Origin of the sequence: Chryseobacterium sp. CP-77 (assembly GCF_036362765.1) — a bacterium.
Taxonomy (GTDB): Bacteria; Bacteroidota; Bacteroidia; order Flavobacteriales; family Weeksellaceae; genus Chryseobacterium; species Chryseobacterium cupriresistens.
Window position 1 is genome coordinate 4,095,001 of sequence record NZ_CP143637.1, and the last position, 57,671, is coordinate 4,152,671.

A 57,671-nucleotide genomic window follows, 5' to 3' on the forward strand; every position below is an offset into this window, starting at 1 on the left:
TTTTCTAAAAAATCTATATGCTTTTCTAAAACTTCAATCTCCTTTTTATTCATTTTTAAAAATTTAGAATCATATCCTATACTTTCAAGTTGTGAATAAAGATGTCTTTGCTTTAATAAAGAAGCTCTTAGCTTTATCTTAGAATTTCGCTCAGAAAACAGCACTTTAATTTTCTTTATGTTATCAGAGCATGGTTTCCATTCTATAAGCTCTTTTTCATGTTTCTCTGTGAACTCACAGATCCTTTTAGCATCAATTTTATCATTTTTACCCCTTATTAAGCCTATACTTTTCTTTAAGTGTAAGGGGTTAAGTACAAAAACTTTAAAATTAAAATACTCCAGAACCTGATATAATTCCCAATTATATCTTCCTGTATTTTCCATGGAAACTATAATCTCAGATTTCGGCTCTTGAAAAATTTTGAAGAATACTTTGATTGCCTTAGCTTCATTGGCAATAACATTAAAAGAATAAGAACCACACTTTTTAATACAGATATCCAGTGTCTTGGCACTAATGTCAATACCTATTACAATTTTTTCCATACTTTTGGTTTAAGTTATAAATGTAAGAGCAATTCATCTGATTCTTAACACCTTGATAATGGGCTTTAAATCCCGAATTTCTATTTAAGTCTTTTGATGAAAAAGCATTTAGTTCTTTATCGGAGTATGAATCATATTCTAAGGAATCTATAGTGTAACTAAATGCTTGCTCTTTTCTAAATGTAATCATTTATTTCATAGAACTAATCTAAAGGCAGGAGTCTCAACAAAGTGTTATCAGATAACTAGTATTACTTTTGCTTTTTTAACCTTTAAATCCTAAAGCCTCTAATAAAGTAGGCTGGATTCCTGCGGAATGACACAGTGGAAAGAAGCGGCGTAAATGAAAAAGAAAGATGTTATCGGAATTAATTAAATTACTCCATTTGGAAAAGATAACCCCGGAACCCGTATCCCGAATTTGTCACATCATTTATAACGCATCATTGATCGTTCGTTCACTATCCTAGCCCCGATAGGAATGGTTACCCCGCAGCTTGGGCTGGAGGGTGAATGTGGTGGAGTGTGGAAGTGCATGGGCGCGAGGAGTATGAATGGATAGCGGGAAACAGCTCCTGAAATTTTTGATGTTTGTATATGCTGATCAACAGAAATAAATGAGTAACCCAACGTCTTTTTGATAAGTAATATTTGTAATGGGTGAGCAACTTTATTCAATTAACAGAGATTTTTGTTTTTGTAATTTAAAATTGTGTAACTTAGTAAGGTAAAAACAGTTACGAATCTAAAAATATATACTATGAAAAAACATTTATTCCCTCTATTTTTACTGTTGCTAGGTATAAATGCGCAAGCACAGCAGGATTTCTTTGCGATTACAGGAAAAGATACCCAGAGTATTAGTTTCAATGATTTCCGGGCAATTGATGCAACAAATGGAACTTCAGGAGAGAAGTTTTTCACTACCGATTCTTCAGCAAAAGTGTTTTCCCAAGCAAGAAAAGGTGTTGTAGCAGAAGACAAAAATTCTTACAATCATTCTCAATCTGTAACATTAGCAGCTCTTGCCTATGACTCTTCGAACAATAATCTGATATACATGCCTATGTTTTCTTCGAATATCTATGTGTTGAATCCGAAGACAAAGGAAATTACTTTAGTGGAAAATAAGGTGGCAAGAGTATCATCATGTGATATTAATTCTCATATTACCAGAATGGCAACCGGATATAACGGTAACATCTATGCTGTCAATAATGCGGGGACACAGTTTTTGGAAATCAGCAAAAAAGCAGGAGAATACACTGTGACTGATCTTGGAATTATTAAAGATGACCCTTCTAACGGAAGAAATTCTTTTACGGCTATGGAAACTGGTTTTGGCGGTGATATGATTGCTGATGCAGATAATAACTTCTATATTTTTGCTGCTTCAGGAAATGTTTTCAAAGTTCTGACTAAAGATTTAAAAGCGCAATTTATAGGTAAAATTGCTGGCATTCCTGATAATTATTCCGTAAATGGTTCTGCTGTAAATGCTCAGGGGAAAGTGGTAATAGCAAGTGCAAAGGGAGGTGCTTTATACGAGGTAGATCTGACAACTTTGCAGGCTAAACAGCTTCCGGGAGAACAGGGACTTCATATTTACGATTTGGCAAGTAAATATTTTGCTAATGATAAATCTTCAGCAGTAAATACTCTGGTTGCTAATCTTGATATTTATCCGACAAGAGTTGATGAACACTATATCAACGTTCATGTTAATAATAATTTAAAAGGTGGCATTAAACTGAACATTTTTGATATGGCAGGTAAAAATGTAATGACTCAGAGTTTATCGGTGAAAAATGGCTCAACGGATGAAAAAGTATACCTTAAAGGATTGGTAACCGGAGCGTATATTGTAAATATTGCTGATGAATCAGGAAAAGTTATATTCAATAAAAAGATTTTAGTTACAAGATAATAGAGTGCTATAAATTAGCATATAAAGACCTTTTCAAATTATTTTGAGAAGGTTTTTTAATGATTATTTGATATCCAATAAGTTTTATTTTTCGATATTAAAATGTACTTTTATAAAAAAATATAGATGAAACTATACTTTAATGTAGGATATATTGTAAATGCTGGAGAAAATTTGCAGCTGGTATTTGGTGAAGACGAGAATACCGTACATGTCCATACTATGTTTTATGCGGAGAATGGTTTATGGAAATGCGAAGTAGACTATTTTTCAAAACTCATTTCTTATCATTACCGGGTGGTGAATGAAAAAGGAAATGTATTAAGAGAAGAATTTGTGGGGCATCATTTGAGTTTTCCACATAATTATAAGGAGTTTATCATTTTTGATGAATGGAATAACAAAAACTTTCCTGAGAATTATTTAAATAATAAAATTCTTTACAATAAGCTGCACGATTTTATTCCCGAAAAAGTTACGGTTTTAAAAAAACATACCCATCTGTTCAGAATAGAGGCCCCTATTTATAATAAGGATTGGAGGATTGTTCTTTTCGGAAGTACAGCATCACTGGGAAACTGGAGCTATGACAAAGTTGTTCATCTTAATCAGACAGATTTCGGAATGTGGGAAACTTCAGTTGAAATTCCGGAGAATGAATTTATCCAGTTTAAATATTGTATTTATGATACGAAAGAAAACAGGGTTATAGATGTAGAAACTGGAGAAAACAGATTTACAGTTGCCAATCCGCTGAGTGATGTGCTGCAGGTAGTTTCCAATCATTATTTTAGATTTAAGGGATATCAGATGTATCATGATGCTGGTGTCGCAATTCCTGTATTCTCATTGAGAAGTGAAGATGGATTCGGAGTAGGGGAATTTACAGATATTAAAAAACTGGCAGACTGGACGAAAGAAACCGGTCTTGGGATTATTCAGATTCTTCCCATCAATGATACAACGGCTAATTATTCATGGACAGATTCTTATCCCTATGCAGCAGTATCTGTTTATGCGCTGCATCCGCAGTATATCTCTTTAGAAAACCTTGATTATTCTTTACCGAAAGAATTAGTTGATGTCTATCTGTCTGAAAAAGAGAAATTAAACTCTTTGGATCTGATCGATTATGAAAAGATGATTGAAGGCAAGTGGAAATATCTTACAGCCATTTTCAACAAGGAAAAAGATAAAATTTATAAAGACAGAAATTTCAAGAAATTCATCAAGGATAATGAATACTGGCTTGTTCCTTATTCTGCATTCTGTGTTTTGAGAGACAAATATAAAACACCTAATTTCAACGAGTGGAAAACTCACAAAAAATATATTGCAGGAAAGATTTCACAGTTTTTTACAACGAAGAATAAAGACTATGATATCTCAATGCTTCATGCCTGGGTACAGTATCAGTTACATGTACAGCTGAAAGATGCTGTTGATTATACCCATAACCTGGGAGTTTCGTTGAAGGGAGATCTTCCCATTGGTATTTACAGATATTCTGTAGAAGCCTGGACAGAACCGGAATTATTCGGAATGGATTTTCAGGCTGGTGCACCACCTGACCAGTTTACTGAGTTGGGACAGAACTGGGAGTTCCCGACTTATAATTGGGAAGCCATGAAAGCAGACGATTATAAATGGTGGAAAAACAGGTTCAAAGCACTGGAACAGTATTTTGATGCCATGAGAATCGATCATATTTTGGGATTCTTCAGAATATGGAGAATGCCGGTCTCTGCTGTACAGGGAATTTTAGGATACTTTTACCCGGCTGTCCCTATTGTTTTGGATGAATTCAAGGCCTGGCAGATTCCGTTTAATTTTGACAGGTATTGTAAGCCTTTTATCAACAATAAGATCTTATGGGATTATTTTGGAGAAGAAAGCGCAAAAGCTCTTGAGTTGATGAACCGTAATGAAGATGGTACCTATACTTTTAAAGAAGAATTTAATACCCAGAGAAAACTCGTTGACTTCTTTAAGAAAAAATCATACGGATCTATTGAAGAGAAATTGATTTCCCTTTGTGCCAATGTTTTGTTTTTACCGGAAGAAAGAAATGGGAAGACGGTTTACCATCCCAGATTTAATGTTTACAATACAGAGTCTTATCAATACCTTCCCGAATCGGAACAGAAAAGTATATATGACCTTTACCACGACTACTTCTTCAGAAGACAGGACCGTTTGTGGTTTGAAAAAGCCATGGAGAAACTTCCTGTTATCCTGAATGCTACTAAAATGCTGATCTGTGGTGAAGACCTGGGAATGGTTCCTGCCTGTGTACCTGTTGTAATGGACGAATTGGCCATCATAGCATTAAAAGTACAAAGAATGCCTTCTGAAAATATTCCGTTCTATAATCCTAAGAATGCAAACTATATGAATGTAGTGACAGCTTCTTCCCATGACAGTTCAACGTTGAGACAATGGTGGAAAGAAGATCCTGTATTGACACAGAAATATTACAATCAACAGCTGATACAATACGGAAAGGCACCTGAAGATCTCAATCCCCACCTTGCTGAAATCATTATGAAGCAGCATTTGTATAATGAGGCTATGCTTGCTATTTTCCCGCTGCAGGAGTTTCTGGCAACAGATGCTGAGCTTACCAATAAGAAAATGGACAATGAAAGAATCAACAATCCGGCGGTTTTTCCACACTATTGGCGTTACAGAATGCATATAAAACTTGAAGATCTGAAAGAGAAAACCTCTTTCAACAAAAAAATTGCACATTGGATAAAAGATAGCGGAAGAGCGTAAATTTTACACTTGATTATCAGATAGTTAAAAATATTTTAAAAGAAGTTTAATCTTATGATTTAACTTCTTTTTTTTATTTGTATCAAAAAGATAGAATTAAGATATTCTGCTATATATTAACCAATTAACGACTATAGAGATGAAAAAAATATTTTTGGGATTAGCTTTTGGGTTGGGCGTTTTGACGTCTGCTCAGCAATATCCGAATAATGGTTGGGATGATGACGGTTATTATCAGAATGATGGAGGTTATTACAGTGACCAAGATGATAGAAATTATTTCCCTGACGATTATTATTACAATTATCCTCAGGACTATTATCCAAGTAATTATTACCAAAGCTATTATAACGACTACAGAGGAAGTATTATCAATATCGACTGGAACGGATTTTTCGTACAGAACAGATTAAGCAGATGGCAGGTAGACCAGATTATGAGATTGAATAATCTGTTTGCAAGTTTCACAGCATGGAATAATTTCTACAGATATAATCCGGACAGATGGTATTATGACAGGTTTTATGCACTGGAAAGAATTTTAGGACCAAGAGTATTTGTGGTTTTCCAGAATAACTATTACAGAGGTTCCAGCCCAATCGTATATTTCCAGAATTACAGAAGAACGTATTACGTACCGAGATATACGGTAATGCCAAGATATAGAAATATTAATATCAACGTTTACAGGGTAGACCGCTCAAGATTCCGTAGCATGGATAATCCTACTTTTGATATTATCAGAAGAGGCAGCAGACCGGATAACGGTTTCAGAAACACGGGAAACAATGGGAATTCAGGAGGATTCCGTGGAAATAACGGAAATAACAATAATTCCGGTTTCAGAAATGATAATAATGGTGGTTTCAGAAACAGTAACGGAGGCGGCTTCCGGGGAAATTCTGACAATGGAGGAAACAGAGGAAATAATGATAACGGAGGCTTCAGAAATAATAATGGCGGCGGATTTAGAGGGAATAGTGAAGTAAGAAAAGAAGCTCCTAAAAGAGAAAACAATAGCGGCTTCAGAGGAAACAATGGAGGAGGCTTCAGACAAAGATCTGAAAGTTCTGCACCTAGACAGGAAAACCGTGGAAATAGCGGTGGTGGTTTTAGAGGCAGTTTAGTAAAGAATTAATTTTCATATATTATATTTAAGTGGTGTGAAGGGCAGGTTTTTATAATCTGTCCTTTTTTTGTTGTTTTTTTAATTTGTTTTTGTTAAAATTTAACATTATTTATGAATTTGTTAATTTAACTTGTGTTTTAATTCATTATCAAAAAGGTATAATAACAAAATAACAATTAATTAAATTTTAAAAAGATGAAAAAATTAGTTTTAGCAATAGCATTTATCGGAATGGGAAGTTTTGCAATGGCACAACAAACTACAACTCCGCAGGACAAACAGGCAAGAGCTGCTGAAATGAAGCAGAGAATGGAGCAAAAACAACAGGAACATTTAGACCAGATGCAAAAAGACCTTAATCTTAATGCTTCTCAGGTAGCTCAGATAAAGGTACTTCAGGATAAAAGAAAAGAGGAAATGAAGGCAGAGTTTGACAAGCATAAGGCAGACAGACAAGCTAAAATGCAGGAAATGCACGCCAAAAGAGCCCAAATGGATGCTGATATGAAAAAAATCCTTACTCCTGATCAATATGATAAATGGCAGGCTGACAGAAAAGCAAAAGCAGAGAAAATGAAGATGGCTATGAAAGAAAGAAGAATGATGAAAAAGCCGATGAATACAGGAACTGCTGAAGTAAAATAACAGTTTGTAATTTTAGTTTTTTAATGTTTTAAGGGTGGATGTTTTTCCATCCTTTTTGTATTAATTTTCTTTAAAACTTTTGATTTAGGGCTTTTATTCCCTATTTTTGACTATAAATTTAATACGTATGGTTAGCGAAAAAATTGCAAAATTAATTAACGAACAAATTGCCCACGAACAATACGCCGCTCAATATTATCTTTCAATGTCTGCATGGTTTTCAGGAAAAGATCTGGATGGAATTGCCAACTATTTCAGAGTACAGAGCAAAGAAGAATTGATGCATGCAGATAAAATGTTTGATTATTTGAATGATGTAGGAGGAGAAATTATCATTGGAGAAATTCCAAAACCTCCACATGAGTTCGAAAACGCAACGGATATTTTTGAGAAAGCATTAGCACATGAGAAAGTCGTAACTAAAAGTATTTTCAATATTGTAAAAAATGCAAATGAAGAGGGAGATTTTGCAACAACATCATTCCTGCAGTGGTTTATCAACGAACAGGTAGAAGAAGAAGCGAGTGCTTCTCAATACGTAACAAAAATCAAAATGGTGTGCGATAATCCATCTGCATTATACCTTTTTGATCAGGAATTGTCACAGAGAGTATTTACTCCTGATACAACTGCTTAAGATTGAAAATTCTTCAAAATATAAAACCGTTATTCTTAAGAATAGCGGTTTTTTTGTTATGATAATGAATTATTTCCTATACGGCCGCCTTTGAATTCTGACAGCAGAAATAAAAACCACCGCTCCCAATACAAAACTTAGAAATAAAGAGTTGGCAATATTTTCAGCGGGCCCAAAATGGTGGTCATCTGGGGTAACGGGCGGGTCTAAGCAATCAACAATATTGTAAGTGACCACTGTCGTAAATAACATGATAATCAGGCTTATAAAAAAGGAGTTCAAGTATATTCTCATGGTTGGTTAGTTGTAAAACAAAATATAATCAAAGACTGTATGATTGTACTCGTCTTAGAATAAAAATACTAAAACCTTTTTATATTTGAACAATTTTTGTGAAAAATTGTTACAGTAATGTTTTGTAAATCTTCAGATTACAGATAAATGATCTGAGTTTTGAGTACTTTTTTGCCCAGACGTTCAAGAATGTTTTTATATCCTTCTACCTGTGCTTCATCTTTCGCTTTTGGTTCACCGGTTTTGAAATCTACAATTATATAACCTTCTTCACCCTTTAAAACACGGTCTGGCCTGAAAATATGGCTTTCTCCTCTTTCAGAGATCATGATATCTTTTTCGTTGATTACTTCCCATTTTTCATCAAAAAATTCTGCATACGTTCTGACAATTTCCTGTAATGTAATCTGTATTTCATTTTTTTCCTCCAGTGTAATCTGCCCTTCCAAAGCATAACCGTCCAATACTTTCACTATATCTCTTTCTGTATTGATCTTCGATAAAAGTTCATGCACAAAAAGCCCGATTCTTACCTTTTCATTTCTTACCTGATAATTTTTAGACGGCGTAGCAATTTTGATGGATGTACTTTTTTCATTAACATTCTTCAGGTTCTGGATATTCTGGGTTTTAAAAGAAGAGCTTTTATCTTTCGAATATTTCTTCAGCATTGCAGGATTTACCTGGTACACATCAAACTCGTCAGCCTGTTCAGGATTTTTTGTCTGAAGAAATTCTAAAAGCTCAAGATTATTAGAGGTCTTATTCGCCTTTTGCAGATAGAAAAACAGCTGTTCAACAGGCCTGGTGGTAGCCACGTATTGCAGACACAATCTGTCGATCAGGTTTTTATAAGAATTCTTTGTGTTGAAAAACAGAATTTCATCATCATAAGCTTCCAAGTTTTTACTGAACTGGTTGATGTTGACCGATTTTAAAGCTTCATTTTCATTGGTATCAAACCAGTTGGTAAATTCACTGTCCCGGTTTTTGTTCATCATTGGGATAAAAACAATCGGGAATTCCAGTCCTTTAGACTTGTGGATCGTCATAATCTGGACAGCGTCGATATTTTCCGAAGCCTGAATAGTGTATGAAGAAGCTTCTTCATCCCAGTATTTCAGAAACTCTTTGGTACTGGCACCTGCGTTCTGCGTAAAGTTGAAAAGCATTTCCAGGAAGTTCAGTAAAAAGTCTGTTTCTTTATTTTCAACAGAAAATTCGTTGATATAATATTCAATAAAATTATAAAGATTGAATCTCGGAAAGTTATCCTGTTTAAGCTGCAGCGAATATTTTTGCTGGATAAACTGTAGAATTTCTTCATGCCCTTCAATATCCAGAATTTCTTTCATTCCTAAAGTGAAATCCGGCATATCAATTTTTCCGAGTGTATTCAGATGGTACATCATCATAATCAGACAATGTTTATTCTTAGGATTGAGCTCCCAGCGAAGAAATTCAATAACAGCCTTTAACGTATTGGAAAGTTCCAGTGTAAGGCCTTTATCAGAAATCGTTTTAATATTGGTTTCTTCTCCTTTATAGCTGACTTTTAAAGCTCCCAGTTTCTGAGAATAACTGAAAATATCAAAATTTCCACGGCAAAGAATGGTGATGTCAGAAAACTTGAAACCATTATCCAGACATTCCTGGATATCTTTCCGCATCCTTTCTGAAGTATCATTGTAAAATTCTTCATTCGTAAGATTTTCGATCAGATTTACCTTTACGCGTCCCTCCATTTGGGATTTTGGATTTTGCTCAGCATCTGCCCCGAAAATATTCTGATGTTCTTCCAGCAATCCTTCAGAATGAAAACGGTACAGTTCATTGTTGAATTGTACAATGTTTCTGGCACTTCTCCAGTTATCCTTTAATACCAGAAGATCAGCTTCTTTAGGTGAAAATTCTTTTTTGTTGATGATATCCAGCATCAGTTTGCTTTCCCCGCCACGAAACCGGTAAATACTTTGCTTGGGATCGCCCACCAATGTAAATGATGTGTATTCTGTAGAAACACTGTGATCTCTCAGCGGAACAAAATTCTGCCACTGCAGTTCTGATGTATCCTGAAACTCATCAAAGAAATAATGCTGAAACTGTGAACCTACTTTTTCATAAATAAAAGCTGAAGGTTCATTTCTAAGATTTTCATTGATCAGAATATTAAACTTGGAAAGCAGAACAAGATCATTTTCTTCTTCAATTTTCTGAAGTTCATCCTGAATATCTTTGTTTACCTTTAAAGGAAGAAGAGCAGACAAAACTTTTTCTTTCTTTTGAGTTTCAATATACAGAATGATAAGTTTCATTCTGTTGTCGAGAAGTTGATCCAGGATTTCGAAAATTTCAGACTCTTTATGTTTCGATTTTGAAGACGCTCCCTTTCTATAATTATTGATAACAGAGTCTTCCTGCGTAGTAGGGAAAGGAAAACCAGTTCTTTTCTGCTGATAAAAATCGATAACCTTAGTAAAAAAGCCTCCGATTCCGTTTTTACCCTGAGCAAAATCTTCAATATCAATATTTCTTGATCTGAATAATTCAATAGAACTTGCGGCAAGCTCTGCAGACTGTTTTTTATTGAGAACAATCTCTTTACGAAGCGTATTCTTGATATTCTCATAACTGGCATCGTCAAAGCTTTTATTGCTTTTCAGATGCTCATAGTGAATATCCTTTACAAATTCCTTAGCCGAATCATAAAGATTTTTATTAAGATTGATCCTTTCATTGTTTTCAAGACTGTAGTCTACATAATCCATGAAAGAATTGGAAATAGTCTCATTCTCACCAATCTGATCCAGCATCTTATCAACGGCTTCTATCAGAAACGGTTCAGCTTCAATTTCAAGGTTAAAATTTTTAGCCAGTCCCAATTCATAGGAAAAACTTCTTACCAGCCTTGAGTTAAAACGGTCAATCGTTCCGATATTCAGTGTGGAATAATTGTGGAGAACATAATCCAGCATTTTTTTAGAACGCTGATGAAGGTCATCGATGGTAATTTTCAGGCCCTGTTCTTCAAATGCTTTCTGGATGTTTTTCAGATCCGTATTTTCTGCATAATCTTTAGCTGAAAAATTTCCCAGCCACGATAAAATTCTTTCCTTCATCTCGTTCGCTGCTTTATTGGTAAAAGTAAGCGCGAGAATATTCCTGATCGACTGCTGCTGATTAGGGTAGCGGAGACAGATCATCAGAAGCCTTTGTACCAGGGCATAGGTTTTCCCGGATCCGGCAGAAGCATTGATGACTGTGTAAGAATTTTGCATTGTTAAAAGAGAATTGAGACTGCAAGTTAGCTAAAATTTAAAAGAAACTTTAACAATTTAATTACGCTATTTAACAGTTTACAGGGTAAAAATCAAAAAGAAATATTAAAACGCGTTAACTGTGGTTAAACTTATGGGATACATTAAAAATAATTTTAGCTTTGCTTTATAAAAAATAGCCCGTGAAACTTAAACTATTCTTTTTCTTATCCTTTATTCTTTTTATTCATACCCAGGCCCAAAGCTATATATTTGGTAAAATCATTTCCGAAAACGGCACTGAAATGCAGGATGTGAATGTTGTCAATATCAGAACTGATGAGATCGTAGTTTCAAACAGGGATGGTCATTTTATGATTTCGGGAAGACAGGGAGATGAACTTCGTTTTATAAAAGCGGGTTATGAACGTATCACCAAAATAGTTTCCCAGGAAAATACACAATCTCCGATGAATATAAGTATGGTTCGCCAGACTATTCAGATTCCTGAAGTGGAAGTGAAACAGGGGCTCACCGGAAACCTTAAAATTGATTCAAAACTTTATAATAAACCTCAAAAGGTTGAAAAACTGCTCAAAGAAATGGATCGGTATATTGCTCAGAAATCAGATCCCAGAATACTGGCCGCAAAACCCGGGGAATTTGTACAGCCGAAAGGCCAGGGATTTTCTATTGGGAAAGTGAAAGATAAATGGGATGATGTAGATTTAATGAAGTACATCAGAGCAAGCCTTGGTGATGATTATTTTACCAATCTTAAAATTGAGAAACCTCTGATAGAACATTTTATCTATTATGTTTTTGCAGGCGGTTTTGAAAGGAAAAAAATCCTGAAATACGGATTCTGCAGTGATGCGGATCTGAACAGGTTTCAGCGTTTTGTCCTGACAAGAATTTCATCTTATCGTGCTCCGCAAACTCAAAGATAATATGGAAATAAAATATATCAGAAGAGTTTTATTATTAGTGCTTTTTTGTATCGCTTCAGTATTGTGGGGACAGCAAAAAATATCAGGAAAGGTAATAACAGGCGATGACCTTGATTTAGCTCCTGTACTGGTTGTTAATATCACAGGGAATAGAAGTGTATTAAGTGATATGTCCGGAAAATTTGAAATCGAAGCTAAAGAAAATGATGAGATCAGATTTGTAAAAGAAGGATATTACCGAGTTGATAAAAAATTGACCAAAGAAGAGATCGATGCTCCGTTCAACATAATTCTGAAGAAGATGGAAATTCAGATTCCTGAGGTCAGGATTAAGTATAGACCTACCGGAAATCTGGCAAAAGATAATCAGCATTATAATGAATCCAGAAAACTTCAGGCTTTAAAATCAGATATGGACGATTATATGAGAAGTCCGCTGAATCAGCCTTTACCCAATAACACCACATCCAAAACTTTTACAGGTCATGATTTCAATGCAGGGCAGGTCAATTTGTTTGGCGTATTTAATGCTGTAAAGAAATTGGCACAGCCTAAGGTTACCAAAGCCAATTACAATGAAACCCGGGATTTCCTCAGGAGGGTTAAGAATGAAGTAAATCTGGGGTTCCTTAAAAAGTACGGAATGGATGAAGAACAAATTGATGCATTTCTTCTGTATGCAGATAAAACCCGTTCATTGGCGAAAAGATACCGTAAAGATTTTAGTGTCACTGTCATTGAATATGAACTTAAAATTGCCTTCGGGGAATACAGTAAGACAAACAAATTAGAAGGAATTAAAGAATAATATATAAAAATCAGAAGTTGGGTTATTTTACTGAAAATATTGAAACATCCGGACAGAGAAAGTTTTTTCTTTTCCTGATGCTTCTGTGCAGTACTTTTATTTTTTCTCAGCAGAAAGTGACAGGGCGAATCGTAGATGACAATGGAGAGAATTTAAGTAAAGTAATTGTTATCAACATGTCTACGGATAAAAAAGTATATTCTGATTCTGAAGGTATATTTTCTATTGATGCCAATCCTAATGATGAATTAAGATTTGTAAAAGAAGATTTCAGAAGAGTTTCCAGAAAAGTTCTTACCAGTGATGCCAACCTGCCGCTCTTTGTTACCCTTTATCAGATCCCGAGAGATGTTGGTGAAGTAAAGATTGTAAAAAAACTCACCGGAGATCTGGAAACAGATTCCCGGATTGTAGCTAAAGTAGATAAAGGAGAACAGGTGAGAGATGCCGTCGGTCTTCCGCAGCCGGTCGGAAAAATGAGAGAAAAACCGGCAGAAGTAAAAAGTGTGCTTTTACCGATACTTTTGGGAAACCTGAATGTTCAGGGCGTATATGATCTGATAAGCGGTAAAGCCAGAAGACAGAAAAGACAATATCGGTATGATGATCTGCAGGAACATATTGCGTGGGTTCGGGACAGAATAGATGACGAATATTTTATTAGAGCAGGAATTCCCGGTGACAGAATCTCTGAATTTATTCAATTTTCGTTTTTAGCAAAACCTCAGGTACGAACCTATGTAAAAGCAAGAAATCTTTAGGGGGTCATGCTGAGACTGGAAGAGACAGTTCCGCTTTTTCTGGAGAGAGTAAACCAGGATCAAAAGTAATGTAAATGTTAATAAATTCTTAAAATGTTGGAATAGAAATTGATACAGTATAATGTAACAATCCAAATTCACACATTTTATGAATAAAAACATTTTTGCAGTAGCTATTGCAGCATTAGGTTTTGTAGTAGGTCTCGGTTTTTTGGGAAATGCTATTAAAAACAGGAATAAATCTGAAAATACCATTTCCGTGACAGGATTAGGAACCAAACAGTTTACATCAGATCTGATCACCTGGTCCGGAAGCTTTTCCAAAAATAATGTGGATCTCAAATCTGCCTACGATGGACTGGCGACAGACAGAAAAGTAATTAATGACTATTTGCTTTCAAAAGGGATACAACAGAAAGAGATCGTGTTTTCTTCCGTAGATATTCAGAAACAGTTCAGAAGCTATAATGATTCAAACGGAAACTATGTACAAGGGGAATTCTCCGGTTATAATCTCACCCAAAAAGTTTCTATTGAAAGTAAAGAAGTGGGAAAAATAGAAAACCTTTCCAGAAATATTACCGAGATTATCAACCGTGGCATTGAATTCACTTCTTCTTCACCAGCGTATTTCTACACCAAGCTGGCTACAGTAAAACAGGAAATGATTGCCAGTGCTACAAAAGATGCTAAAGAACGTGCTGAAAAAATTGCAGAAAATTCTGGAAGCAGTCTCGGAAATCTCAAGAAGGCAACCATGGGTGTAATTCAGATTACGGCACCCAATTCCAATGAAGATTACTCTTACGGTGGAACTTTCAATACTTCATCCAAAGAAAAAGAAGCCAGTATTACCATCAAACTGGAGTATGAAGTAAATTAATAGAAAAAGTTGTCTGATAAACTTTATAAAACCACAAAAGTCACAAAAGGACTCATTTTAAAACACTTTTGTACAGTTATGTGAGTTTAAAATTATACCTCATAAAAGCTCACATAAGATTGAAATCAAAGATTTTCACAAAACTTAGGTGAACTCATTATGCATAAAGTTTTGCTCTAAAAACTTAAGTGTTTAAAACTTTTGTGCCTTTTGTGGTCAAGAAATAGAAAATAAAAACGCCGGAAGACTATTCCGGCGTTTTATATTTTAAGCATAAATAATTTTATGAATTTCTTTTTTGGCTTCCTCTATATTTTCAGGAGTATAATTGGCCAGCAGCCATAAGTTTAAAGATTTTTTCCCTTCGCCATAGCTCGGCTGAACATGAGTAGTATCAATCAGACTGAAATTATTTCTCTGATAAAAAGAATACCGTCTTGAAGCATCTTCGCTCAATTCTGCAGGTTCAATTTCCAGAATAATACTTGGGTAATTTTCTGATAAATGATTCATAATATGAGATCCCAGTTTTTTACTTCTGAATGCTTCAAAAACTTCAAAATGCTCTACAAAAACAAAAGAACTCAGCTTCCACAGGATGAGGTAGCCAATAGCTTCCGATTCGTGGATAACAGACATGAATTCCACATAAGGATTTGTAAATAAACTTTCAAACTGATCTTTATCTCTTTGTTCGTCTACAGGAAAAGTGGTAGTATAAGAAGTATAGATTTCCTGAACTCTAGGATCTTCTGCGGAAGTAATCGGTAAAAATTTCATAATTTATAAATCAAAGACACTTGGTCTTCTGGTGATGAAAATATCTTTAATCCAAAGGGTGAATGCCAGTCCCAGATAGATCAGAAAGAAAAATCCAGCTGTAGCGAAAGTAGAATAGATGAAGAAAACTCTCAATTTAGAAACAGGAATTCCCAGCTTGGCTCCCATTCTGGTCAGTACACCAAACCATTCTCTTTCCATTTTATGACGAATATTACTCAGCATTTCCAGATTGTTATTTAAAAGTTTGAATCTATCAATCAAAGTTAAGGAATTTTTTTGACAAAGATTTTAATCGACAAAACTGCCCGGATAAGGTTATTCTTTTAAGAGTTTATAGCCTATAGTACAGGCTAAGCAATTTTTCGGCTCGCAATAGGTTTTATAATGATAGATAAGACTTTGACTTTCCAGCGCATTGCTAACCTTTAATCCGTGTTTTTTCCAGCTCGTAATGATGGTGTTTTTCTCTCCGGAAATTGTCTTGTATAGTGCAATAATTTCATCTGCAATATCTTCCTTATGATATCTGTGATAAGTATATTGTAAAGGAAGTATGGTATTTAGAATGAGAAGATCAACAAAATCTTGGCTCAGTGTTTTAGGCTGTACTTTGGAAATACTCCCGAAATTAAAATGAAAATCCCAATATTCAGAAGCTTTTACAGAGCTGAAAATAGTGTACAGCTGTTCTGCGCTTCTTGCTTCCATGATTTTTGAAAATAAATTCTGCTGCCTGTACAGGTCAGCCAATTGTGACAACCGGATTGTTGGAAAATTCGGTGGTCTTAGTCTTAAAAACTTAGGATGAAATTGTAAATCAGAAATGGAAAATTTTGCCTTGATAAAATCGAATTCTCTTTTCCATATTGTCATCTGCCCGTCCTGGGGTTTCTCAAGCCATCCTGAAATTCCAAATAATAACGCTTCAAGCTGAAGGGGATTCTGACGTATTTTATTGATAATACTGTAATCAATACTTTCTGCAATCTGCCGGAAAATAGAAGCATTTACTTTTAACCCGAATGAGTAGGCAAAACTGTGAAATAAAACGGCTTCAAAATTATTTTTATATTGATGTAAACTCTGTTCAAGTTCTGAAGATTTCTCATCCAGTTTTTTCAGTATACTTTCTTCATAAAAATTGACCGGGATTTTTTTCGGATCAAAAATCTTTTCGCAGGCAATAAATTCATCGCCATTCATAAGTTTTTCATATTTCCAAAGAATATTTTTATCGATATAACTTTGAAGTTCCAAGGTTGGAACCTGCTTTCCGATAAGTTCATGAATGTCTATGTCGTGCTGGAATACAACATGAAGAATAATATTGCGGTAATTGGGATCCTGGGAATGATTGTGGAAAATCCAGTCTGAAGAGCGTACATGCAGTTCTATATTTCCTGCGAGAAGTAAGCCGTTGATTTTGATTTTAGCGTCAAGAAAATCAGGGCCTGCATTTTTGTTCCATTTTCCGAAATGGATGATCTCAACGGATTTTCCTTCAATATCCTTGAAGTCAAAATGTTTGAAAACCTTATAGTTCCAAAGATATTGAAGTAGTTTTTCCGTCATAAGTGTGACGTAAATATAATAGAAATATTATACTTTCGTCAGCTCCTTATTAAAATTTTCTATGGTTGTTCTATACATTTTCTCATAGATAGGAAGAATGTTTTTCAAATCGAATTTTATTGCCTGATCTTTCGCATTTTGCTTCATTTTGGCTAAAAGTTCATCGTTACTCAACAGCTTGATGGTGTAGTTGCTCATCGCTTCCACATTTCCGATTTCAGCAAGATATCCGGTTTCTCCCTGAATGTTCACCTCAGGAATTCCTCCTGCATTGGAACTGATCACCGGAGTATACGCTGCCATGGCTTCCAACGCTGCAAGACCGAAACTTTCCTGCTCGGAAGGCAGAAGAAATACATCCGAAAGCTGTAAAATTTTATAGAGATCATTCACCTTTCCTAAAAGGCGGATTTTGGAAATAAGCTCAGGATTTTCTTCCAGGAACTGATTTACTTTTTCCATATCAGGACCTTCACCAATGATGATCAGCTTGGATTTCACTTTTCTTTCCACATTCTTAAAGATCTGCAGCACTTCGTCTACCCGTTTTACAGGACGAAGGTTAGACACGTGAATCAGAATTTTTTCATCCGGATTGGCAAACTGTGTTCTCTGGCACTCAGAGCAGTCATCAAATTCAGAATTATCAATAAAATTGGTAATCACCTGAATTTCTTTTTTGATATTGAAAAACTGAAGGGTATCTTTTTTCAGACTTTCAGAAACCGAAGTAATCGCATCAGACTGATTGATCGAAAATTCTACCGCATGTTTATAACTCGGGTGCTGGCCTACAAGGGTAATATCTGTACCGTGTAATGTAGTGACCAACGGAATATCATTATTGTCTTCCTTGAGCATTTGTTTTGCCGTAAATGCCGCATATGCGTAAGGAATGGCATAATGTGCATGAAGAAGATCCAGTTTATAAAGATTGACAACCCTGTAGATCATCGAACTTAGTGCAATATCATAAGGCTGATACTGGAAAAGCGGATAGGTCTGAACATTGACCCTGTGAAAGAAAATATTCGGGTTGGTGATATCTAATCTTGCAGGAAGTGCAGAACTGATGAAGTGTACTTCATAGCCTTTGTTGGCAAGTGACATTCCTAATTCTGTTGCTACAATTCCGCTTCCTCCATAGGTAGGGTAGCAAAGTATGCCTATTTTCATTAGATTATTGTTGTTTTAATTTTGTATTATTTGGTTTTTGTTGAGGTTGTCATAGGAAGATCTATACCCATTCCCGGTTTCAATTGATCATTAACCAGTACCGGAAGTTTTCCCCATATTTTTGTTTTTCCATTGAAAGCATCCGCAGTTGCATTCATAGAATCATCATTGTTTTCATATGAAACAAGAACGGTTGAAACTTTTGAAATATCAATATCCTTTAAGGCATAAGCACTCCCGAATACATTCAGAATGACATTTTGATTTTTGGTAAGATCAGAAAGTACTTTTTTAGATTCTGCTGAAATTTTATAAGGTTTGTAAGCCGTAGAATTATCTTTATGGAAACCTACAATAACTGTGGATCCCGCCGGAATAGTTTTAATTTCTCCTGCTTTTTTAATGATAATATTATTTCCCAATCTGTTGGCGAAAGTCTGGTAAGGAGCTTCTTCAAGAGGAACATAATAAATCTGTTTTCCTGTAAGAGGAAGCAATTTCTTTTCGTCTTTTAATAAAGTCAGGGCATTGGAATAAAGATTCTGTACCAATTGGGTGTGAGAATCATTATTTAGATCCTTATTGATATTTTCAGGATTTTTAGGAGTGTATTGGGTAAGACCAAGAAAATATTTTGTCAACAAGATCTTTTTCACACTTTCTTCCACTCTGGATTGTGGAATTTCTCCTTTATCAAGAGCTTTCTGGATCAGTTTTTTGCCTTCAGAAACACCTTGAGAGAAAAGCATAATGTCATTTCCTGCTTTAAAGGCCATAGCATCCAGTTCGCCCGGCTGGTATTTATTCGCCACAGCGCCCATATTTAATGCATCTGTAATGATTAAACCTTTATAGCCTAGTTTATCTTTCAGTACTCCTGTAATAATGTTTTTAGAAACAGAGGCCGGAATTCCTTTTTCTGATTCTAAGCTTGGAACATATAAATGAGCAACCATTACACCGCCAATTCCTTTATTCATCAGTGCTTTGAAAGGAGCAAGTTCCACAGCGTCAAGTCTGTCAATACCATGAGGAACTACCGGAAGATCAAGGTGAGAGTCTGTACTGGTATCTCCGTGTCCCGGGAAGTGTTTAATAGCCGCTAAAATATTATTATCCTGAAGACCGTTGGAGTAGGATAGGGCAGAGGTGATGACATTATTCACTTCAGAGCCAAAACTTCTGTTGCCGATAATCGGATTATCAGGATTGGTGTTGACATCTACTACAGGCGCGAAATCCCAATTGATTCCCATTCTTTTGCAATCTTCTGCAATTTTTGCAGCCATCTGGTACACAAGATTTTTATCCTGGATAGCGCCTAATGTCATGGCCCATGGAAATTTGTGGGCAGTAGCAATTCGCTGATAGAGTCCCCATTCTGCATCCATCCCGATCATCAAAGGAACTTTAGATTTTTGCTGAAATTCATTCACCAGGTTAATTTCCCTTGCTGCGTCATCCTGCATTAAAATCAAACCGCCTATTTTATCATTTGTAACAATATTTCTTACCTGGCTGATATAATCTTCCCCCCTGTTGGTATACAATGCCACAATAAAAAGCTGTCCCAGTTTTTCATCCTGAGAAAGATTTTTATAAGTGATATCAACCCATTCCTGAGCTTTTTTCAGATCTTCCTTAGAAGCATTTTTTGGCTGATACTGGGCTTTCACCTTAGGGCTTATCAACGCAGCAATAAAGAGTGAAGTATATAATAATTTCTTCATGACTTTTTGAATAAGAACAAAAATACAATTAAAAAAGTGAGGAAAACAAAGTTTTTGAAATTTTTGGTATATGATTTGAATACGCAATATAAATAATAACTAAACTTTAATAAAAATGAAAAAAATACTTCTCTTCTTATTCCTGGGGGCTGTAGGTTTTACCGCTTATAGCTGTGATAACGATGATACTGTAGTACAAGGAACAGATTATGATACCATAAACCAATCATTTGATATATCTCCTACTTTTACAAGAGTTAATGACAATCTTTACAGATGGAGTGATGACTTTAACAAGCCATTAATACAATCCGATATGGTGCTTATTTATATGCAGATTGGTACTGACGGAGATTCTCCTGTATGGAAACTTCTTCCTTATACTTATTACGTAGGTAATGGAAATAACGATGCTGTAGATTATATTTATGAATTCAGTAAGTATGCTGCTACCATTAATATTAACTCTACCAATACATTCAGCTTAACAGCTAACCCATCATACTATCAGAATAAAAAATTCAGAGTTCTTATTCTTCCTGCAAATGGAACAGGAACTGGTGGTGCAAAAATGGCGAAAGGTGCTGGCGTAGATTACAACGATTATAAAAGTGTAATCAAATATTACAATATTGACGAGTCTAAAATTGTAACTAAATACTAAGAAATATCTTTTCAGTTTTTTATAATTAAAAAAGTCCCGGGAGAAATTCTCTCGGGGCTTTTGATTTATAATAGAAAATGATACAAAGTGTCTACTTGGTATCTGTTTATACAAAGCCTGTATTTTGAGCAGTATATTAAAAATTAAAAGCCTCAGAGTATTTATTCTGAGGCTTTATTTTTATTAGTTATCATTGTCATCAAGAAGATGTCCAAAGAAGTCTTTTTTTGTCTGCAGATAACCTTTGCTTATTTCATTGGCAGGAATCTGTAATGGGACTCTTGAATTAAGGTGAATATTGCTGTCTACCACATATTTTACCTTTTCAGGATTATTGGTCAGAAGATTGATATCTTTTACCTCCAATAGATTAAGAATTTCAATGGCTACGCCAAAGTTTCTGTCATCTGCAGGAAGTCCCAGTTCAAGATTGGCCTGTACGGTATCCAATCCTTTTTCCTGTAGTGAGTAAGCCTTAAGCTTGTTGATGATCCCGATGTTTCTTCCTTCCTGACGAAGGTAGATGATAATCCCACCGTTTTCATGGATATATTTCATTGCAGCATCCAATTGTTGGCCGCATTCACATTTTTTTGAATGGAAAACTTCTCCGGTAATACATTCTGAATGGAAACGAACATTGACCGGTTTTGAAAAATCTGTATTTTCAGCAACGATGGCCATATGCGGCATCCAGTCGTTTTCGTTTTCGGAGAAAGCGATCATTCGGAAAGTGCCGTGCTCTGTGGGAACATTGGCTTCCGCCTGAATTTTAATCATTGATAGTTCAATTAGTTTTTAACTTCCTGGCAAAGTATCTTCAATAACAGAAATATTGGTTTTTAAACGCACCAGATATCTGTTAAGAACTTCATCGTCGTCTCTGTCAAGATTCTGCCTTAGCTTTTGAATTTTTTTGTATGATTTTTCGAAGCTTTTAAGGGCTCTGCTTTTTCCGGCAGAATTGCTGGCATCAATAGCATATAAATAATTCTGCAGGCTGTATTTCAAACTGGTAATCTCATCATTTAATCCGTTGTTTTTAAACTTGGGAAAAGTGGAGATCATATTTGAAATTTCAGAAGCATTGACATTCTGTTTGATATTGATATTAAAATTCTTCTTAGAGCTTCTGTCTGAATCAGACCCTTTAGCATCACTGTAAAAATTATTTGACAACGGAGAAAGATTAAGCTTCTCCGATGCGCAGGAAGATGTTAATATGATAAGTACTCCAAAGAAAAATAGTCGTTTCATTTTTGTTGCCCTTTTTGATAAAGGATTGGGTTAAGACTTTCATCATTGTACATTTTCATTTGTTTGTACACTTTCATCTTAACGTTACCGTTCTCAATATCAGTAAGCAACTGATCTATAGAAGTTGATAGGTCTTCTTTCTGAGTAAGCAGAACATCCAGCTTAGCCTGGCAGTTGTTTCTGTGTTCTTCAGAAGCAGATTCTCTGTTGGCTTCTAACGACATATGATAAACCTTTAATGCAAGAATTGATAGCCTGTCTACTGCCCAAGCGGGAGTTTCTGTATTTATTTTTGCTTCAGGTTTAGGAGTTATATTTTCAAACTTATTAAGAAACCAGCCATCAATATACTCTACCAAATCAGTTCTTTTTTGATTGGAAGCGTCTATTGTTCTCTTCAGTTGAAGAGCTTCAGCCGGATCAATATTTTCATCTCTAATTATATCTTCCAAATGCCATTGAACGGTATCAATCCAGTTCTTTGCATACAAAATCCGTTCCAAACTATCTTTTTCGAACGGGTTATTAATTAGAGTGTTAACGTCATCAGACACGTGATAGTCTTCAATAGCTTGATTGAAGACTTTCCATGCAGTCTCAGTAAATTTCATTAATTCTAAGGAATTTTAGTTGCTGGAAGAATTGTTATTATTGGAAGCCGATTTGTTTTCAGAACCTGGTTTGTCTTCTTCTTTTACTGCATCTTTAAATTCCTTGATTCCTGAACCAACTCCTCTCATTAATTCAGGGATTTTCTTTCCTCCGAAAAGTAATACCAAAAGTATTGCTACGATAAGGATGTGCTGCCAAGATAAGGCAAGTATTGTTAGTGTATTCATCTCTTAAAATTTTTGCAAAGTTACACTTTTTTTAATATGAAATCCAACCTAATGGATCAACTGGTGTACTTCCGTTCCATACTTGGAAATCAAGCGTATAAGCACCATCAAAATCCTGAGCTATCGTACCTACCGGAGTTCCTGATGAAACCTGCTGTCCTTTGGAAACACTTACATTTCCTAAGTTGGAATAAATGGTAAAATAACTTCCGTGTTTGATAATAACGGTCTTGGTTCCGTCATTGTTGGCCAGTACCGAAGATACTGATCCCGGGAACACCGATTTTGCACGTGCGCCTGAAGGGACGGAAATTTTGATCCCGTTATTTTCTTCAGTAATATTTTTGAAAACCGGGTGTGGCTGTCTTCCGAAACGGTGAGTGATTTGTCCGGCTCTGTCTGCAGGATAGCCTAATCTACCTCTGTTATCTGCAAAACTGCTTCCTGTAGCGGTGGAAACTCCGTAGCTTGTCATGGCTTTGCTCTCTGCTGCCTTTTTCTCTTCTTCTTTTCTTTTCGTAAGCGCTGCTTCTGCTGCTCTTGCGGCAGCTAATTTATCTGCAGCTTCTTTAGCTCTTGCATTGGCCTCGTCTGAAGCTTTTTTAGCGGCTACTCTTCTGGCTTCATCTCTTGCATTAGCTTCGGCTCTCGCGGCATCTTCATTACGCTTCCTTTCTTCTTCAGCTCTTTTTGCAGCAAGTTCTGCAGCTCTCTTGGCTTCTGCTTCTGCAAGTCTTCTTTCTCTTTCAAGGGCTTCAGCTCTTGCCTTAGCTTCCGCTTCGATTCTTGCTTTTTCTCTTTCAGCAGCAAGTTTTGCCAAACGTATTTTTTCTGCTTCTGCCTTTCTTCTGGCTTCTTCTTCTGCTTTTGCAATTCTGATCTCTTCTGCAATAATAGCTCTGATCTGTCCTTCCAGTGCTTTAGACTGAACTTGTTTTTGCTTAAGTTCAGCAGTCAGCTTGGATTCGTTTTTCTTGAATTCAGCTACCAACTGTTCTTTTTGAGCTCTTTCAGCATTAATGGTTGCCAGGTCTTTCTGCTGGTTAATCAAAAGGGATTCTTTCGCTTTTACAGAATTTTGCTTTTGGGCAATGGTCTTTTTGATGAGATTGGCAGCATTTGTGATTTCAGCTGCTTTTTTATCCTGGTAGTCTGAGTATTGTTTCAGATACTGAACTCTTCGAATGGCTTCTCCTAAATTTTTAGCAGAAAGAATAAAAGTTACTTTGTTCTGTACTCCTTTGTTTTTATAAGCATTCACCAAAACTTCAGCATAGTTTTTTCTCAAAACTGCCAGTTCTTTATTCTGACGGTTGATTTCCAGCTGACGTAAGTAGATATCATCCTCAATGAATCTTTTTTCTTTCTGCGTATTATTGTAAACCTTTTCTCTTAATACCAATTTTTGGTTGACATTGGAAAGGTAGGCTACGGAAAGTTTAGATTCACTTCTGGTTTTGGCTAAATCGGTATTTATTTGTGCAATTTGTTTTTTAAGTTCGGCATTCTGCTTCTGCAGTTGTTCTTTGGTCTGCTGTCCCTGATGCAGTCCGAACATCAAAACACCTATTAAAAAGCTAAATTTTCTAATCATTTAATCTCAATTTTCTTATAACTGGATGGTACAGAATAAGGTGTTTCCATCCTCGAAAAGTCAAATTTCGTGTTTTCCAGTAAAATCTGACTAGATTTTGAGCCTTTTATAATTATTTTAACATTTTTTGGAAGGCGTATTCCTCCGTATTCATTCCAGTCACTATAAGAAACATCTAGTTCGTCTGATGACAGAATATCTTTTAAATTCACGGCTAACAAATCGTAATTGGTGTCGTATTGGAGAGCCACCTTATACTCTCTGTTTTTTTCGTCCGTAACGATTTTCTGGTTCGTATTGGAAACCATTTTAAAACCCTGGGCATTTTGAGTAAGGTCAAACTGTCTGTCGTTGATCTTTACAAAAGTTCTCCCCAGTAAGATCTTTTCCAACGATTTATAATCAATGAAATTAACGTTCAGCAGATTATTAAGATAGTCAAAATCGGAATCTATATAGGTTTTATTGATTTTATCCTGGCCCTTTATTCCTTCCGGTGTAGCGATACCTCTTGCTGCATTGATGAACAAAGCTCTCAGATTCATCCACACCTTTTTATCATTTTCAATATAGATGGTTGCGTCCAGTGTAGGAACATAGCTTCCTGTTTCTACTCTTACTTTGCTGTCTATTTTGATTTGTTCAAATTTGGGTGGGATCAATACATGTTCATAAAAAGTGAGTTTGTCTCTCACCGGTTCATTAACATCTTTTGGATTTCCATTATCTATATTTTTTGCACCATTAATGCTATCCCGTGTATGATCACTATCACTTTGGGCAGTATTACGGGTCTTACAGGATGATAAGGCAAGAAGCAATAAAAGAAATGGGATCCAGTTTTTCATGTATTTATCTTTTAATTAAAAAATACGTTGCAATATTAACGCCAAACCACACAAAACATTTTGTGTGGCCTGATGATATGATGTTTAAGTTAAATATTTCCTATCCTTATTTAGATAAAAAATCTAATACGGAATAATCACCTAAAGATATTTCTCTGGCAACCCCAAAATACTGTGCGGAATTACCGATCATAGAATTGGAAAGGTTCCCGTGATTAATTCTTGTGTTTTCCTGAATCAGGGAGTTTTCAATATTAGAATTTACAACAGTTGTGTTGTTTCCTAAAGAAACGCCAGGTCCTACTTTTGAATTGGAAATTTTTACATTTTCTCCAATAAAGCAAGGCTGAATGATCAAAGAATTTTCAATCACAGCGGAAGCAGGATAGTGAGTCATTGCTTCTCTTTCATATTCAAGGATTTTGCTGTTGGTTTCTACAGTAGCATTTTTGTTACCGCAATCCATCCAGTCGTTTACTTTTCCAAGGGTAAACTTGGCACCTTTAGCTCTGAGGTTTTCAAGAGCAGTTGTTAATTGGTATTCACCGCCGTTTTTAATATCATTATCCATGATATAATTAATTTCTTCCATCAACTTTTCAGCACTGTTGAAATAATAGATACCAATGATAGCAAGATCTGAAACGTAAGTCGTTGGTTTTTCAACAAAGTCGGTAATAAAACCGTAATTATCCAGTTTTACAACTCCGAACGCTGATGGGTCTTCAACACTTTTCACCCAGATTACACCGTCAGAATTTTTGTCCAACTGGAAATCTGCACGGAAAAGAGTATCTGCAAAGGCAATAACGATATCTCCCTGCATAGATTGTTCCGCACATTTGATGGCGTGAGCAGTTCCAAGAGGATCGTTCTGATAATATATACTTCCTTTTGCTCCCAGCTTTTCAGCAATCTGAATAAGGGATCTTTCGATCTCAGGACCAAAATCTCCGATGATAAAAGCTACCTCTTCAATGTTTTCTCCTGCAACTTTAGCAATATCTTCCACTAATCTCTGTACGATAGGTTTTCCTGCAATAGGAATAAGAGGTTTTGGAACTGTCAGTGTATGTGGACGTAATCTGGAACCACGTCCAGCCATAGGGACAATAATTTTCATAAATTATATGTATAAAAGATGTTTTATTAGTTGTTTTTGATATTTAGGTTAAAGATAATAATTAAAACCTTTAAGGGATTATGATTTATATCTTTTTAAATAATTGTTTAAATTAACAACAGGTTTGTTTACAAGCAAAATAAAGACCAAAGTTTAAGATCTTTTTATGATTTTGGATACTATTGCTTTTTCTTTGAATACTATCAAAGCCAGGAATAAAAGGAGGAATAAATTACCTACCAGATAATTAGTTCTGAAATAATAGAAAGAAACCAATGAACAAACAATGGTGAATCCCAGATAAATCAATATTTTACCTATATTATAATGAATAGGATACTGCCTTTGTCCCCATACATAGGAAATGATCATCATAGACATAAAGGTAATCAGTGCTGCTATGGCACTTGCCCAATATCCATATTGAGGAATGAACAAGAAGTTGATAAGAATGGTGATACATGCTCCTATAACAGAAATATATAAGCCAACCCGTGTCTGGTCTGATAGCTTATACCATATAGAAAGATTAAGGTAGATTCCCAGAAACAAAGCTCCAAGCATGATAAATGGAATGATTTCAATTCCCTCATAGTAAAGAGGGTTTCTTAAATATTTTTCAGAAATCCATTGAAGATTTACCATAAGTCCCATATAAATGATGCAGCTACATACTACAAAAATATCCATCAATACGGCATAGGTCTTGTGAGAATCCTTGTTCTTGAAACTTGAAAAAAAGTAAGGTTCAATACCCAATTGATAGGCCTGTCTGAACACAGTAATAAAGGTAGCAATCTTGTAAACTGCTCCATATACTCCAATCTGATGACGGGCTTCTTCTTCAGGAAGGAGGTATTTTAAGAATTGTCGGTCTAATGTCTGATTTACAATACCAGCCAGTCCTGCAATCATTACCGGCCAGGAATAGTTCATGATTCTTTTCCACAGTCCGAAATCGAATTTGGATATACTGAAGCTGAAGAATTCTTTTCCTACAATCAAAAGAGTGATAATACTTTGGATGAGATTGGCAACGAAAACATATCCGACTCCGAAGTCAGGATTATATTTTAGCCCAAGTACTCCCTCAGGATGTTTAGGAAGCCATCTGATGAAGAATAAAACCAGTAAAAAGTAAACCAGGGAGCCGGCTACCTTGGAAAGCATATATTTGAAGGGTTTTCCTTGTAACCTCAATATAGCAGATGGGATGGTTGAAAATGCATCCAATGAGAGAATAAATAAGAATATGATTAGAAAATTGACCTGATCAGGAGTTTCAAAGGCTTCAGCAAGCTGAAATCTGAATACATATCCCAGAATAAGGTAAATTAACCCCATACTGATGATACTCATTGAGCAGGTTGAAATCAATGTTTTTTTGTCAATGCTATCCTCTTGTGCAAATCGGAAGAAAGAAGTTTCCATGCCATGTGTAAGCAATACCGTAATTACACCTGCAATGGAATACCAGTCTACAAACGGTGACGAAGCAGCTGGTCCGAAAGCCTTTGTAACGATGGGTGCAATGATAAATGGAAAAATACGGACTAATACGGAGCTAAGTCCATATACCGCTGTCTGTCCTAATAGTTTCTTATACAAAGTCGAATTTTTTTTGCAAATGTAAAACTTTAAGCATTCGTTTTGCGATTTTGGGGTGAATTAAAACTTAAAATCTTAATTTTACAGCGAAATAAATTGAAATGAAAGTTCTTATAAAAAATGTAAATATCGTCAACGAAGGAAAAGTCTTTGAAAGCGATATCCTGATAGAAAATGATTTAATCTCTAAAATAGCTGGAGGCATTTCTGAAGATGCAGATCAGATCATTGATGGTTCAGGTAAATATCTTCTTCCCGGAGTAATAGATGATCAGGTGCATTTCCGTGAGCCGGGACTTACTCATAAAGGTGATATTGAAAGCGAATCAAGAGCAGCCATTGCCGGAGGGATCACCAGTTTTATTGATCAGCCGAATACTGTTCCAAACGCTGTTACCCAGGAGCTATTGGCAGACAAGTATGAGATTGCTTCCCAAAAAGCATATGCCAACTATGGTTTTATGATGGGAGGAACGAATGATAATCTGGAGGAAGTTTTGAAAACGAACCCTAGAAATGTTCCGGGAATCAAGTTATTTTTAGGATCATCCACAGGAAATATGCTGGTTGATAATCCTGAAACGCTGGAAAACATTTTCAGTAATACCAGAATGCTGATTGCTGTGCACTGTGAAGATGAAGCTACCATCAGAGCCAATACTCAGAAATATATGGATGAATATGGAGATGATATTCCTGTAAAATTCCACCACCTGATCAGAAGTGAAGAAGCATGTTATAAATCTTCATCCAAGGCGATAGAGCTTGCGAAAAAAACAGGGGCGAGACTTCACGTTTTCCACCTTTCAACAGCAAAGGAAATGGAACTTTTCCGAAATGATATTCCTCTAAAAGACAAAAAAATCACTGCTGAGGTATGTGTTCATCATCTTACATTTACCAATGAGGATTACGAAACAAGAGGTGGTCTTATCAAATGGAACCCTGCTGTAAAAACTCAAAAAGATAAAGATGCTCTTTGGGAAGCTTTGCTGGATGACAGAATTGATGTGATTGCTACAGACCACGCTCCGCATACGGCAGAAGAGAAGAATAATGTATACACAAAATGTCCTTCAGGGGCACCTTTGGTGCAGCATTCATTGATTGTAATGCTTGAAAACTATAAAAACGGTAAAATATCCCTTGAGAAAATCGTTGAAAAGATGGCTCATAATCCTGCGATTCTTTTTAAAGTTGAAAAAAGAGGTTTTGTAAAGGAAGGGTATAAAGCGGATCTTGTTTTGGTAGATTTAAACCAGGATTGGACGGTTTCCAAAGACAATTTACTGTATAAATGTGGCTGGAGCCCACTGGAAGGGATGAATTTCCACTCTAAAGTTACCCATACTTTTGTCAATGGTCACTTGGTGTATGATAATGGTACAATTGCAGAAGAGAAATTTGGAGAGAGATTACTTTTTGAACCTAGAGATTAATCAGAGATTATTATAATTCAATAGGAGCGGGCTTTAGCCCGCTCACTTTATATTTAACCTTCCATTGGCTTTAGAGCCAAAACTTATTTAATTAAAAGACTGTGAATATTCAAATCCCTGCTCATTCGCCTTTTTACTTTTTCGCCTTATTTCCCATATAAAATGTCAGTTTTCCTCCATTCATAATTTCAGAATGCTTTAATGTAAAGTTTTTAATTTCTTTTCCATTCAAAAGAACCTTCTGAACATATACATTTTTAGGACTTTGGTTGATCGCTTCAATTTCAAAAAATTTTCCGTTTTCCAGATTCAGTACAGCGTGATCAATCGCAGGGCTGCCGATAGCATAATCTTCAGAACCGGGAGCTACAGGATAGAAACCTAATGAGTTCAGAATATACCATGCACTCATTTGCCCGGCATCATCATTTCCGCCCAATCCGTCCGGTGTTGCTTTATACTGCATTTCCAGAATACGGCGGATCTGTGCCTGTGCTTTCCACGGCTGTCCTGCCCAGTTATAAAAATACGCAACATGGTGAGCCGGTTCATTTCCGTGAACATATCCACCAATAATTCCTTCACGGGTAATATCTTCAGTGTCTGCAAAGAATTCATCAGGTAAATGCATGGTGAACAGCTCATCCAGTTTGGATGCGAATTTTTTCTTCCCACCCATCATCGTGATCAGTTCATCCGGATTTTGTGGAACAAAGAAACTGTAGTTCCATGAATTCCCTTCAATAAAGCCCTGCCCATGGGTACTTAATACATCAAAATCCTTTTTAAAGCTTCCATCTGCCAGACGTGGGCGCATAAAACCGATAGTTTTGTCAAAGTTATTTTTCCAGTTCTCAGAACGTTTGATAAACTGATTGTAGATTTCTGTTTTGTTTAAATATTTTGCCAGTTGAGCAATCGCCCAGTCATCATAGGCATATTCCAAGGTATTGGAAACTGAAGTTCCGTTTTTCTCGGCCGGAATATATCCAAGATCAATATATTGTCCTATGCCTTCGTAATCTCTTTTATTTGCTGTTTCTATACATGCTTTCAAAGCTTCCTCAGGATCACCCGTATAATTTCCTTTAATAATAGCATCAGCTACAACGCTTACACTATGGTAGCCGCTCATACACCAGTTGTCGTTTGCATAATGCGACCAGATCGGCAGCATTTTCATTGAGAATTGATTGTAATGAGCCATCATAGATTTTACCATGTCACCATTTCGTTTAGGCTGGATGATATTAAAAAATGGATGGAGTGTACGGTAAGTATCCCACAAAGAGAAGGTTGTGTAATTGGTAAAACCATGCGCTTTGTGAACATTTTGATCCAACCCTTTATATTCTCCATTAACGTCCATATAAGTAGTAGGATTAATGAAGGTATGATACATTGCTGTATAGAAGTTAGTCTTTTCCGTATCAGAACCTTTGATGACAATTTTATTTAATTCCTTGTTCCAGCTGTCCTGGGCTATAGCTTTAACCTGATCAAAAGTCATATTCCCCGTTTCTTTTTCCAGATTTTCCAGAGCATTGGTCTGGCTTACCGGAGAAATGGCCAATTTTACTTCAATCGCTTCATTTTCATTGGTATCAAAATCAAAATACATTTTCAGGTTCTTTCCTGCAATCTCCGGAAAGTTTTTATTTTGGTCGAATTTTCTCCAGAATCCTTTGTAAACCTGCTTTTCATCATAGTTTTGCTGACCGTAAGATTTAAAAGGTTTTGAAAACTTCATGGCGAAATAAACCGTTCTGGTTCTTGCCCAGCCGTTGGTCTGCCGATAACCTGTGATGGTATTTCCGTTTTCTACACGAACGTATGTCCATACATTTTTCCCGTCATAATTGTAAATACCGGCCATCAGATCCAGAATAATGTGAGCTTGATCAGATTTTGGGAAAGTATAACGGTGAATTCCGACTCTGGGAGTTGCTGTCAGCTCTGCCAGAATATTGTGGTCATCCAGTTTTACTTTATAATATCCGGCTTCTGCAGTTTCGTTCTGGTGTGAAAATCTGCTTCTGTATCCGCTTTCAGGATTAGCTGCTGTTCCGGGATTCAACTGAAGTTTTCCAACAGTAGGCATTACCAGAAAATCTCCCAGATCAGAATGTCCTGTACCGCTGAAATGGGTAGAGCTGAATCCCACTATGGTTTTATCTTCATAACGGTAGCCGGCGCAGTATTTATACATCTCACCGTTGTATTTTCCGTTAAGTTCATAGGAAATGGTGTCTGTTTCAGGGCTTAGCTGTACGGCACCAAAAGGAACGGTGGCTCCCGGATAAGTATGTCCCATCTTTTCAGTTCCGATCAGAGGATTGACATATTGTATTAATTTTTCAAATTTTTGGGCATGAAAGTTTGCACTTAAAAATGCTAGAGAAAGAAAAACAATAGACTTGCGATTTTTCATTAATGACAATTTTTCAAAGTTTAAAATTAATTAAAATCATCATTTTCTGTTGTGTTTTAAATTAGTTAAGGGCTATTTACTCTTTTTCTGAAAAACGGAAACCTATTCCGTGGAGATTTTCTATTACTATGTTCTGTTCTTCAGCCAGTACCTTCCTCAGCCGGGAAATGAAAACATCGAGGCTCCGTCCCATAAAATAATCATCATCACCCCAGATGGCCCTCAGGATTTCCTGCCTTTTGACCACCAGATTTTTATGGCGGATAAAATATAAAAGGAGGTCAGATTCTCTTTGGGTAAGGGTAATATTGTTTTCCGCACCTTTCAGGGTGTAATTTTTTGGATCAAAATCATATTTGCCCACTTTATATTGCAGAGGGGAAGTATCAGATTTCTTAGTGCGTTTCAGGAAAACTTCAATTTTCAGCATCAGTTCTTCAATACTAAATGGTTTTACCAGATAATCATCAGCTCCAATTTTAAGTCCTTTGATTCTGTCCTCTTTTAAAGCTTTTGCAGAGATGAAAATAATAGGAATTTCAGAATTTTTACTGCGGATATTTTGTGCTACCTCAAATCCACTCATGCCGGGCATCATAATATCCAGCAGGCAGATATCAAAATCCTGGCTGTTAAATGCTTCCAACGCAGATTCTCCATCAGAATAACAGCTGATATCATAATAACTTTCCAAACTGTCTTCCACGAGAAAAGCTATTGTTTTGTCATCTTCGGCATATAAAATTTTAGATTTCTCCATACTTACACATGATTAATTTGAAAACGGAAAGAAGAGCGTTGTACTAATTCCTTTGTCTTCATTATTCTCCACAGAAATTTTCCAATGATGCTGCTGAACTACTTTTTTTACATAGAATAATCCCAGCCCGAAACCATTTACTTCTTCACTTCTTTTGGTATGTACCCGATAAAACTTTTCAAAAATATGAGGAATATTTTTAGCAGGAATTCCCATTCCGTTGTCTTTAAACTTTAAATATAAGCCTTTTGAATCTTTATAAGCTGAAATTTTAATCACAGGCTTTGTTTCACAATACTTGATAGAATTATCCAGCAGGTTGTAAATGATATTCGTAAAGTGAAATTCATCTGCCATTACCGAAGTACTGTTTTCAATATCGATCTCAATGCTGAGATCCTTGTTTTTATGCTGTACATTGTCTGCAATTTCCTGAATAAAAGGGAGTAGCAGGATCTTTTGAGGCTTTAATGACAGTCCTGCCGCATCATTTTTAGCAATATTCAATATTTTCTCAATGTGGCTATTGAGCTTGTGGCTTTGATTGATGATAATAGAGGTATAGGTCTGCAGTTTAGAATTTTCCTGTACCATTTCCTGTTTATTAAGTGCTTCTGATGCTAACAGGATGGAGGATAAAGGAGTCTTAAACTCATGAGTCATATTATTGATAAAATCACGCTGCAGCTCCGAGAACTTCTTCTGCTGAATGATCGTATAAATAGAATATACATACACCAAAAGGATGATGATAAGAGCAAATGTAAGGAGATACCAGAATCGTAATGAACTGATCAGGTAAGTGGTCTTATCAGGAAATCGTATGGAAAAATAATAGATCAGATTTTTATGCTTTGGAAAATTGATCACCTTATTGCTGGGGCTTTCCTGATGCGAGGTCATGTATTTTCCATAGATCATTTTATCGCTGTGGCAGTTGTATAATGCATACACATAATCTGTATTGATCTGAAAGCGGGTAAATTCTGTCTTCAGATAATATTCAAGCACAACAGGGTGAAATTCATTGTTGATATTCACCACATAATAATCATTGGCAATATTCTGTACCGGATTTTCGGTATAGGATGTCTTTCCTCCGGAGAGTTTTTCTGCGACTTCCATTAAGGCAATATTGACTTTCTGGTTAAATTTTTTGTCTTCAAGATTATAAGCCTGTATCGTCCACATCAATTGTGCTATTAAAATTCCGATAATAGCGACGAATCCAAGCGTGATAATAATATTGAGTCTTTTTATTTTCATTTCCTGAAACAATATTATCCAAAAATATCTATTTATCTTTTACTATTAACAACTCATTAACAAATGTTAGACAGCGGTTAACAAGCCATAATCATTGTCTGCTTTACATTTGTCATATAGAAGAACATAATCAGTTTCAAATATTAAAATATATACTCATGAAAAAATTAAAAATTACAGCTCTTTTAGCCGTGTTGGCGTTCTCTCCGTTTTATGCGAATGTATTGACTACAGATGGTCCATCTATCGTAAAAATGGTTGCTGATGCTATCAAATGGAAATCAGAATCTATCGATGTAGGAAATATTCCTCAGGGTAAACCAAAATTGATCAGATTTGAATTTACAAACACAAGTTCAAAACCAATCATTATTCAGAATGTAGCGCCTTCATGTGGATGTACAACTGCCGATTACACAAAAACTCCTATCCAGCCAGGAAAAAAAGGATTTGTGGAAGCCAGCTATAACGCAGCAACAGTAGGACCATTTATGAAGACAGTAAATGTTACTACCAGCGACAGCAAAACTCCTAAAACACTTTCTTTCAAAGGAGTGGTAGCTTCTTAATATATCGTTTTAACAAATAGAAATAGCCTGGTAATTGTTATCAGGCTATTTTCTTTTTCGAATAGTTTATTTATAAAGACGCCTAATCTTTATGAAACCGCAAAAGGCACAAAAGCTTTCATTTTGTCCGCTTAGGTAAGTTTAAAATAATGCCGGAGAAAAGTTCAAATAAGATGAAAATCTTTGATGTACTTCTTTACATAGAGCTTGGCTCTAAAAAACTTAAGGATTTAAAACTTTTATGTCTTTTGGGGTTAAAAATCATGAATGTAAAAGTTGAGAGAGCTTTTATGTGAAGAATAATTATTTGTAGCATTATTTATCAACCTATTTTACAGGATTGCATTTCAATATTTATTATTTTTAAGAAAAAATATTTTATGAGTCTATATACACAACCTATGCTGCGCGAAGGTGCACTAAAAGATAAAGTAGCAATTGTAACAGGAGGCGGAAGCGGTCTTGGAAAAGCGATGACTAAATACTTTCTTGAACTGGGCGCCAAAGTAGTGATCACTTCCAGAAATCTGGAGAAGCTGCAGACCACAGCTAAGGAGCTGGAAGATGAAACCGGAGGTAAGGTGCTTTGTGTAGCATGTGATGTAAGAAACTGGGATGAGGTGGAAGCTATGAAAGAGGCAACACTGAAAGAATTCGGGAAAATTGATATTTTGTTGAATAATGCAGCCGGAAACTTCATTTCTCCAACAGAAAAACTGACTCACTCTGCTTTTGACTCCATTCTCGATATTGTTTTAAAAGGAACGAAAAACTGTACCCTTTCCATAGGAAAACACTGGATAGATTCTAAAACTCCCGGAACAGTACTGAATATCGTAACCACTTACGCATGGACAGGTTCTGCCTATGTTGTACCGTCTGCCTGTGCAAAAGCAGGAGTGCTGGCGATGACCAGATCATTAGCGGTAGAATGGGCAAAATACGGAATCCGTTTCAATGCTATTGCACCAGGACCCTTCCCTACGAAAGGAGCCTGGGATAGACTTCTTCCCGGAGATCTTCAGGAGAAATTCGATATGAAGAAAAAAGTTCCGTTGAGAAGAGTAGGAGAACATCAGGAGCTGGCCAACCTTGCGGCTTATCTGGTTTCCGACTATTCTGCTTATATGAACGGGGAAGTGGTAACCATTGATGGTGGAGAATGGCTTCAGGGTGCCGGAGAGTTCAATATGCTTGAAGCAATTCCTAAAGAAATGTGGGATGCTTTGGAAGCAATGATTAAAGCCAAAAAATCAAATTAAATTAAACTTGTATTAAAAAAACTCCCGGATGTGTAACAAATCCGGGAGTTTTTTTTACCTATACACTAAATAATACTTTTTCAAATGAATTTTAAACTTCCAACCCTTGTTTCGACGCTTGCAGTGGTTCTGTTCTCAGGATCTGCCTATGCACAGCAAACTCCGAAATACGATTATGTAGAAGCATTTAAGCCGTTCTTTTATCCGCAGACAGGCACAGCTACCCGTTCTGCAAGCGGACAGCCGGGACATGCTTACTGGCAGAATTCAGCAGATTATCATTTGAACGTCAGCCTGAATGAAGATAAAAAAGAAATTACCGGTACAGCGCAGATTACCTATACCAACAACAGTCCTGATAAATTAGGTTTTCTCTGGCTGCAGCTGGATCAGAATCTGTTTGCAAAAGATTCCAGAGGAAATGGTGTAGTGCCGCTCTCCGGGAGCAGAAACGGAGCTCATGGTGAAGAATTTAACGGTGGATATACCATTAAATCAGTCAAACTGGATGGTAAGAAAGATGTAAAATACACCGTTACCGATACAAGAATGCAGATTGATCTTCCCAAAGAGCTGAAAGCCAACGGAGGTGTGGCAAAGATAGAAATAGAATATTCTTTTATTTCTCCTGAGTATGGTTCAGACAGAATGGGAGTTCAGGATACTAAAAATGGTAAAATATTTACCATCGCACAGTGGTATCCGAGAATGTGCGTGTATGATGATGTGATGGGCTGGAATACACTTCCTTACCTTGGAGCTTCAGAGTTTTATTTAGAATATGGAAATATTACAGCCAATATTACTGTTCCCGCCAGTCATTATGTCGTAGCATCCGGAGAGCTTCTGAATGAGAAAGAAGTGTACAGCAAAGAAGAAATCAACAGATGGAATGAGGCAAGAAACAGTGATAAAACGGTAATGATCCGCCCTGAGTCTGAAATCGGTAAAAATAAAACTTCAGGAACAAAAACCTGGAAATTTAAAATTAATCAAACAAGAGATTTTGCATGGGCATCATCTGCCGGATTTATTTTGGATGCTGCAAAAATCAATTTACCCAGTGGAAAGAAATCTTTAGCTATTTCTGCTTATCCTGCGGAGAGTGCCGGTGAAAAAGCGTGGGGAAGATCTACAGAATATACGAAAGCGGCCATAGAGCATTATTCGAAAAAATGGTATGAATACACCTATCCGGCTGCCACCAATGTAGCAGGAAACGAAGGTGGAATGGAATATCCGGGAATTGTTTTCTGTCATATGGATTCCAAAGGGGAAGATCTTTGGGGCGTTACAGACCATGAGTTCGGACACAACTGGTTCCCTATGATCGTAGGATCTAATGAAAGATTATTTGCATGGATGGATGAAGGATTTAATACTTTTATCAACGGACTTTCCACCGAAGCTTTTAATAAAGGAGAATATTACCGTAAACCGAATCTGGCAAGATCAGGAATGTATTTGCTGACTGACAGTCTGGAGCCTGTAATGGTAGGACCTGATAATATGAAAGAAAGAAGTATCGGAGCGTTGGCTTACTATAAACCGGGTACAGGTTTAGATGTTTTAAGAGAAGCAATTCTGGGACCTGAAAAGTTTGACAAAGCATTCAGAACCTATATAGATCGCTGGGCATTCAAACATCCGACGCCATGGGATTTCTTCCACACAATGGAAAATGTTTCCGGAGAGGAACTGAATTGGTTCTGGAGAGGATGGTTCTTTAATAAATGGAAAATTGATCAGGCTGTTAAAACCGTACAATATGTCAACGGAGACTTTAAAAACGGAGTTCAGATTACGGTTGAAAATATTGGTCAGCTGCCAATGCCTACAACCGTACAGATCAAATTCAAAGACGGAACAGCACAGACGGTAAAAATTCCTGTTGAGGTCTGGAAAAGAAATACTGAATGGACGTTCAAGGTAGATTCCAGCAAGGAAATTGATGAGGTAAAACTGGATCCGGATTCTGTTGTCCCTGATGTTAATCTGGAAAATAACAGCAAAAAACCGGCATAGAAACGGTGAATTTATTTAAATTGGCGACTATATACAATTTTACGCCATTGTCATTCTGACGAAGGAAGAATCTCATGTAAAACCTGGATTCTTCATTTCACTGCGTTACATTCAGAATGACAAAGTCATAATAATAAGTAAGATAGCAGATTAATGTAAAATTGTATATAATTACCTTTAAATTTAGTGCAAAGGTTTACTGTCTCATGCTGATTCTTAAGGGAGCAAAGATGGAATCAATACAATTGATTCTTTCTAAGCGTAAGCATATCCATGCAGATTCATCAGCAACTTTGTTGCTTTCTCAGCTTCCTTAAATAATAATAGTTAATATGATCTTGGCGTCTATAAAATAAATATTTGCTATATGTATTACAAAAGCCTGAGCTTACCACTAGTAAGTTCAGGCTTTTTATTTTTAGGGTGTTTTTCCTGAACAAGTAGAGGTGTTCTCCTGAAATGTTTTGAAGCCCGGTGATCTAATTTTGTCCCACAATATTAATCAAAAACAAAAAGCATGGAAACATTAAAATCGGTGCTTGAAGCAAGCCACGCCAAAAAAACAAAAAATGAGTTAATCGACCTTTTATCGGGAGTAGAAAAAGTACTGACTCCGGCAGTCTATGAAAAAGTGTCAGGAATTGAAACCTCAGAACTGAGTTCATTGACGAATAAGGAATTGTTAGCAATTGTAGACGAATTCAAAAAGAACTATGACGAAAAGTGGGAAAAATCTTTCTCAGGTGCGTCTTCAGAAATCATGAAAATGATTGCCGGTAAAATGGCTGCCGATGAAGAGATCTTCAGAACTTCAGATGCTGCCAATGCAGATTTTGCGGCAGAATTGGGAAGCATCGACTTTGCAACGATTATTGGCGGACCTTTGGATGCTTGTGTAAAAGCACAGTCCAATGCCTCAATTGCCACCGTTAATTTCATCAACGAAGTTGGGTTCGAGCTTACAGATCCGGCCAATGCTGCCAGCCCTAAAAAACTGAGAATGGCAGAATTCAAATACAAAAAAAATATTCCGAACCCGGATTTTAAAGAAGATGAGCCGGTAAGTGCCACCAACCCTAAAACGATTCCGAACGACGTAGAAATTTCAGTGCCGTTTATTGCATTGCTGAATGTTCCGAGCTTCAGAATTGAGACCTGTGAAGTAGACTTTAATGTGAAACTTAATTCTACATACACAAAAGACGTAAGTGATGAATTCGGGATCAATGCCGGAGTATCCGGTGGATGGGGACCTGTGAAATTCAAAGTGGATGTCTCCTATAAGAGAACTTCCAGTACAGGAATTAAAGTGGAAAAAGAATATTCTCTTGGGGTAAAAGTGCGTGCAACCAATGACGAAATGCCTGCAGGGCTTGAAAAAGTGCTTGGACTTCTTTCACAATAATTAGATTTTACGAAAGATGATAAAACTATCAGATTACCTGGATTATCTCAACAACGAGATAATTCAGGCTCGTAAAAAAGCAGATGAGAATGCGGTTCTTATTGCCAAAGAATATGCCCGCCATGAATACCTTAAATATTTCAAGGTTCCGCGCTATGCTCTGCCTAGTGTAAAGATGGACATTCCGATTAAAATTACGGATATCGATTCAGATCCCAAATATAATTTTAAACTGAATGAAGATCAGTTTGTGACAGAAATAAATGAAAGAATCCGTCTGGTGAATAGGGAGAAGAAATTTAATATTCCTGAAATCAGCAAAAGACAGCTTCAGACTGAAGAATTCAAAACCCTGTTCAGCAAGCTGGAAAAGAATGATCAGAAATTCGGGAACCTTCCTGCCAATGAAGTGCTCAAACTGGATCTCAGAAAGAAAATGCAGCTTCTGAATTCAGGAATATTCCGACCTCAGGAAGGAACAGAAGAAGAAACTGATGAATTGAAAGAAATTTTTTCAAAGGTTCTGCTGAATAAATATACGCTGGTGAATGCAAAGCTGAACAGCATTTACATAGATCCTAACACCAGTGCAGCAGAAGATAAAGACAAATTATTTATCAACCTTCATGTGGAAATGGAGGAGGAAGGAATCAGGATTGTGTCTTACAAAGATAAAGACGGTAATGAAATAGAACAGATAACTTTTGAGTAATGCAGGAACTTATCCACTTTACGGTACAGAAAATCAAAGAACTGCTGGAACAGTTCAATGAGGTTCAGACTTTATACCTGTCAAAATCATTTGACTTTGATGCCCGGTTTGATGCATTTCTCAACGAAGTTCTGGAGTATTTCCGTACCAAAGGAAACACCAGCCACGAATCCGAAGTGCTGAAGGTAATGAATATGATTTCTACCGTTAAAAGAGGCTTTAATCCTATTAAAATGGAGAAAATAATGACAGGGAGAAGAGAAATGCTCGCAGGATTCTCATTTAACGGAATGGAAAGTATTTATGATATCCTGATGGAAATATATGCCAGGGAGAATAAAAAACTTGAGGAGGCGGAAGAACTTATTTCAGGAATCATTGTCTCATTATATCAAAATGGTATTCTGGATGATGAAAAGCTGAAGGACATGAACTCCGTTCCCAAAATTGAACGTTTCTGGACTTCATTGGTTGAACAAAATACTGCCATATCCGGAATTAATAAGAAACTCAGACTGACCATTATTCCGGAGGATATTTTTCTTATTCTCGAAAAGATATTTCTGAAATTAATTTAAAAAAAGATCATTATGGAAACCGGAAGATATATTGTTCTGCTGCAGAACCAGCAGAAAAACGCACTCAAAAAAATTGAGAAAGAGCTGGAAGTGAGTATCACCTCTTCAGAATTTCTATCGAAAGAAAACCGTTCTTATGAAATCATTGATCAGGACAATGGTGTACTTTACAAAAATCTTGGGGTTCTGGTGGTGGAAAATATGGATGAAGATCAATTGAAAAGTGCCGTGAAAGATCAATCCAATTCTATTGTATACTACGAAAAAGAAAGAGAATTTTTTCCTGCAGATGAATTGCAATTGATTAATGAGCTTAAAAAACAGTCTGCCGGGCTTGCAGAAAAAATCTCAGAACTTGAAAAATATATTACCAGCAAACCTTTACCTCAAAAATCATTCATTGAAATGGAATGGGGATTAAAAGCGATCGGACTGGAAAATGCCAGCTACACAGGAAAAGGAATTGATGTATGCATTCTTGATACCGGACTTGAAATTTCCCATCCCGATTTTTCCGCCGAAGTGATTGAAGGGAAATCTTTTATAGATGGTGAGGACTGGAACAGAGATCCCAACGGACATGGCACACACTGTGCAGGAGTGGCTGCAGGAAATACAAGAAGTGATAACGGAAGACGTTACGGAATAGCTAAGGATTGCAACCTGAAAATAGCAAAAGTGCTCGCAGACAATGGAAGAGGAACTACCAGCAGTGTCATTGATGCGATAGACTGGGCCATTTCTAAGAAATTCAGAATATTGTCTCTTTCACTAGCTTCTCCTGTGAAGTTTGATGATCAGCCATCTGTTCTTTTTGAAACCATTGGAGAAAGAGCACTTGAAAATAACTGCCTTATTATCGCAGCAGCAGGAAATGACAGCAACAGGCCACAGATTCCACAGCCTGTTTCCATGCCTGCCAATTCAAAATCGATCATGGCTGTTGGAGCTATTGACGGACAAATGAAGATCGCCAGATTTTCAAACGCAGGTCTTAATCCATCTACAGGCGGAAACATCAATGTCTGTGCTCCCGGAGTCGATATTATCAGTTCGTATCCTAAAAATGCGAAGAACAAAAATAACCTGTACTATACAATGAGTGGTACCAGTATGGCCGCACCGCATGTTTCAGGGCTTGCAGCGTTGTATATGGAACAGTTTCCCGATAAATCGGCAAAAGAGATCTGGGAGCTGATTGAAAACAAAGCAAGACCTGTTGAAGGGATAAAATACAGAGATATTGGAAATGGTTTAATACAGGTATACCTATGATTACTTATCTCGCAGTTTTAAAGAAAGATATAAATTTTAAAAGGCTTGAAACTCTTCTCAAAACTAAAGGCATAAAACTGGCCTCACACTATAAAACCTTGGGAATTGTAAAACTTGAAAGTCAGCTGCCAGTTTCAGTGTCTGAATTTCAGGAATATTTTATATCTGTAGAAGAAGAAAAAGATAATTTAACAATATAATCACATCAATAAAGCTTTTCTGTCGCAGAGAAGTTTTATTTTTGTCTCTTAATGATAAAATAACATATGAATTTCAGATTTTCAATGGTGTTTCTGATGTTTTTTGCATTGGGATTTTCACAGGACCTTACCGTAATGAGTTTTAATATCAGACTGAATGTAGAGTCGGATAAAGACAATGCCTGGCCAAAAAGAAAGCAGGATGTTGCCGATTTACTGACGTATTATCATCCTGATTATTTCGGAGTACAGGAAGCGCTTCCGGAACAGATGAAAGATATTAAAACAGGATTAAAAAACTATGATTATATAGGAGTAGGAAGAGATGACGGCAAAGAGAAAGGAGAGTTTTCTGCCATCTTTTATGACACAAACAGACTTGAAGCAGTAAAATCAGGGACATTCTGGTTATCTGAAACTCCGGAAAAACCATCAAAAGGCTGGGATGCCGCACTGAACAGGATCTGTACTTACGCCATATTTAAAGATAAAAAATCGAAGAAAGAATTCCTGGCGATGAATCTTCATTTTGATCATGTAGGAAATGTGGCAAGAGTAAAATCTTCTGAACTGATTCTGAAAAAAATCAAAGAACTGAATCCAAGAAACCTTCCGGTAACGCTGAGCGGAGATTTTAATCTGACAGATGATTCAGAACCTATTAAAATCCTTTCTCAGAATATGAAAGACAGTTTCTATCACTCGGAAACCAAGCATTATGGTCCTGTAGGATCTTTCACCGCTTTTGATGTCAATACAGTCCCGAAAGACAGAATCGATTATATTTTTACACAAGGCTTTAAGATCAGATCTCACAGACATATCAATGACAGAAGAGAAAATCTCTTGTATCCGTCAGATCATTTTCCGGTGATCGTGAATCTTTCCCTATAAAAAAATCAATTGGTTGGAAAATCAATTTCAAATCCAATTCCTCTCAGGGATTGGATTTTTATTTGGGGATCACTGTTTTCACAAAGATTTTTATTGAAATTCAACTTTGGAAATCAATCAGTTAAAAATACCAAAACAATTAAAAAAACAGTCGGACAAGATAGGTTGTAGAATTTTTTAATATAAAAGTTAATTACGGTGAAATATTATTGTGAAATAATGGTCGTCTGATGGCACATTTTCGCTATTTTTGATGCCTATCTTTAAAGAGATCGCTATGAAGAAAATTTTTTCCGGAATGCTGATCGCAGTTTCTTTACTGCAGCTGTCAGCTCAGGAATTGTATATGCCGAGGAATATCAAAAAAGCGTATGAAAGAGGTACACGTGATATCTCCGGAGCACCAGGGAAAAACTACTGGCAGAATAAAGGAGTGTATAATGTAGAGGTGAAAGTAGATGCTGCTACAAAAATAGTTTCAGGAAAAGAAACTATTGTTTATACCAACAACAGCCCGGATAACCTGAATGAACTGGCTATACGATTTGTGAATAACCTTCACAAGCCACAGTCGCCAAGATCAGGATTTGTATCTAAAGATTTCCTTTCATCAGGGCTGAAAATTAAGTCTTTTACGGTAAACAATGTAAAATATGAGATCAACAGTGATGACTGGAGTACTGTTGAAAAAGTAAAATTAAAATCAGCACTGAAATCCAAGTCAAAAGCTGAGGTTAAAATAGAGTGGGAATATCCATTGTCGGTTCAGAGTGGAAGAGAAGGGCAGATTGATCCTGAAACATTCTATGTGGCATACTCTTTTCCAAGAATTTCCGTGTATGATGATTACAACGGATGGGATATGCTCCAGCATTCAGACAGACAGGAGTTTTATAATGATTTCAATGATTACAGTTTTGCCATCACCGCACCGAAAAATTATGTAGTCTGGGCAACCGGTGATTTTCTGAATCCGGAAGCTGTGCTTCAGCCTCAATATTTAAAAAGATATAAAGCTTCCCTGAAAAGTGATAAGCTGATGCATATTGCCACAGAACAGGAAATGAAGTCCGGAAAAGTAACAAAGCAGAACAAGTGGAATGTCTGGAAATTTAAAGCAAATCATATTACAGATTTTTGTTTTGCGATGAGTAACCATTATGTGTGGGATGCTGCCAGTGTTCAGTTGAAAACAAAAAGGGCCAGCGTTCAGGCAGGATATAAAAACGGAGCTAAAGATTTTGAACATTATGTAGACTGGATGCGTTACAACCTGGATTGGTTTTCAAAAAATTGGCCAGGCGTAGAATATCCTTATAACGTAATGACGGCTATCCAGGGATATGCAGATATGGAATATCCTATGATGATTAATGATACCAGTATTCCTGATGATCTTAATGATGCCAGGCTTACGGCAGATCATGAAATTGCTCATACCTACTTCCCTTTTTATATGGGAATCAATGAGACCAGATATGCATTTATGGATGAAGGCTGGGCAACCACGCTGGAATATCTTATAGGAATTGATGAAAACGGAGAAGCTGCTGCCAGGGAATTTTATAAAAACTTCCGCGTTAAAAAATGGATCAATGATCCTTCTGCAGAACAGGATCAACCGATAATTACCATGAGTACGCAGGTAAGCGGTGCCGGATATGGAAACAACTCCTATGTAAAATCTTCATTGTCTTATCTGGCGCTGAAAGATTATCTGGGAGATGAGCTCTTCAAAAAAGCATTACACCATTATATGGACAACTGGAATGGGAAGCATCCTGTGCCATGGGATTATTTCAATTCTATGAATGCGGGATCTGGAAAAAATCTGAACTGGTTCTTCCACAATTGGTTTTATACCAATAATTATATTGACTTAAAAGTAACAGGAGCATCCCAGATGAATGACATGCTTACCATCAACATAGCGAATGTAGGAGGTTTTGCCATTCCGTTTGATGCCATCCTTTCTTATGACGATGGAACGACAGAAAAAATCCATTTTTCACCTTCAGTGTGGGAAAAAGATCAGAAACTGACAGATCTTGTCATTCCTATAAAGAAGAAAATAAAATCGGTACAGCTGGACGGAGATATCTTTATGGATTATACTCCGGATGACAACCGTAAAAACTTATAAAAGTAAAGCCTTCAGATTCTGGAGGCTTTCTTGTTTTAAAAATAGGCTGTCAATCGTAACCCTAGCGTGACATAATTGATTTTTTTTTTAGCAATCAGGTTGTTCAGTTCCTGATCCAATTCAGCACTTTCCTTAATTTCATCGCTGAAGTAATAACGGATGGTGGAGTTGATCTGATTGTAATCCGTATAGAAAGTAAGACCTAATCCCGGATTAAACTTGTAAGTCATAGAAGCACCTGTATTCCAGCGGAAAGCTGGTTTAGGTTTATATCTGGCTATTTGGAGCTCATGGTTGGGAGCATCGATATCCTCTCCCTTTACAAATACTTTTCCAGTGGCAGTAGCAGCATATCCTCCGGTAATCTTCACAGTAAGCTGCCATTTATCTGATAATTCATGAGAAAAATAAGGCCCAATACCTGCAGAAAGGAATCCCATGGATTGTGTTTTGATTTCATGATCACCAAAATCCTGCCCGTCATCTAATGTTATTCTTTGAGATTTAATAGGGAAGCTGCTGAAAGATACATCAGCACCCACACCCCATTTTTTTGAAAAGAAATAAGCGCCTTCCAGTCCGCCCTCAAAACCGATTTGTTTTTTATCATCCAGTTCAGATTCTCTCAGGAAGTTTGTGGTGCCAAACGCAGTTCCCATCTTTAAAGAAAGAAAGGATGGATAATCGTTACCTTGTATTCTGGATAAGAGACTTAAATTATCACCTTTGTTTTTATAAATTTTGTCAATAAAAAAATACCCCAGTTCTGTTGATATAATTCCGATACCTGCCCCGGCGAGAATATCCGGAACCCAGTGTCTGTTATTTAAATTTCGTCCAAGTCCCGTAAGAGTAGCAGAACCATATCCGGCAATACTGTAGGCCGGATTCACCAAACCATATTCTTTGTGTAGAAATGTGGCATTGGTAAAAGCCATTGCGGCATGCCCTGATGGGAAAGAGTTGTTTTTGGATCCATCGGGACGTTCCACTTTTGCTGTATATTTAATAGAATTAACTAAAATAGCCATGATGGCTAAGCTGGTGCCGTAGGATAAAGTAGCCCGTCCTATATTGTTACGCCCTTTTACACCTGCCAGTTTTAATCCGTAGACTGCAGCAGCAGGAGCGTACTGCAGATAATCATCATATTTTACTTTGAAGTTGGGAAGGTAACGGTTTCTTACCTCGCGAATATTCTCTTTTTCTCCCCATGTTGCTGCGGCTGCCGTAAAAAGTAGAGCTGGAGCCACCGATTTTTTTACCCATTCTTTCTGGAAAAAAGGAGTTTTCTCCTGAATTGTATATCCTGAATTGATAAGTGCCAGATCTTCCTTGAGATTGCGGGATGGGATAGTATCCTGTGCTTTAATACAGTATAATTGCAATAGTATTCCTGATGCTAATGCTATTTTTTTCATCGTAGTGGTGTTGAATTTAAATCGCGTAAAAATATTAAAAAAATCTATCCCAAAAATTGAGATAGACTATTTTAATATTTTTATAATATTTTAAGTAATCCAGATGATTATCTTAATCCTGCTCTTGGTCCCGATGCTGATACTACAGCCTGCATTCTTGTTTTTTGGTTGGCAGAGAACATAAACATAGATTTGTCATCTACATAATCCATATAATTCATAAACATCTGAGAACGGCTTACACCTCCGCAAATTCTGTTTAGAGGGTAAGTAGGATTTCCATAATTAGGGCCGGGAGATGTAGGGGTATCATTAGAGTAATCTGTCTGGCATCCTGTGTCAGATGATCCCCAAAGGTGCGGAAGGTTCAGGTAATGTCCTACTTCATGGGTTACTGTTCTTCCCAAATTAAACGGAGCTGAAGCTCCTGTTTTTCCTATATACTGATAACCTATTACAAGACCGTCATACCATTGTCCTGCATGTTCAGGATAGTAGGCGTAGCCCAGAGTTCCAGGTTGGTTGTTTTCGTCAAGAATTGAATTTACAACCCAGATGTTCAGGTTTTTATTGGCATCAGTAGCGTCAATTCCTCCGGTGCTGGCTTTTTTCATTTGTTCAAGATCAGATCTCCAGCCTGTTTTTGAACTCTGTTTACGGTTGGTTGCAACTAATTTGAAACGGATTTTTACATCACCTGCTGCGGCAGGCTGAAATGCAGAAGGAATTTTCGTAACATCAGAATTGGTGCCTCCGTAATCGGCATTAAGAACAGCGATTTGTTCTGCGATTCTTGTGTCTGAAACATTTTGAGTGGAAGTGTTGTAGATGACATTAAAAACTACCGGGATCTCAACAGTTCCGTCTGCAAGAACTTTTCCCACTTTAAGGTTTTCTGCAAATTTTTCAGTACCGGATTCAATATCCGCTATTTTCTGTTGTAGCGCTGGATTTTTCAAAAGCATTGCTTGTCTGATTTCTTCCGAAGGGCAGCTTCTTTTAAGAGCACCTGGAACAGAATTTTCCTGATCCGCAGATGTTTCATTTTGATTGGTTAAACTGTCGGTGTTACATGCCGACATAAAGCCCAGGACCAGGGCTCCCATTAAGAATTTTTTCATATCGTTATACTATAATTTGGTTGAGGGCGTGAAATTATAGTATTTGTGAGTAATATGCAAATTATTTATTGGAAAAACCAATGATGTTTTAAATTATATAGTGTTTGATTGAATTAAGTATAATTAAAGTGATGTTTGATTGAATTTTAGTTAAAAATAATAATTTGATTTATATTTAACAATTGAGCGGATTTTAAGTGTTAATAATTTTACGTTTCTATTGCTTTTTATAGGATATTTTTATGCAAGTAAGTGTTGTTGAAACCGAAATGGGATTTAAATTTCAGGAGATAGATATAATAAAAAGAGGCTGTCTCAAAAGGTAAACTAACGCTCTGAGAATCTCTTAAACAACAAAAGTTGTCAGACAGGAGTTCGAGAGATGGGGTACTTTTGAGACAGCCTCTTAAGTTTGATAATATTTAAATTTTAATATACTCTCAATCCGGATCTTGCACCAGAAGAAGCTACTACAGACTGCATTCTTGTTTTTTGTCCTGCAGAGAACATAAACATTGCTGCATCATCTACATAATCCATGTAATTCATAAACATTACAGATCTCTGTACGCCGCTGCAAGTATTATATAGCGGGTATGAAGGTTTTCCGTAATTTGCTGTAGTTTGTGTAGGAGTATCACTTACCTGGTCATTTCCGCAATTAGCATCTCCCCAGATGTGTCTTAAGTTTAAGTAGTGTCCTACTTCATGTGTTGCTGTTCTTCCCAGGTTGAAAGGTGAAGAAGCTCCTGTTTTTCCAAAATACGGAGCAGCAATTACAACACCGTCATTCCATAAACCTGCAGATTCAGGGAAAGTTGCATATCCAAGAATGGTACGTCCCTGGCTGGTCATTTTACCTACAACCCATAAATTTAAATAATTGGTAGGATTAGTAGCATCAATTCCTCCTTTTGATGCTTTTTTCATATCATCATTGGTGGCCCATCCGGTTTTTGTGGTAGATTTTCTAACAGTATTGACCAGTCTGAATTTTACTTTTGTGTCACCAGAGCTTACAGCCTGAAATTCAGTTGGAATTTTGCTGGCATCAGTGTTGGTTCCGGAATAATCAGCATTCAATACTGCAATTTGTTCAGCAATTCTTGCATCAGAAACGTTTTCAGCTGTAGTTCTGTATATAACATTCACTACAACCGGGATTTCTACCGTACCATCAGCTAAAACTTTTCCAAATTTCACATCGTTGGCGAACTTTTCTGTATTGGTTTCTAATGCTGCAAATCTTTGTTGGAGTTCAGGGCTTCTTTTCAATGCTTCCTGTCTGATTTCCTCAGACGCACAGCCCCTTTGAGCAAAACCTGCAGTTGCTACTGCTTCGTCAGTTGTGTTTTCATTTTGATTAGTAACGCTGTCAGTATTACATGCAGACATTACAGTGAGCATAAAAGCTCCAAATAATAGTTTTTTCATATCAAAATCATTTAGGTTGAGGTTGTGAAATTATATTATTTGAAATTAATATGCAAATAATTTCTTAATTTATTTGATGTATTGTTAATAATTAGTGTTTTTGTTTGATTAAATCTTATCATTACTTGAAATGTATTGAATTTTAATCAATTTTATCAAAACTACTGGTTTATTTTTAGTTTTTAACTATTTTATATGTATACTTTTCGTTTAAATTTATTTTTAAAAGAATTTTTTCACTGTAAAACTTAATTAGCAAAACCATTTTTAATGGCAAAAACCGCTAGCCCTACGCGGGTTTTAAGATCCAGTTTTTCACAAAGCTGATCGCGATAGCTTTCTACTGTTCTCGGACTGCAGCACATTCTGTCAGCAATTTCCTTATAACTGAGTTCGGTTACAGTGTATTTCAGAAACTCTTTTTCTCTGTCGGAAATTTTTATCGCAATCTCAGATTCAGTCTCTTTGTTCAGGTTGGAAAATATGATTTTGGAAGCCCAGTCCGGATAAAAGAAGCCGTCACTATTGAGCCGGGTAAGTGCGGTTTCCAGATCTCTTGGATGGGTGTTTTTCAGCAGGTAACCTTTTGCTCCGCTTTTGATCATCTTAATTACGCTGTTGTCATCCCCCTGCATACTGAGAGCCATAATTTTAACATCGGGATGGTTTTTTGTAAGCCAGACTGCCGTTTCAAAACCGTCCATAATAGGCATGCTGATATCTAAAAGAATAATATCAGGAATGGCATTGCCTTCTTCAAATTTTTGGATAAGGTCTTTCCCGTTCTCACTTACATAGATGACTTCAAATTCACTGAAGTTACCTATGATTCCTTCCAGGGCTTTTGCAATAAGTATATGGTCGTCAACAATTACGATAGATTTTTTCATGACTGCTTTTTTAAGATAATATTGATTTGGGTTCCTGCATTTTCCCGGCTTTCCATACGAAAGCTTGCTCCTATGATTTCCGCTCTGTTTTTCATATTGGTAAGGCCTATTCCGTTGGATTTGATCTGTGAAGTATCGAATCCTATTCCATCATCACGAATATCAAGTTCCCAAAGGATGTCTTCAGATGTATTCAGGCTGATAAAAATATTTTTACAGCGGGAATGTTTTATACTGTTCTGAATAAACTCCTGGGTAATCCTCAGAAGGACATTTTTGTGAACAAAGCCTAAGTCCAGTTGCTTAAAATTATGCTCAAAACTTACATGGCACTTTTTAAAGGAATTGGTATTGTCCACTTCTTCCTGTATCAAAGTTACAATTTCCTTCTGGTTGATATTGTCATCTGTAAGTGTTTTTGACAAGCTTCTGAGATCCTGCAAAGACTGGTTGATGATTTGTGAAACCTGATCAATTCTTTCACTTGCTTCGGATACCTTGTTTTCATAAAGCATCTGTTGTACATAGAGGCTTACCAGGGTAAGTTTCTGGCCAATATTGTCATGCAGTTCTCTTCCGATCTGCTGCATGGTGGCCTGCTGAATTTCCAGTTGGGTAGAAAGGAGCTCTCTCTGATGAAGTTCATTTTTTCTTTCAATTTCATTCAGATGTTCCTTCTTGCGTTGTTTGTAACTTCTGATGTAGATCAAAACTGCCGTTACAAACATCACAAAAAGTATATTAAATAGAATGATAACTATTAAGAGCTCTGTTTTCCCCATATAAATGAACTTGCAAATAAGATATACATCACTGAAACTGATACCAGAAAATAACTAAAATATATATCCCAAATTTCCTTGTATTTTACCAGAAGTGATAAAAATGACATAAAAGGTAATGTTCCTATATATGATAGGGTAATCCCAAGATTAATATAAAACATTTTGTTTTTATTGAAATTGAGAATTTCCTGTGAAGTAATTTGTTTATAGTACTCCATTATTACCAAAAGCATCAAAATAAGGCACCCAAACGTATAGTTGAAAGCAAATACAATTTTACTTTTTGAAAAATATAATTCGTTGGGAATAAATGAAAGCAGATATAAAATGGAAAATATCCAAAACAATTTGGGTTTTCCTAAAGATTTTGCAGCATATAACCAGTAAAAAAATACGAACTGGATTGGCATTAAAAGGTAGTTATAATACTGGGCTTTGGTAAAATGAACAAAACTTCCCCACTTGCCATAAGCTTCGCCAAGAAAAATAAATACCAGATAAAACACAAAAAATTTCCAATATTGTTCTTTTAAACGGTTATAATGAAAGAGCGCTATGACTGCAGCAAGTCCTTCAGCCCAAAGCAGACTTTGTTGTGCAAATTCCTGGAATTCTGTCATACAGTTTTGATATAATATACTACAATTAAAAAGACTCTCCTAAAGGAGCTTTCGGTGGAACAAGTATTCCGTTATTTTCTCCAAGACCGGTGTCATCATCTTCTTCCGTACCTTTGTTTGCTAATACTAAAGATTTTCCTTCAGCACTCTGAAAAGGATTGAAATCATAATCAATAAGCTCTCCGGTTTCATTGGCTTTTTTTAATGTTGGAACCATCACCAGCGTGTGTCTTCCTGCATATTCTGTCGGAACAGGGTGTGAATCCATGATAGACCAGTTTTCCTGTTTCGGATAAGTAGCATAATAAAATCTGATTCCTAAATCTTCTGAAGATGCAGCTGGGTTCACTTTGGCAGCTTCTTCTTCGATCTTTGCAATAAAGCTTTTTAGTTTAGGAAGATCAAACCAGATGGAATGAGCATCTTGTATTCCTAAAGCGGTATTAATAGCAGTGAGATGATTTTGACGGTAATTGTCAATCAGAGCCTGGATAAGACTGTTTGACATGATTCCAGGTTCCAGTGGGTTGTTTGATTCTGTATTCATAGCTTAGTGGTTTGCGGATAAAACTTAATTAATATGCAAATTTCGGAAAAATAATGGTAGAAAATGATCTGTTAATAGGGAATTACACTGTTATTTTTACCGTGATTTTACGGATTGTATATTTTATAAATAATAAGTTGGAATTTGGAGAAAATCTTTCAATCTGAATTCTTTGAAAGGGATGTGGGGGGCAAAACACAAAAGGTCGCCTTTCACAAGCGACCTTTTATATTGTTTTTCTAAAATTTTTTACAGAACTCTTAATCCTGCGCGAGGGCCGGATGCTGAAATGGTAGCCTGCATTCTGCTGTTTTGTTGTTGTGTAAACATAAATAATGTTGTTTCGTCAGAATAATCCATGTAATTCATAAACATTACAGAGCGTGAAACTCCACCGCAGGTTTCGTATCTCGGATAAGTTGGCACACCGGAGTGTTTTGTAATCTGTTGAGGTGTATCATCTACGAAATCGTTACCACAGTTGGCGTCTCCCCAGATATGTCTTAGATTTAAGTAATGTCCAACCTCGTGTACTGTTACTCTTCCCTGATTATGAGTGGCATCAGGACCACCTTCACCCACATAATCGTCCATCATAACAACACCATCGTTCCAAAGTCCTGCATCTTCCGGGAAAGTAGCATATCCTAAGACATATCCGGACTGATACGGCATATAATCAACTACCCAGATATTCAGATACTGATTAGGATCCGTAGAGTCCATTCCTCCTGTAGATGCTTTTTTCATTTTATCATCCGGTGCCCATCTGGAAGTCTTTGTCGACTTTCTGTTAATACCTGCCAATCTGAATTTAATTTTGGTATCTCCTGCATTTACCGGTTGAAATTCTGCCGGAATCTTGGAAATATCAGAATGCGTAGATGCGAAGGCTTTATTAAGTACATCTATTTGGGAATTTATCCTGGCATCTGATACGTTATTTGATGCCTTTGTATAAAGGACATTGAAGATAACCGGTATTTCTACACTTCCGTCAGGCAAAACTTTACCCATTTTTTTCTGCTCGATATAGTTTGCGGTCTGGCTTTCTATCTGAAGCATTCGCTGCATAGCCGCAGGATCTTCAGCAAGGTGTTTTTTTCTGAGAATATCAGAGCCGCAGAAGGCCTCTTTTCCGGCTGTGATATTGGTTTCTTCCACGTTTGTGTTCTCTGGAGTAATGTTTTCTGTTTCATTATTATTACATGAAACCAGGAGTGTGATTAAAACTCCGAAAATTGTTTTTTTCATAAAATCTCGTTTTTTAGTAAAACGAATATATGAGAAATTTTAATATGATATATTTAATTAATCATTTATTATTTTATGTTAAATTTAATTTATTGGCGTTTTGCGTGGAATATTTACATTGTTAATGTTGTTTTTTAATAAATATGCTACGGATTAGATTTTTTAATAGGAATATTTTTTCTAAAAATTTGAAATTAAATGTAAATTATTATTTATTGAAAATAAATTGCTTAAAAAGATGTTGGTGTAAAAAATAAGTGCTGCAGATTATTCTACAGCACTTACTTACAAAAATAATGTATATGAAAAAAAACTATTTTATTATTCAGTAGGTCGGAAAACCAAACCTGTTTCTACAAAGTAGTCCAGCGTAATTCTATCTCCGTCGTTTACATTTCCTGCAAGAATCTCTTTAGAGAGTTTGTTTAAAACTTCCTGCTGAATTACTCTCTTCAGTGGTCTTGCTCCGAAGGCAGGATCATATCCTTTGTCCATCAGATAATCTACTGCATCCTGAGTGAAAGTCATAATAATGTTTCGTTTAGATAACATTTCATTAAACCCTCTCAGCTGATACTGAACGATTTTTCCGATTTCTTTTTTTCTTAAAGGCTGGAAGAGTACAATTTCATCAATTCTGTTCAGGAATTCCGGACGCAGTGTTTGTTTCAGCAGATCGAATACTTCGTCTTTTGTTTTATCCACAATTTCATCCTGATTTTCCTCCGTAAGATTCTCAAAATTCTCCTGGATCAGGTGTGAACCTAAATTCGAGGTCATAATGATGATACAATTTTTGAAATTCACCACCCTTCCTTTATTATCTGTCAGACGTCCGTCATCCAGAACCTGAAGTAATGTATTGAAAACATCCGGATGTGCTTTTTCAATCTCATCTAAAAGCACTACAGAATAAGGTCTTCTTCTAACTGCTTCAGTCAATTGTCCGCCTTCATCATATCCCACATATCCCGGAGGCGCTCCTACTAATCTGGAAACACTGTGACGTTCCTGATATTCACTCATATCAATTCTTGTCATATTGTTCTCATCATCAAATAAGAACTCCGCCAGTGCTTTTGCCAGCTCCGTTTTACCTACTCCGGTAGTTCCCAGGAATAAGAAGGATCCGATAGGCTTTTTATCATCACTCAATCCGGCTCTGTTTCTTCTGATCGCATCTGCAACCGCCTGAATCGCTTCATCCTGTCCAACAACTCTATGATGTAGTTCGGCCTCAAGATTCAATAACTTATCTCTTTCTGATTGCAGCAATTTAGTTACAGGAATACCTGTCCATTTAGCAATCACTTCAGAGATGTTTTCAGCAGTAACTTCTTCTTTGATCAGCTCATTCTGATGGTTCTGCATTTCGAGCTCAACTTTGGTAAGTTCTTCCTCTTTTTCACGAAGTTTTCCGTACTGGATCTCTGCTACTTTTGCATAATCTCCGGCTCTGGAAGCTCTTTCTGCTTCTAATTTCAGAGACTCAATATCTTTTTTGATCTGGGTAAGATCTTCACTTTTCTGTTTTTCTTTCAGCCATTTGGCATTGATCTCATTTCTCTGTTCGGATATTTTTGCAATATCTTCCTTAAGGTGATCAATCTTGGTTTGGTTGCCTTCTCTTGAAATAGCAGCAAGCTCAATTTCCATCTGCATGAGTTTTCTGTCCAGAACGTCGAGCTCTTCCGGCTTGGAATTGATTTCCATTCTCAGTTTTGCAGAAGCTTCGTCAATAAGGTCAATGGCTTTATCCGGTAAAAAACGGTCTGAAATATATCTTTGAGACATTTCCACCGCAGCAATAATTGCCTCGTCTTTAATTCTTACTTTGTGGTGAGCCTCATATTTATCTTTAATACCACGAAGGATAGAAATTGCAGATTCAGTATCCGGTTCTTCCACCATTACTTTCTGGAAACGTCTTTCCAACGCTTTATCTTTTTCAAAATACTTTTGGTATTCGTTCAATGTAGTGGCACCAATGGCTCTTAATTCTCCTCTTGCCAAAGCAGGTTTCAGAATGTTGGCTGCATCCATTGCTCCTTCACCACCTCCGGCTCCTACCAAAGTGTGGATCTCATCGATGAAAAGAATAATCTGTCCATCAGACTTGATTACCTCATTCACCACAGATTTCAGTCGCTCTTCAAATTCACCTTTGTATTTGGCTCCGGCGATTAAAGCTCCCATGTCTAATGAATAAAGTGTTTTATCCATCAGGTTTTCAGGAACGTCGCCGCTGATAATTCTGTGGGCAATTCCTTCAGCAATTGCGGTTTTACCTACTCCCGGTTCCCCGATAAGGATAGGGTTGTTTTTGGTTCTTCTCGAAAGAATTTGCAAAACTCTTCTGATTTCTTCATCACGCCCGATTACCGGATCCAGCTTACCTTCTGCTGCCAACTCGTTGAAGTTTTTAGCATATTTGTTTAAGGACTGATAAGTTTCCTCTGAACTGGCAGAAGTTGCTTTACTTCCTTTTCTTAATTCTTTAATTGCGCCTTCCAGCAGATTTTTGGTTACACCCATATCTTTCAGCATTTTGGAAACTTCAGAAGTGGTTTCCAAAAGAGATAGCCATAAATGTTCAATCGTTACATATTCGTCACCCATCTTTTTAGCGACGTTCGGTGCATCCAGCAATACTTTGTTAGCGGATTGTGAAAGATAAATGTTTCCTCCCTGTACTTTTGGAAGTTTTTCTAAATTTTCGCGGTTACGCTCTCTTACCAGATTGGCATCTGCTTCAGATTTTTTCAGTAAGAAGGGCGATATATTTTCATCTACCTGGAAGATCCCTTCAAGGAGATGTTGAGGTTCAATACTTTGGTTGCCCAATTCCATAGCAACCTGTTGTGCTGCCTGGATGGCTTCCTGTGATTTTACAGTATATTGGTTTAAGTTCATATTTTATATATTTTTGGTAATGATTCGTTTAAAGTTTAGTTTTTAAAAAACATCAAGAAACCAAATTCTAAGGCTCAGTTTCTTAATGCCATCAATTATTTAATCATTTATTCGATGACTGTATCGCAAAAACTGTTCAATTATTAAATTTACAAAAAAATAGGACAAATTTTCCGGATATTGTATTTTTAACGGAAATTTAACTTGACAAAATTTCCGGTTTCGTCATTATCTCTTTATAATTGATGAACAAATCGTCATAGCAGATAAATAACCCGGCAATTAAACTGAAGATGATTACTTTTTTCATTTTATGATCAAAAAAACGAGAGTTTAAATCAGAATAATTACTTTTGCATTTTACCAGATGGAACTCAAAGAAAAACAGAGAAAAATACTCAACGTAGCAGTAGAACTTTTCAAAGAGAAAGGGTATATGGGAAGCTCAGTAAGAGACCTGGCTACAAAACTTAATATCAAAGCAGCATCACTGTATGCACATATCCGTTCAAAGGAAGAAATTTTGGAATGGATTTGCTTTGGCATTGCTCAGGAGTTTTTCGATGAGCTACAGGAAGTAAAAAATACAGATATTGCTCCCAAGGAAAAGCTGAACCTGTTGTTGGATAAGCACCTTTCGGTTGTTCTTAAAAACCGCGATGTTACCCATATCTATTCCAATGAATGGAAACATCTTGAAGAAAGACTTTCTGAATTTGTAGAATTAAGAAAAAACTATCAGCAAGAGGTTGAAGAACTGATTTCCGAGATCTATAAAGCTGAAAACTGGGAACTGAAATCACCATCATTTACCACCAGATTTATCCTTCATACTTTAAATAATTCCTATTTCTGGTTCAAAAGAAGCAGTGATTCTACGGATGAAATTACCGAAGAAATCAGAGAAAAAATTCTTTTCGGCCTGCTTGGAAACCAGAAAAAATAAGCACTCCGTTTGTCGTTGACTCCGTCGAATCTTCGATCTCTGACGAAGGAAGAATCTCGTGACAGACTGTTAGATTTTTAAAAGATTCTTCTCTACACTTCGTTCCGCTCAGAATGACATTGGACATAATTTTAACTACTTTTCTTATTTAGAATCATTCAAAATATGACAAAAGTCATAAAAATTTTGCCAGCTTCCGAAATCTTTTTAATTTTACACCTAACAAATGTTAGTTAGTTTTATGGATTTTTCAGTTGAATATCTGGAGCTGGGTCAGTTGAGACAGCTTCAATCCGACCGGTTGATCAGCCTGATCAGCTATTTGGAAGAGAAGTCGGAATTTTATAAAAAGAAATTTGATGAACTTCAAATATCCCCTCAGGATATAAGGTCGATTGAGGATATCACGAAACTTCCTATTACTTACAAGCAGGATTTAAGAGATAACTATCCGTTCGGATTATTTACGGTTCCTAAAAATGAGCTTCAGCGGATTCACTGCTCAAGCGGAACGACAGGAAAACCGACTGTGGTAGGATATACAAAAGAAGATGTAGACCTTTTCAGTGAAGTGGTGGCAAGATCTTTACATGCTGCAGGAGCAAGAACAGGAATGCAGTTACATAATGCCTATGGTTATGGGATTTTTACAGGAGGATTAGGTCTTCATTACGGAGCCGAAATGCTGGGAATGAGTGTTCTTCCTATTTCAGGGGGAATGACGGCAAGACAGGTAGATCTTATTGTAGATTTTAAACCGGAAGTCATCTGCTGTTCTCCTTCATATGCTTTAACGATTGCAGATGAATTTGCAAAAAGAGGAATATCAGCAGATGAAATCAGTCTTAAATATGCCGTATTAGGTTCAGAGCCATGGACGGAGATTATCAGAGGCCACATTGAAGAAAGATTAGGCGTTCATGCAACCAATATCTATGGATTAAGCGAAATTATCGGTCCCGGAGTTTCC

50 protein-coding genes (2 of these 50 only partly in view) are annotated in these 57,671 nt (G+C 36.5%); 23 read left to right on the plus strand and 27 right to left on the minus strand.

What is annotated here, in order from left to right:
• Positions 1 to 548: the 5' portion of an IS110 family transposase gene (locus V0410_RS18310; protein ID WP_330745157.1), read on the minus strand. Its footprint begins 448 nt before the window's first position; the window shows 548 of its 996 coding nt (coding positions 1-548); the start codon lies at positions 546 to 548; the stop codon falls past the left edge of the window.
• Between the two features lie 760 nt (positions 549 to 1,308).
• On the opposite strand from V0410_RS18310, the gene V0410_RS18315 reads away from it, so the two are divergent.
• The 5 genes from V0410_RS18315 to V0410_RS18335 all read left to right on the plus strand — a co-directional run bounded on the left by V0410_RS18315 (position 1,309) and on the right by V0410_RS18335 (position 7,664).
• Positions 1,309 to 2,475: a T9SS type A sorting domain-containing protein gene (locus tag V0410_RS18315; RefSeq protein ID WP_330745158.1), complete on the plus strand. Its 1,167-nt coding sequence runs from the start codon at positions 1,309 to 1,311 to the stop codon at positions 2,473 to 2,475.
• Between the two features lie 126 nt (positions 2,476 to 2,601).
• A complete protein-coding gene (locus tag V0410_RS18320; protein ID WP_330745159.1) occupies positions 2,602 to 5,253 on the plus strand; it encodes a 4-alpha-glucanotransferase in 2,652 nt (883 codons plus the stop codon).
• Between the two features lie 139 nt (positions 5,254 to 5,392).
• Complete coding sequence (locus V0410_RS18325; RefSeq protein WP_330745160.1) at positions 5,393 to 6,391, plus strand: hypothetical protein; 999 nt, start codon at positions 5,393 to 5,395, stop codon at positions 6,389 to 6,391.
• Positions 6,392 to 6,577: 186 nt separating this feature from the next.
• Positions 6,578 to 7,027 (plus strand): hypothetical protein, encoded by a 450-nt coding sequence (locus tag V0410_RS18330; protein ID WP_330745161.1) that lies wholly within the window; start codon positions 6,578 to 6,580, stop codon positions 7,025 to 7,027.
• Positions 7,028 to 7,154: 127 nt separating this feature from the next.
• On the plus strand, positions 7,155 to 7,664 hold the full coding sequence (locus V0410_RS18335) for a ferritin (RefSeq protein ID WP_202840411.1): 510 nt from the start codon (positions 7,155 to 7,157) through the stop codon (positions 7,662 to 7,664).
• Between the two features lie 431 nt (positions 7,665 to 8,095).
• Here the strand turns inward: V0410_RS18335 and V0410_RS18340 are convergent, their stop codons facing one another.
• The gene (locus V0410_RS18340) at positions 8,096 to 11,236 is read right to left on the minus strand and encodes a UvrD-helicase domain-containing protein (RefSeq protein WP_330745162.1); all 3,141 of its coding nucleotides are present in this window, start codon (positions 11,234 to 11,236) and stop codon (positions 8,096 to 8,098) included.
• Positions 11,237 to 11,418: 182 nt separating this feature from the next.
• On the opposite strand from V0410_RS18340, the gene V0410_RS18345 reads away from it, so the two are divergent.
• From V0410_RS18345 to V0410_RS18360, 4 genes are all read left to right on the plus strand, one after another.
• Positions 11,419 to 12,165, plus strand: coding sequence for a hypothetical protein (locus tag V0410_RS18345; protein ID WP_110010633.1), 747 nt, complete (start codon positions 11,419 to 11,421; stop codon positions 12,163 to 12,165).
• Between the two features lies 1 nt (position 12,166).
• Positions 12,167 to 12,973, plus strand: coding sequence for a hypothetical protein (locus tag V0410_RS18350; RefSeq protein WP_330745163.1), 807 nt, complete (start codon positions 12,167 to 12,169; stop codon positions 12,971 to 12,973).
• Between the two features lie 17 nt (positions 12,974 to 12,990).
• Complete coding sequence (locus tag V0410_RS18355) at positions 12,991 to 13,734, plus strand: carboxypeptidase-like regulatory domain-containing protein (RefSeq protein ID WP_330745164.1); 744 nt, start codon at positions 12,991 to 12,993, stop codon at positions 13,732 to 13,734.
• 148 nt (positions 13,735 to 13,882) lie between these two features.
• Positions 13,883 to 14,617 carry an SIMPL domain-containing protein gene (locus tag V0410_RS18360; protein ID WP_330745165.1) on the plus strand — a complete coding sequence of 245 codons (735 nt, stop codon included), beginning with the start codon at positions 13,883 to 13,885 and terminating at the stop codon, positions 14,615 to 14,617.
• Positions 14,618 to 14,884: 267 nt separating this feature from the next.
• Here V0410_RS18360 and V0410_RS18365 read toward each other — a convergent pair whose 3' ends face one another.
• The 5 genes from V0410_RS18365 to V0410_RS18385 form a co-directional block, all read right to left on the minus strand.
• Complete coding sequence (locus V0410_RS18365; protein WP_330745166.1) at positions 14,885 to 15,397, minus strand: GNAT family N-acetyltransferase; 513 nt, start codon at positions 15,395 to 15,397, stop codon at positions 14,885 to 14,887.
• A gap of 3 nt (positions 15,398 to 15,400) precedes the next feature.
• Complete coding sequence (locus tag V0410_RS18370) at positions 15,401 to 15,622, minus strand: PspC family transcriptional regulator (RefSeq protein ID WP_002981826.1); 222 nt, start codon at positions 15,620 to 15,622, stop codon at positions 15,401 to 15,403.
• A gap of 93 nt (positions 15,623 to 15,715) precedes the next feature.
• Positions 15,716 to 16,972 (minus strand): DUF2851 family protein, encoded by a 1,257-nt coding sequence (locus V0410_RS18375; RefSeq protein WP_330745167.1) that lies wholly within the window; start codon positions 16,970 to 16,972, stop codon positions 15,716 to 15,718.
• Positions 16,973 to 16,999: 27 nt separating this feature from the next.
• Positions 17,000 to 18,148 (minus strand): N-acetyl-alpha-D-glucosaminyl L-malate synthase BshA, encoded by a 1,149-nt coding sequence (gene bshA, locus V0410_RS18380; protein ID WP_079240311.1) that lies wholly within the window; start codon positions 18,146 to 18,148, stop codon positions 17,000 to 17,002.
• Positions 18,149 to 18,174: 26 nt separating this feature from the next.
• Positions 18,175 to 19,878: a glycoside hydrolase family 3 protein gene (locus V0410_RS18385; protein WP_330745168.1), complete on the minus strand. Its 1,704-nt coding sequence runs from the start codon at positions 19,876 to 19,878 to the stop codon at positions 18,175 to 18,177.
• A gap of 115 nt (positions 19,879 to 19,993) precedes the next feature.
• Here V0410_RS18385 and V0410_RS18390 point away from each other — a divergent pair, with 115 nt between their 5' ends.
• Positions 19,994 to 20,542 (plus strand): hypothetical protein, encoded by a 549-nt coding sequence (locus V0410_RS18390; RefSeq protein WP_330745169.1) that lies wholly within the window; start codon positions 19,994 to 19,996, stop codon positions 20,540 to 20,542.
• A 183-nt stretch (positions 20,543 to 20,725) separates the two neighbouring features.
• On the opposite strand, the gene ribA is transcribed toward V0410_RS18390, so the two are convergent.
• The 8 genes from ribA to V0410_RS18430 form a co-directional block, all read right to left on the minus strand.
• A complete protein-coding gene (gene ribA, locus V0410_RS18395; protein WP_052198528.1) occupies positions 20,726 to 21,322 on the minus strand; it encodes a GTP cyclohydrolase II in 597 nt (198 codons plus the stop codon).
• Between the two features lie 18 nt (positions 21,323 to 21,340).
• Entirely contained in the window at positions 21,341 to 21,799 is a 459-nt protein-coding gene (locus tag V0410_RS18400) for a hypothetical protein (RefSeq protein WP_062672271.1), read from the minus strand.
• On the minus strand, positions 21,796 to 22,410 hold the full coding sequence (locus V0410_RS18405) for a DUF4254 domain-containing protein (protein ID WP_034695722.1): 615 nt from the start codon (positions 22,408 to 22,410) through the stop codon (positions 21,796 to 21,798). The genes V0410_RS18400 and V0410_RS18405 overlap by 4 nt, the downstream gene beginning before the upstream one ends.
• A gap of 15 nt (positions 22,411 to 22,425) precedes the next feature.
• Complete coding sequence (locus tag V0410_RS18410; RefSeq protein ID WP_076596910.1) at positions 22,426 to 22,638, minus strand: twin-arginine translocase TatA/TatE family subunit; 213 nt, start codon at positions 22,636 to 22,638, stop codon at positions 22,426 to 22,428.
• 31 nt (positions 22,639 to 22,669) lie between these two features.
• Positions 22,670 to 24,232, minus strand: a complete 1,563-nt coding sequence (locus V0410_RS18415) for a peptidoglycan DD-metalloendopeptidase family protein (RefSeq protein ID WP_110010642.1) — start codon at positions 24,230 to 24,232, stop codon at positions 22,670 to 22,672.
• Positions 24,229 to 25,080, minus strand: coding sequence for a DUF4292 domain-containing protein (locus V0410_RS18420; protein WP_330745170.1), 852 nt, complete (start codon positions 25,078 to 25,080; stop codon positions 24,229 to 24,231). Before V0410_RS18420 ends, V0410_RS18415 begins: the two co-directional genes overlap by 4 nt.
• A gap of 106 nt (positions 25,081 to 25,186) precedes the next feature.
• Complete coding sequence (locus tag V0410_RS18425; protein ID WP_110010644.1) at positions 25,187 to 26,203, minus strand: sugar phosphate nucleotidyltransferase; 1,017 nt, start codon at positions 26,201 to 26,203, stop codon at positions 25,187 to 25,189.
• A 153-nt stretch (positions 26,204 to 26,356) separates the two neighbouring features.
• Positions 26,357 to 27,811 carry a lipopolysaccharide biosynthesis protein gene (locus V0410_RS18430; protein WP_330745171.1) on the minus strand — a complete coding sequence of 485 codons (1,455 nt, stop codon included), beginning with the start codon at positions 27,809 to 27,811 and terminating at the stop codon, positions 26,357 to 26,359.
• Positions 27,812 to 27,912: 101 nt separating this feature from the next.
• On the opposite strand from V0410_RS18430, the gene V0410_RS18435 reads away from it, so the two are divergent.
• Positions 27,913 to 29,250, plus strand: a complete 1,338-nt coding sequence (locus tag V0410_RS18435; RefSeq protein ID WP_330745172.1) for a dihydroorotase — start codon at positions 27,913 to 27,915, stop codon at positions 29,248 to 29,250.
• Between the two features lie 133 nt (positions 29,251 to 29,383).
• Here the strand turns inward: V0410_RS18435 and V0410_RS18440 are convergent, their stop codons facing one another.
• The 3 genes from V0410_RS18440 to V0410_RS18450 all read right to left on the minus strand — a co-directional run bounded on the left by V0410_RS18440 (position 29,384) and on the right by V0410_RS18450 (position 33,707).
• Entirely contained in the window at positions 29,384 to 31,681 is a 2,298-nt protein-coding gene (locus V0410_RS18440; RefSeq protein WP_330745173.1) for a GH92 family glycosyl hydrolase, read from the minus strand.
• 76 nt (positions 31,682 to 31,757) lie between these two features.
• Complete coding sequence (locus V0410_RS18445; protein ID WP_330745174.1) at positions 31,758 to 32,441, minus strand: response regulator transcription factor; 684 nt, start codon at positions 32,439 to 32,441, stop codon at positions 31,758 to 31,760.
• 12 nt (positions 32,442 to 32,453) lie between these two features.
• The gene (locus V0410_RS18450; RefSeq protein ID WP_330745175.1) at positions 32,454 to 33,707 is read right to left on the minus strand and encodes a sensor histidine kinase; all 1,254 of its coding nucleotides are present in this window, start codon (positions 33,705 to 33,707) and stop codon (positions 32,454 to 32,456) included.
• Between the two features lie 158 nt (positions 33,708 to 33,865).
• On the opposite strand from V0410_RS18450, the gene V0410_RS18455 reads away from it, so the two are divergent.
• The 10 genes from V0410_RS18455 to V0410_RS18500 all read left to right on the plus strand — a co-directional run bounded on the left by V0410_RS18455 (position 33,866) and on the right by V0410_RS18500 (position 44,770).
• Entirely contained in the window at positions 33,866 to 34,276 is a 411-nt protein-coding gene (locus V0410_RS18455) for a DUF1573 domain-containing protein (protein WP_110010651.1), read from the plus strand.
• Between the two features lie 380 nt (positions 34,277 to 34,656).
• Positions 34,657 to 35,538 carry an SDR family oxidoreductase gene (locus tag V0410_RS18460; RefSeq protein ID WP_330745176.1) on the plus strand — a complete coding sequence of 294 codons (882 nt, stop codon included), beginning with the start codon at positions 34,657 to 34,659 and terminating at the stop codon, positions 35,536 to 35,538.
• An 84-nt stretch (positions 35,539 to 35,622) separates the two neighbouring features.
• Entirely contained in the window at positions 35,623 to 37,563 is a 1,941-nt protein-coding gene (locus V0410_RS18465) for a M1 family metallopeptidase (protein ID WP_330745177.1), read from the plus strand.
• Positions 37,564 to 38,080: 517 nt separating this feature from the next.
• The gene (locus V0410_RS18470; protein WP_330745178.1) at positions 38,081 to 38,968 is read left to right on the plus strand and encodes a DUF2589 domain-containing protein; all 888 of its coding nucleotides are present in this window, start codon (positions 38,081 to 38,083) and stop codon (positions 38,966 to 38,968) included.
• Positions 38,969 to 38,984: 16 nt separating this feature from the next.
• Positions 38,985 to 39,680 carry a hypothetical protein gene (locus tag V0410_RS18475; protein WP_330745179.1) on the plus strand — a complete coding sequence of 232 codons (696 nt, stop codon included), beginning with the start codon at positions 38,985 to 38,987 and terminating at the stop codon, positions 39,678 to 39,680.
• On the plus strand, positions 39,680 to 40,258 hold the full coding sequence (locus V0410_RS18480) for a hypothetical protein (RefSeq protein WP_330745180.1): 579 nt from the start codon (positions 39,680 to 39,682) through the stop codon (positions 40,256 to 40,258). Before V0410_RS18475 ends, V0410_RS18480 begins: the two co-directional genes overlap by 1 nt.
• A gap of 12 nt (positions 40,259 to 40,270) precedes the next feature.
• Positions 40,271 to 41,533 (plus strand): S8 family peptidase, encoded by a 1,263-nt coding sequence (locus V0410_RS18485; protein WP_330745181.1) that lies wholly within the window; start codon positions 40,271 to 40,273, stop codon positions 41,531 to 41,533.
• The gene (locus V0410_RS18490) at positions 41,530 to 41,733 is read left to right on the plus strand and encodes a hypothetical protein (protein WP_330745182.1); all 204 of its coding nucleotides are present in this window, start codon (positions 41,530 to 41,532) and stop codon (positions 41,731 to 41,733) included. Before V0410_RS18485 ends, V0410_RS18490 begins: the two co-directional genes overlap by 4 nt.
• A 66-nt stretch (positions 41,734 to 41,799) precedes the next feature.
• Entirely contained in the window at positions 41,800 to 42,627 is an 828-nt protein-coding gene (locus V0410_RS18495; RefSeq protein ID WP_330745183.1) for an endonuclease/exonuclease/phosphatase family protein, read from the plus strand.
• 277 nt (positions 42,628 to 42,904) lie between these two features.
• Positions 42,905 to 44,770, plus strand: coding sequence for a M1 family metallopeptidase (locus V0410_RS18500; RefSeq protein WP_330745184.1), 1,866 nt, complete (start codon positions 42,905 to 42,907; stop codon positions 44,768 to 44,770).
• 35 nt (positions 44,771 to 44,805) lie between these two features.
• Here V0410_RS18500 and V0410_RS18505 read toward each other — a convergent pair whose 3' ends face one another.
• The 9 genes from V0410_RS18505 to clpB form a co-directional block, all read right to left on the minus strand.
• Positions 44,806 to 46,191 carry a phosphatase PAP2 family protein gene (locus V0410_RS18505; protein ID WP_330745185.1) on the minus strand — a complete coding sequence of 462 codons (1,386 nt, stop codon included), beginning with the start codon at positions 46,189 to 46,191 and terminating at the stop codon, positions 44,806 to 44,808.
• A gap of 107 nt (positions 46,192 to 46,298) precedes the next feature.
• Positions 46,299 to 47,312: a zinc metalloprotease gene (locus tag V0410_RS18510; protein WP_330745186.1), complete on the minus strand. Its 1,014-nt coding sequence runs from the start codon at positions 47,310 to 47,312 to the stop codon at positions 46,299 to 46,301.
• A 429-nt stretch (positions 47,313 to 47,741) separates the two neighbouring features.
• Positions 47,742 to 48,746 carry a zinc metalloprotease gene (locus V0410_RS18515; protein ID WP_110010662.1) on the minus strand — a complete coding sequence of 335 codons (1,005 nt, stop codon included), beginning with the start codon at positions 48,744 to 48,746 and terminating at the stop codon, positions 47,742 to 47,744.
• 248 nt (positions 48,747 to 48,994) lie between these two features.
• Positions 48,995 to 49,636, minus strand: a complete 642-nt coding sequence (locus tag V0410_RS18520; protein ID WP_227943499.1) for a response regulator transcription factor — start codon at positions 49,634 to 49,636, stop codon at positions 48,995 to 48,997.
• Positions 49,633 to 50,364, minus strand: coding sequence for a sensor histidine kinase (locus tag V0410_RS18525; protein ID WP_228406532.1), 732 nt, complete (start codon positions 50,362 to 50,364; stop codon positions 49,633 to 49,635). The genes V0410_RS18520 and V0410_RS18525 overlap by 4 nt, the downstream gene beginning before the upstream one ends.
• 32 nt (positions 50,365 to 50,396) lie before the next feature.
• Positions 50,397 to 51,041, minus strand: coding sequence for a hypothetical protein (locus V0410_RS18530; RefSeq protein WP_330745187.1), 645 nt, complete (start codon positions 51,039 to 51,041; stop codon positions 50,397 to 50,399).
• A 25-nt stretch (positions 51,042 to 51,066) separates the two neighbouring features.
• Positions 51,067 to 51,588 carry a hypothetical protein gene (locus V0410_RS18535; protein WP_110010666.1) on the minus strand — a complete coding sequence of 174 codons (522 nt, stop codon included), beginning with the start codon at positions 51,586 to 51,588 and terminating at the stop codon, positions 51,067 to 51,069.
• 249 nt (positions 51,589 to 51,837) lie between these two features.
• Positions 51,838 to 52,842: a zinc metalloprotease gene (locus V0410_RS18540; RefSeq protein WP_110010667.1), complete on the minus strand. Its 1,005-nt coding sequence runs from the start codon at positions 52,840 to 52,842 to the stop codon at positions 51,838 to 51,840.
• 321 nt (positions 52,843 to 53,163) lie between these two features.
• On the minus strand, positions 53,164 to 55,755 hold the full coding sequence (gene clpB / locus V0410_RS18545; protein WP_330745188.1) for an ATP-dependent chaperone ClpB: 2,592 nt from the start codon (positions 55,753 to 55,755) through the stop codon (positions 53,164 to 53,166).
• 367 nt (positions 55,756 to 56,122) lie between these two features.
• Between clpB and V0410_RS18550 the strand changes: the two genes are divergently transcribed.
• Positions 56,123 to 56,701: a TetR/AcrR family transcriptional regulator gene (locus V0410_RS18550; protein ID WP_330745189.1), complete on the plus strand. Its 579-nt coding sequence runs from the start codon at positions 56,123 to 56,125 to the stop codon at positions 56,699 to 56,701.
• Between the two features lie 241 nt (positions 56,702 to 56,942).
• Positions 56,943 to 57,671, plus strand: partial view of a phenylacetate--CoA ligase family protein gene (locus tag V0410_RS18555; protein ID WP_330745190.1) — the 5' portion only. It continues 588 nt past the right edge of the window; the window shows 729 of its 1,317 coding nt (coding positions 1-729); the start codon lies at positions 56,943 to 56,945; its stop codon lies beyond the right edge, outside the window.

What these genes read in the sequence shown, in the direction of transcription:
- V0410_RS18315 (WP_330745158.1), top strand. Translation starts at nt 1,309, where the DNA reads ATGAAAAAACATTTATTCCCTCTATTTTTACTGTTGCTAGGTATAAAT.
- V0410_RS18320 (WP_330745159.1), top strand. Translation starts at nt 2,602, where the DNA reads ATGAAACTATACTTTAATGTAGGATATATTGTAAATGCTGGAGAAAAT.
- V0410_RS18325 (WP_330745160.1), top strand. Translation starts at nt 5,393, where the DNA reads ATGAAAAAAATATTTTTGGGATTAGCTTTTGGGTTGGGCGTTTTGACG.
- V0410_RS18330 (WP_330745161.1), top strand. Translation starts at nt 6,578, where the DNA reads ATGAAAAAATTAGTTTTAGCAATAGCATTTATCGGAATGGGAAGTTTT.
- V0410_RS18335 (WP_202840411.1), top strand. Translation starts at nt 7,155, where the DNA reads ATGGTTAGCGAAAAAATTGCAAAATTAATTAACGAACAAATTGCCCAC.
- V0410_RS18340 (WP_330745162.1), bottom strand. Translation starts at nt 11,236, where the DNA reads ATGCAAAATTCTTACACAGTCATCAATGCTTCTGCCGGATCCGGGAAA.
- V0410_RS18350 (WP_330745163.1), top strand. Translation starts at nt 12,167, where the DNA reads ATGGAAATAAAATATATCAGAAGAGTTTTATTATTAGTGCTTTTTTGT.
- V0410_RS18360 (WP_330745165.1), top strand. Translation starts at nt 13,883, where the DNA reads ATGAATAAAAACATTTTTGCAGTAGCTATTGCAGCATTAGGTTTTGTA.
- V0410_RS18365 (WP_330745166.1), bottom strand. Translation starts at nt 15,397, where the DNA reads ATGAAATTTTTACCGATTACTTCCGCAGAAGATCCTAGAGTTCAGGAA.
- V0410_RS18370 (WP_002981826.1), bottom strand. Translation starts at nt 15,622, where the DNA reads ATGCTGAGTAATATTCGTCATAAAATGGAAAGAGAATGGTTTGGTGTA.
- V0410_RS18375 (WP_330745167.1), bottom strand. Translation starts at nt 16,972, where the DNA reads ATGACGGAAAAACTACTTCAATATCTTTGGAACTATAAGGTTTTCAAA.
- bshA (WP_079240311.1), bottom strand. Translation starts at nt 18,148, where the DNA reads ATGAAAATAGGCATACTTTGCTACCCTACCTATGGAGGAAGCGGAATT.
- V0410_RS18385 (WP_330745168.1), bottom strand. Translation starts at nt 19,878, where the DNA reads ATGAAGAAATTATTATATACTTCACTCTTTATTGCTGCGTTGATAAGC.
- V0410_RS18390 (WP_330745169.1), top strand. Translation starts at nt 19,994, where the DNA reads ATGAAAAAAATACTTCTCTTCTTATTCCTGGGGGCTGTAGGTTTTACC.
- ribA (WP_052198528.1), bottom strand. Translation starts at nt 21,322, where the DNA reads ATGATTAAAATTCAGGCGGAAGCCAATGTTCCCACAGAGCACGGCACT.
- V0410_RS18400 (WP_062672271.1), bottom strand. Translation starts at nt 21,799, where the DNA reads ATGAAACGACTATTTTTCTTTGGAGTACTTATCATATTAACATCTTCC.
- V0410_RS18405 (WP_034695722.1), bottom strand. Translation starts at nt 22,410, where the DNA reads ATGAAATTTACTGAGACTGCATGGAAAGTCTTCAATCAAGCTATTGAA.
- V0410_RS18410 (WP_076596910.1), bottom strand. Translation starts at nt 22,638, where the DNA reads ATGAATACACTAACAATACTTGCCTTATCTTGGCAGCACATCCTTATC.
- V0410_RS18415 (WP_110010642.1), bottom strand. Translation starts at nt 24,232, where the DNA reads ATGATTAGAAAATTTAGCTTTTTAATAGGTGTTTTGATGTTCGGACTG.
- V0410_RS18420 (WP_330745170.1), bottom strand. Translation starts at nt 25,080, where the DNA reads ATGAAAAACTGGATCCCATTTCTTTTATTGCTTCTTGCCTTATCATCC.
- V0410_RS18425 (WP_110010644.1), bottom strand. Translation starts at nt 26,203, where the DNA reads ATGAAAATTATTGTCCCTATGGCTGGACGTGGTTCCAGATTACGTCCA.
- V0410_RS18435 (WP_330745172.1), top strand. Translation starts at nt 27,913, where the DNA reads ATGAAAGTTCTTATAAAAAATGTAAATATCGTCAACGAAGGAAAAGTC.
- V0410_RS18440 (WP_330745173.1), bottom strand. Translation starts at nt 31,681, where the DNA reads ATGAAAAATCGCAAGTCTATTGTTTTTCTTTCTCTAGCATTTTTAAGT.
- V0410_RS18445 (WP_330745174.1), bottom strand. Translation starts at nt 32,441, where the DNA reads ATGGAGAAATCTAAAATTTTATATGCCGAAGATGACAAAACAATAGCT.
- V0410_RS18450 (WP_330745175.1), bottom strand. Translation starts at nt 33,707, where the DNA reads ATGAAAATAAAAAGACTCAATATTATTATCACGCTTGGATTCGTCGCT.
- V0410_RS18455 (WP_110010651.1), top strand. Translation starts at nt 33,866, where the DNA reads ATGAAAAAATTAAAAATTACAGCTCTTTTAGCCGTGTTGGCGTTCTCT.
- V0410_RS18460 (WP_330745176.1), top strand. Translation starts at nt 34,657, where the DNA reads ATGAGTCTATATACACAACCTATGCTGCGCGAAGGTGCACTAAAAGAT.
- V0410_RS18465 (WP_330745177.1), top strand. Translation starts at nt 35,623, where the DNA reads ATGAATTTTAAACTTCCAACCCTTGTTTCGACGCTTGCAGTGGTTCTG.
- V0410_RS18470 (WP_330745178.1), top strand. Translation starts at nt 38,081, where the DNA reads ATGGAAACATTAAAATCGGTGCTTGAAGCAAGCCACGCCAAAAAAACA.
- V0410_RS18475 (WP_330745179.1), top strand. Translation starts at nt 38,985, where the DNA reads ATGATAAAACTATCAGATTACCTGGATTATCTCAACAACGAGATAATT.
- V0410_RS18480 (WP_330745180.1), top strand. Translation starts at nt 39,680, where the DNA reads ATGCAGGAACTTATCCACTTTACGGTACAGAAAATCAAAGAACTGCTG.
- V0410_RS18485 (WP_330745181.1), top strand. Translation starts at nt 40,271, where the DNA reads ATGGAAACCGGAAGATATATTGTTCTGCTGCAGAACCAGCAGAAAAAC.
- V0410_RS18490 (WP_330745182.1), top strand. Translation starts at nt 41,530, where the DNA reads ATGATTACTTATCTCGCAGTTTTAAAGAAAGATATAAATTTTAAAAGG.
- V0410_RS18495 (WP_330745183.1), top strand. Translation starts at nt 41,800, where the DNA reads ATGAATTTCAGATTTTCAATGGTGTTTCTGATGTTTTTTGCATTGGGA.
- V0410_RS18500 (WP_330745184.1), top strand. Translation starts at nt 42,905, where the DNA reads ATGAAGAAAATTTTTTCCGGAATGCTGATCGCAGTTTCTTTACTGCAG.
- V0410_RS18505 (WP_330745185.1), bottom strand. Translation starts at nt 46,191, where the DNA reads ATGAAAAAAATAGCATTAGCATCAGGAATACTATTGCAATTATACTGT.
- V0410_RS18510 (WP_330745186.1), bottom strand. Translation starts at nt 47,312, where the DNA reads ATGAAAAAATTCTTAATGGGAGCCCTGGTCCTGGGCTTTATGTCGGCA.
- V0410_RS18515 (WP_110010662.1), bottom strand. Translation starts at nt 48,746, where the DNA reads ATGAAAAAACTATTATTTGGAGCTTTTATGCTCACTGTAATGTCTGCA.
- V0410_RS18520 (WP_227943499.1), bottom strand. Translation starts at nt 49,636, where the DNA reads ATGAAAAAATCTATCGTAATTGTTGACGACCATATACTTATTGCAAAA.
- V0410_RS18525 (WP_228406532.1), bottom strand. Translation starts at nt 50,364, where the DNA reads ATGTTTGTAACGGCAGTTTTGATCTACATCAGAAGTTACAAACAACGC.
- V0410_RS18530 (WP_330745187.1), bottom strand. Translation starts at nt 51,041, where the DNA reads ATGACAGAATTCCAGGAATTTGCACAACAAAGTCTGCTTTGGGCTGAA.
- V0410_RS18535 (WP_110010666.1), bottom strand. Translation starts at nt 51,588, where the DNA reads ATGAATACAGAATCAAACAACCCACTGGAACCTGGAATCATGTCAAAC.
- V0410_RS18540 (WP_110010667.1), bottom strand. Translation starts at nt 52,842, where the DNA reads ATGAAAAAAACAATTTTCGGAGTTTTAATCACACTCCTGGTTTCATGT.
- clpB (WP_330745188.1), bottom strand. Translation starts at nt 55,755, where the DNA reads ATGAACTTAAACCAATATACTGTAAAATCACAGGAAGCCATCCAGGCA.
- V0410_RS18550 (WP_330745189.1), top strand. Translation starts at nt 56,123, where the DNA reads ATGGAACTCAAAGAAAAACAGAGAAAAATACTCAACGTAGCAGTAGAA.